Annotated in this window: 57 protein-coding genes, 1 tRNA gene and 1 rRNA gene (1 of these 59 running past the window's edge); 27 read left to right on the forward strand and 32 right to left on the reverse strand. The window is 38.1% G+C overall.

What is annotated here, in order from left to right; all coding sequences use genetic code 11:
• Positions 1–199 precede the first annotated feature (199 nt).
• Positions 200–314 (forward strand): 5S ribosomal RNA (rrf, locus tag BMW38_RS12455).
• 138 nt (positions 315–452) lie between these two features.
• On the opposite strand, the gene BMW38_RS12460 is transcribed toward rrf, so the two are convergent.
• From BMW38_RS12460 to BMW38_RS12470, 3 genes are all read right to left on the reverse strand, one after another.
• Positions 453–1823, reverse strand: a complete 1371-nt coding sequence (locus BMW38_RS12460) for a dihydrolipoyl dehydrogenase (protein WP_092708546.1) — start codon at positions 1821–1823, stop codon at positions 453–455.
• Positions 1824–1906: 83 nt separating this feature from the next.
• On the reverse strand, positions 1907–3103 hold the full coding sequence (locus BMW38_RS12465; RefSeq protein WP_092708549.1) for a hypothetical protein: 1197 nt from the start codon (positions 3101–3103) through the stop codon (positions 1907–1909).
• 364 nt (positions 3104–3467) lie between these two features.
• Positions 3468–3803 (reverse strand): TIGR01244 family sulfur transferase, encoded by a 336-nt coding sequence (locus BMW38_RS12470; RefSeq protein WP_005036085.1) that lies wholly within the window; start codon positions 3801–3803, stop codon positions 3468–3470.
• Positions 3804–3992: 189 nt separating this feature from the next.
• Here BMW38_RS12470 and BMW38_RS12475 point away from each other — a divergent pair, with 189 nt between their 5' ends.
• The 3 genes from BMW38_RS12475 to BMW38_RS12485 are packed head-to-tail and all read left to right on the forward strand — an operon-like array spanning position 3993 to position 5745.
• Complete coding sequence (locus tag BMW38_RS12475) at positions 3993–4889, forward strand: alpha/beta hydrolase (protein ID WP_092708552.1); 897 nt, start codon at positions 3993–3995, stop codon at positions 4887–4889.
• The gene (gene trxC / locus BMW38_RS12480) at positions 4890–5327 is read left to right on the forward strand and encodes a thioredoxin TrxC (protein ID WP_092708555.1); all 438 of its coding nucleotides are present in this window, start codon (positions 4890–4892) and stop codon (positions 5325–5327) included. It begins immediately after the preceding gene.
• A gap of 1 nt (position 5328) precedes the next feature.
• Positions 5329–5745 carry an acyl-CoA thioesterase gene (locus BMW38_RS12485; RefSeq protein WP_092708558.1) on the forward strand — a complete coding sequence of 139 codons (417 nt, stop codon included), beginning with the start codon at positions 5329–5331 and terminating at the stop codon, positions 5743–5745.
• A gap of 70 nt (positions 5746–5815) precedes the next feature.
• Here BMW38_RS12485 and BMW38_RS12490 read toward each other — a convergent pair whose 3' ends face one another.
• The 3 genes from BMW38_RS12490 to BMW38_RS12500 all read right to left on the reverse strand — a co-directional run bounded on the left by BMW38_RS12490 (position 5816) and on the right by BMW38_RS12500 (position 7417).
• Positions 5816–6322 carry a nuclear transport factor 2 family protein gene (locus BMW38_RS12490; protein ID WP_092708561.1) on the reverse strand — a complete coding sequence of 169 codons (507 nt, stop codon included), beginning with the start codon at positions 6320–6322 and terminating at the stop codon, positions 5816–5818.
• A 76-nt stretch (positions 6323–6398) separates the two neighbouring features.
• The gene (locus tag BMW38_RS12495; RefSeq protein ID WP_092708563.1) at positions 6399–6893 is read right to left on the reverse strand and encodes a DUF4442 domain-containing protein; all 495 of its coding nucleotides are present in this window, start codon (positions 6891–6893) and stop codon (positions 6399–6401) included.
• 35 nt (positions 6894–6928) lie between these two features.
• Positions 6929–7417 carry a YajQ family cyclic di-GMP-binding protein gene (locus BMW38_RS12500; protein ID WP_005036089.1) on the reverse strand — a complete coding sequence of 163 codons (489 nt, stop codon included), beginning with the start codon at positions 7415–7417 and terminating at the stop codon, positions 6929–6931.
• A gap of 91 nt (positions 7418–7508) precedes the next feature.
• On the opposite strand from BMW38_RS12500, the gene BMW38_RS12505 reads away from it, so the two are divergent.
• On the forward strand, positions 7509–7823 hold the full coding sequence (locus tag BMW38_RS12505; protein WP_004638747.1) for a rhodanese-like domain-containing protein: 315 nt from the start codon (positions 7509–7511) through the stop codon (positions 7821–7823).
• A gap of 37 nt (positions 7824–7860) precedes the next feature.
• Here the strand turns inward: BMW38_RS12505 and mnmC are convergent, their stop codons facing one another.
• The 4 genes from mnmC to BMW38_RS12525 are packed head-to-tail and all read right to left on the reverse strand — an operon-like array spanning position 7861 to position 11179.
• Positions 7861–9735 carry an FAD-dependent 5-carboxymethylaminomethyl-2-thiouridine(34) oxidoreductase MnmC gene (gene mnmC / locus BMW38_RS12510; protein ID WP_092708565.1) on the reverse strand — a complete coding sequence of 625 codons (1875 nt, stop codon included), beginning with the start codon at positions 9733–9735 and terminating at the stop codon, positions 7861–7863.
• Between the two features lie 23 nt (positions 9736–9758).
• The gene (locus BMW38_RS12515) at positions 9759–10223 is read right to left on the reverse strand and encodes a hypothetical protein (RefSeq protein ID WP_092708567.1); all 465 of its coding nucleotides are present in this window, start codon (positions 10221–10223) and stop codon (positions 9759–9761) included.
• 4 nt (positions 10224–10227) lie between these two features.
• Positions 10228–10530, reverse strand: coding sequence for a YciI family protein (locus tag BMW38_RS12520; RefSeq protein WP_056483568.1), 303 nt, complete (start codon positions 10528–10530; stop codon positions 10228–10230).
• 34 nt (positions 10531–10564) lie between these two features.
• On the reverse strand, positions 10565–11179 hold the full coding sequence (locus tag BMW38_RS12525; RefSeq protein WP_092708570.1) for a septation protein IspZ: 615 nt from the start codon (positions 11177–11179) through the stop codon (positions 10565–10567).
• Between the two features lie 44 nt (positions 11180–11223).
• Here BMW38_RS12525 and BMW38_RS12530 point away from each other — a divergent pair, with 44 nt between their 5' ends.
• Complete coding sequence (locus BMW38_RS12530) at positions 11224–12075, forward strand: PHP domain-containing protein (RefSeq protein ID WP_004638753.1); 852 nt, start codon at positions 11224–11226, stop codon at positions 12073–12075.
• Positions 12076–12079: 4 nt separating this feature from the next.
• Here BMW38_RS12530 and BMW38_RS12535 read toward each other — a convergent pair whose 3' ends face one another.
• Complete coding sequence (locus BMW38_RS12535; protein WP_005064169.1) at positions 12080–12991, reverse strand: bestrophin family protein; 912 nt, start codon at positions 12989–12991, stop codon at positions 12080–12082.
• A gap of 61 nt (positions 12992–13052) precedes the next feature.
• Entirely contained in the window at positions 13053–13772 is a 720-nt protein-coding gene (radC, locus tag BMW38_RS12540) for a RadC family protein (RefSeq protein ID WP_092708573.1), read from the reverse strand.
• 99 nt (positions 13773–13871) lie between these two features.
• On the opposite strand from radC, the gene coaBC reads away from it, so the two are divergent.
• The gene (gene coaBC, locus BMW38_RS12545) at positions 13872–15125 is read left to right on the forward strand and encodes a bifunctional phosphopantothenoylcysteine decarboxylase/phosphopantothenate--cysteine ligase CoaBC (RefSeq protein WP_003655128.1); all 1254 of its coding nucleotides are present in this window, start codon (positions 13872–13874) and stop codon (positions 15123–15125) included.
• A gap of 63 nt (positions 15126–15188) precedes the next feature.
• On the opposite strand, the gene secF is transcribed toward coaBC, so the two are convergent.
• From secF to queA, 7 genes are all read right to left on the reverse strand, one after another.
• On the reverse strand, positions 15189–16154 hold the full coding sequence (gene secF / locus BMW38_RS12550) for a protein translocase subunit SecF (protein ID WP_017392409.1): 966 nt from the start codon (positions 16152–16154) through the stop codon (positions 15189–15191).
• Positions 16155–16162: 8 nt separating this feature from the next.
• Positions 16163–18064: a protein translocase subunit SecD gene (gene secD / locus BMW38_RS12555; RefSeq protein ID WP_004638762.1), complete on the reverse strand. Its 1902-nt coding sequence runs from the start codon at positions 18062–18064 to the stop codon at positions 16163–16165.
• A gap of 51 nt (positions 18065–18115) precedes the next feature.
• The gene (gene yajC, locus BMW38_RS12560; RefSeq protein ID WP_003655131.1) at positions 18116–18445 is read right to left on the reverse strand and encodes a preprotein translocase subunit YajC; all 330 of its coding nucleotides are present in this window, start codon (positions 18443–18445) and stop codon (positions 18116–18118) included.
• Positions 18446–18542: 97 nt separating this feature from the next.
• Positions 18543–19676 carry a tRNA guanosine(34) transglycosylase Tgt gene (gene tgt, locus BMW38_RS12565; protein WP_017390148.1) on the reverse strand — a complete coding sequence of 378 codons (1134 nt, stop codon included), beginning with the start codon at positions 19674–19676 and terminating at the stop codon, positions 18543–18545.
• A gap of 153 nt (positions 19677–19829) precedes the next feature.
• Positions 19830–20399 (reverse strand): LemA family protein, encoded by a 570-nt coding sequence (locus BMW38_RS12570; RefSeq protein ID WP_004638768.1) that lies wholly within the window; start codon positions 20397–20399, stop codon positions 19830–19832.
• 84 nt (positions 20400–20483) lie between these two features.
• The gene (locus tag BMW38_RS12575; RefSeq protein ID WP_092708576.1) at positions 20484–21512 is read right to left on the reverse strand and encodes a hypothetical protein; all 1029 of its coding nucleotides are present in this window, start codon (positions 21510–21512) and stop codon (positions 20484–20486) included.
• 235 nt (positions 21513–21747) lie between these two features.
• Entirely contained in the window at positions 21748–22785 is a 1038-nt protein-coding gene (gene queA / locus BMW38_RS12580) for a tRNA preQ1(34) S-adenosylmethionine ribosyltransferase-isomerase QueA (RefSeq protein ID WP_005050179.1), read from the reverse strand.
• 182 nt (positions 22786–22967) lie between these two features.
• Between queA and BMW38_RS12585 the strand changes: the two genes are divergently transcribed.
• From BMW38_RS12585 to BMW38_RS19355, 4 genes are all read left to right on the forward strand, one after another.
• A tRNA-Leu gene (locus BMW38_RS12585) sits at positions 22968–23054 on the forward strand.
• 143 nt (positions 23055–23197) lie between these two features.
• Entirely contained in the window at positions 23198–24145 is a 948-nt protein-coding gene (locus BMW38_RS12590; protein WP_092708579.1) for a hypothetical protein, read from the forward strand.
• 112 nt (positions 24146–24257) lie between these two features.
• A complete protein-coding gene (locus tag BMW38_RS12595) occupies positions 24258–25649 on the forward strand; it encodes a hypothetical protein (protein WP_092708582.1) in 1392 nt (463 codons plus the stop codon).
• Between the two features lie 12 nt (positions 25650–25661).
• Positions 25662–26282: a hypothetical protein gene (locus tag BMW38_RS19355; RefSeq protein WP_139193539.1), complete on the forward strand. Its 621-nt coding sequence runs from the start codon at positions 25662–25664 to the stop codon at positions 26280–26282.
• A 239-nt stretch (positions 26283–26521) separates the two neighbouring features.
• On the opposite strand, the gene BMW38_RS12605 is transcribed toward BMW38_RS19355, so the two are convergent.
• Together BMW38_RS12605 and BMW38_RS12610 are read right to left on the reverse strand one after the other, a co-directional pair.
• Positions 26522–26704: a hypothetical protein gene (locus tag BMW38_RS12605; protein WP_092708585.1), complete on the reverse strand. Its 183-nt coding sequence runs from the start codon at positions 26702–26704 to the stop codon at positions 26522–26524.
• A 151-nt stretch (positions 26705–26855) separates the two neighbouring features.
• The gene (locus tag BMW38_RS12610) at positions 26856–27005 is read right to left on the reverse strand and encodes a TraR/DksA C4-type zinc finger protein (protein WP_092708797.1); all 150 of its coding nucleotides are present in this window, start codon (positions 27003–27005) and stop codon (positions 26856–26858) included.
• A gap of 304 nt (positions 27006–27309) precedes the next feature.
• Between BMW38_RS12610 and BMW38_RS12615 the strand changes: the two genes are divergently transcribed.
• From BMW38_RS12615 to BMW38_RS12650, 8 genes are all read left to right on the forward strand, one after another.
• Positions 27310–28581 (forward strand): sensor histidine kinase, encoded by a 1272-nt coding sequence (locus BMW38_RS12615; RefSeq protein ID WP_092708588.1) that lies wholly within the window; start codon positions 27310–27312, stop codon positions 28579–28581.
• A gap of 67 nt (positions 28582–28648) precedes the next feature.
• A complete protein-coding gene (gene glnE, locus BMW38_RS12620; RefSeq protein ID WP_092708591.1) occupies positions 28649–31399 on the forward strand; it encodes a bifunctional [glutamate--ammonia ligase]-adenylyl-L-tyrosine phosphorylase/[glutamate--ammonia-ligase] adenylyltransferase in 2751 nt (916 codons plus the stop codon).
• A 24-nt stretch (positions 31400–31423) separates the two neighbouring features.
• Positions 31424–32350 (forward strand): branched-chain amino acid transaminase, encoded by a 927-nt coding sequence (locus BMW38_RS12625; protein ID WP_004638857.1) that lies wholly within the window; start codon positions 31424–31426, stop codon positions 32348–32350.
• A gap of 67 nt (positions 32351–32417) precedes the next feature.
• Positions 32418–33308: a mitochondrial fission ELM1 family protein gene (locus BMW38_RS12630; RefSeq protein WP_092708594.1), complete on the forward strand. Its 891-nt coding sequence runs from the start codon at positions 32418–32420 to the stop codon at positions 33306–33308.
• A gap of 22 nt (positions 33309–33330) precedes the next feature.
• Positions 33331–34359, forward strand: a complete 1029-nt coding sequence (locus tag BMW38_RS12635) for a glycosyltransferase family protein (RefSeq protein WP_092708598.1) — start codon at positions 33331–33333, stop codon at positions 34357–34359.
• Complete coding sequence (locus BMW38_RS12640) at positions 34356–35111, forward strand: polysaccharide deacetylase family protein (RefSeq protein WP_092708601.1); 756 nt, start codon at positions 34356–34358, stop codon at positions 35109–35111. The genes BMW38_RS12635 and BMW38_RS12640 overlap by 4 nt, the downstream gene beginning before the upstream one ends.
• The gene (locus BMW38_RS12645) at positions 35108–35872 is read left to right on the forward strand and encodes a glycosyltransferase family 2 protein (protein ID WP_092708604.1); all 765 of its coding nucleotides are present in this window, start codon (positions 35108–35110) and stop codon (positions 35870–35872) included. Before BMW38_RS12640 ends, BMW38_RS12645 begins: the two co-directional genes overlap by 4 nt.
• A gap of 11 nt (positions 35873–35883) precedes the next feature.
• The gene (locus BMW38_RS12650; protein ID WP_092708607.1) at positions 35884–36918 is read left to right on the forward strand and encodes a glycosyltransferase; all 1035 of its coding nucleotides are present in this window, start codon (positions 35884–35886) and stop codon (positions 36916–36918) included.
• Here BMW38_RS12650 and BMW38_RS12655 read toward each other — a convergent pair.
• Positions 36915–37802, reverse strand: a complete 888-nt coding sequence (locus tag BMW38_RS12655; protein WP_092708610.1) for a glucosamine inositolphosphorylceramide transferase family protein — start codon at positions 37800–37802, stop codon at positions 36915–36917. The two genes, BMW38_RS12650 and BMW38_RS12655, sit on opposite strands and share 4 nt — an antisense overlap.
• Positions 37803–37885: 83 nt before the next feature.
• On the opposite strand from BMW38_RS12655, the gene BMW38_RS12660 reads away from it, so the two are divergent.
• Complete coding sequence (locus BMW38_RS12660; protein ID WP_092708613.1) at positions 37886–38644, forward strand: glycosyltransferase family 25 protein; 759 nt, start codon at positions 37886–37888, stop codon at positions 38642–38644.
• Positions 38645–38682: 38 nt separating this feature from the next.
• A complete protein-coding gene (locus BMW38_RS12665; protein WP_092708616.1) occupies positions 38683–39627 on the forward strand; it encodes a glycosyltransferase family 2 protein in 945 nt (314 codons plus the stop codon).
• A gap of 6 nt (positions 39628–39633) precedes the next feature.
• Here BMW38_RS12665 and BMW38_RS12670 read toward each other — a convergent pair whose 3' ends face one another.
• Together BMW38_RS12670 and BMW38_RS12675 are read right to left on the reverse strand one after the other, a co-directional pair.
• Positions 39634–40557, reverse strand: coding sequence for a glycosyltransferase family 32 protein (locus BMW38_RS12670; protein WP_092708619.1), 924 nt, complete (start codon positions 40555–40557; stop codon positions 39634–39636).
• 32 nt (positions 40558–40589) lie between these two features.
• Positions 40590–40805, reverse strand: a complete 216-nt coding sequence (locus BMW38_RS12675; RefSeq protein WP_005036150.1) for a hypothetical protein — start codon at positions 40803–40805, stop codon at positions 40590–40592.
• 204 nt (positions 40806–41009) lie between these two features.
• On the opposite strand from BMW38_RS12675, the gene BMW38_RS12680 reads away from it, so the two are divergent.
• Positions 41010–42038, forward strand: coding sequence for a stealth conserved region 3 domain-containing protein (locus BMW38_RS12680; protein ID WP_213031158.1), 1029 nt, complete (start codon positions 41010–41012; stop codon positions 42036–42038).
• A 65-nt stretch (positions 42039–42103) separates the two neighbouring features.
• Here the strand turns inward: BMW38_RS12680 and aspS are convergent, their stop codons facing one another.
• Together aspS and BMW38_RS12690 are read right to left on the reverse strand one after the other, a co-directional pair.
• The gene (gene aspS / locus BMW38_RS12685) at positions 42104–43888 is read right to left on the reverse strand and encodes an aspartate--tRNA ligase (RefSeq protein WP_005036159.1); all 1785 of its coding nucleotides are present in this window, start codon (positions 43886–43888) and stop codon (positions 42104–42106) included.
• Between the two features lie 171 nt (positions 43889–44059).
• Entirely contained in the window at positions 44060–44824 is a 765-nt protein-coding gene (locus BMW38_RS12690; RefSeq protein WP_092708622.1) for a DUF4184 family protein, read from the reverse strand.
• 137 nt (positions 44825–44961) lie between these two features.
• Between BMW38_RS12690 and znuD the strand changes: the two genes are divergently transcribed.
• Together znuD and BMW38_RS12700 are read left to right on the forward strand one after the other, a co-directional pair.
• Positions 44962–47037, forward strand: coding sequence for a zinc piracy TonB-dependent receptor ZnuD (znuD, locus tag BMW38_RS12695; RefSeq protein ID WP_092708625.1), 2076 nt, complete (start codon positions 44962–44964; stop codon positions 47035–47037).
• 75 nt (positions 47038–47112) lie between these two features.
• Complete coding sequence (locus BMW38_RS12700; protein WP_092708627.1) at positions 47113–48576, forward strand: phospholipase D family protein; 1464 nt, start codon at positions 47113–47115, stop codon at positions 48574–48576.
• 223 nt (positions 48577–48799) lie between these two features.
• On the opposite strand, the gene BMW38_RS12705 is transcribed toward BMW38_RS12700, so the two are convergent.
• Entirely contained in the window at positions 48800–49246 is a 447-nt protein-coding gene (locus tag BMW38_RS12705; RefSeq protein WP_004638883.1) for a hypothetical protein, read from the reverse strand.
• A 165-nt stretch (positions 49247–49411) separates the two neighbouring features.
• Here BMW38_RS12705 and BMW38_RS12710 point away from each other — a divergent pair, with 165 nt between their 5' ends.
• The gene (locus tag BMW38_RS12710; protein ID WP_005036171.1) at positions 49412–49801 is read left to right on the forward strand and encodes an RcnB family protein; all 390 of its coding nucleotides are present in this window, start codon (positions 49412–49414) and stop codon (positions 49799–49801) included.
• 48 nt (positions 49802–49849) lie between these two features.
• Here BMW38_RS12710 and BMW38_RS12715 read toward each other — a convergent pair whose 3' ends face one another.
• The 4 genes from BMW38_RS12715 to BMW38_RS12730 all read right to left on the reverse strand — a co-directional run bounded on the left by BMW38_RS12715 (position 49850) and on the right by BMW38_RS12730 (position 54871).
• Positions 49850–50332, reverse strand: coding sequence for a phosphate-starvation-inducible protein PsiE (locus tag BMW38_RS12715; RefSeq protein WP_005036172.1), 483 nt, complete (start codon positions 50330–50332; stop codon positions 49850–49852).
• A 120-nt stretch (positions 50333–50452) separates the two neighbouring features.
• Positions 50453–52234, reverse strand: coding sequence for an acyl-CoA dehydrogenase C-terminal domain-containing protein (locus tag BMW38_RS12720; RefSeq protein WP_092708630.1), 1782 nt, complete (start codon positions 52232–52234; stop codon positions 50453–50455).
• A gap of 167 nt (positions 52235–52401) precedes the next feature.
• Positions 52402–54204, reverse strand: a complete 1803-nt coding sequence (locus BMW38_RS12725) for an acyl-CoA dehydrogenase C-terminal domain-containing protein (RefSeq protein ID WP_003655174.1) — start codon at positions 54202–54204, stop codon at positions 52402–52404.
• Positions 54205–54493: 289 nt separating this feature from the next.
• Entirely contained in the window at positions 54494–54871 is a 378-nt protein-coding gene (locus BMW38_RS12730; protein WP_092708633.1) for a hypothetical protein, read from the reverse strand.
• A gap of 132 nt (positions 54872–55003) precedes the next feature.
• Here BMW38_RS12730 and baeS point away from each other — a divergent pair, with 132 nt between their 5' ends.
• On the forward strand, positions 55004–56662 hold the full coding sequence (baeS, locus tag BMW38_RS12735) for a sensor histidine kinase efflux regulator BaeS (protein WP_045435620.1): 1659 nt from the start codon (positions 55004–55006) through the stop codon (positions 56660–56662).
• A gap of 21 nt (positions 56663–56683) precedes the next feature.
• Positions 56684–57370 (forward strand): response regulator, encoded by a 687-nt coding sequence (locus BMW38_RS12740; protein WP_003655179.1) that lies wholly within the window; start codon positions 56684–56686, stop codon positions 57368–57370.
• A 70-nt stretch (positions 57371–57440) separates the two neighbouring features.
• On the opposite strand, the gene BMW38_RS12745 is transcribed toward BMW38_RS12740, so the two are convergent.
• Positions 57441–57671, reverse strand: partial view of a L,D-transpeptidase family protein gene (locus tag BMW38_RS12745; RefSeq protein ID WP_092708636.1) — the final stretch only. The gene runs 351 nt beyond the window's last position; 231 of the gene's 582 nt are visible here — the last part of the coding sequence; the start codon falls outside the window, past its right edge; it ends in the stop codon at positions 57441–57443.

The raw sequence follows: 57671 nt of genomic DNA on the forward strand, positions 1-57671 counted from the left end.
TCGTGAGGCTTGACTATACAACACCCAAGCAGTTGTATATAAAGCATCAATCGATTCATTAATATGCAAAGCAACTTGATTTAGTTATACGCTTAGCTAAAATGAACAAAATAAAGTAAGACTCAATCAGCCCATCTGTAAAGATTTGGAAAAAGCATCGGCAACCAATAAGACCAATGCAAGTATCCATACCAGTTGTGCTGGCGACCATAGCAAGAGTGAACCACCTGATCCCTTCCCGAACTCAGAAGTGAAACCTCTTAGCGCTGATGGTAGTGTGGGGTTTCCCATGTGAGAGTAAGTCATCGCCAGCTCATTATTCAAACACCCTCAACATCAGTTGGGGGTGTTTTTTTATGCGCGTAATAAAATACGAAAATAAAAAATTTAGAAATATTAAGCCTACTTAAGTAGCAATTAATTAAAAAAAATATCTAATCAATAAAATCCATTTATAACTGTCTACGAGCATGTTTTAAAGCAGTGCGAAGACCTTCTTCTAGAGTTGGGTGATAAAAGGGTTTCTCTAAAATATCATTTAAAGTTAAACCTTCACCTATTATCCAGCTTAATAGATGAGCCATATGTTCTGTTGCCTCTGTAAATAACTCAGCACCGAGAAGCTTCTGACTTTCTTTCTCTATATAAACCTCAATGCCTCCTTTGTTTTTTCCAAGGACGATAGCTCTACCTTGTCGTTCATAAGAAGCTTCGCCTGTAATAAAGTCTATACCAGTGTCTTTTAGTTGTTTATAGCTTTGCCCAACAATCGCCATTTCTGGATCACTAAATACAATTCCTAATGGGGTAAGAGTCTTAATTGGATTGACGTGTGGATAGTTCAAACAGTTGTGAACAACTTTTTTGCCCTCATGTGCTGCTTCATGTTGTAATGGTGTTGAGGTATAAGCATCACCGGCAATAAAAATTGGATAAGTCTCTAATTGCTTGGTTTTTGCATTTATAGGTAATAACTCAATATCTTTAAAAGAATTATCAATATTTTCTAGTTTTAAAGTATCAAGTAAACTTGAACGGCCTGTTGCAACTAGAACATATTCAACTTTGAGAGTTTTCTCTTTTTCTTCAAGTTTGTAATTTAATATGACACCCTCAGAATTACATTTAACTGCACTTGGTAAACTCTCGAATAGAATTTTTAACTCTTTCCCTAGCTCTTTTTGCGCAAGTTGTTGAAGTTTCGAGCTAGTCAGTATTCCAATTCGTTTACTGCGAGCAAATATAGTGGTTTCTACGCCCAAACGATGCAAGGCTTGCGCGATCTCAAGGGCAATCACACCACTACCAATGACTGCAATAGATTTAGGTAGTGTTTTTAATTCGAATATTTGATCTGTTGTTATAAGTCGATTACCGAGTTCTTGCTTCCAGGTTTGATCATAATTAGGAGTTGAACCAACCGCTAGAATAAAACTTTTTGATTGGTACTGTTTCCCGTTAACTTTTAAAGTCTGTGCATCAATAAAATGTGCTTTACCAGAAATTTTATGTTCGGCAGGCCATTGTTCTACATCTTTTAAAGTTGCTTGCGTAAAACGATCACGTAAAGTTTGTACGTGCTGCATCACTTGATCAGTATTAATTTTTGCAGATACATCCAAAGCAACCTCTTGAGCATTTTGAATGTCAAACATACGGTTTGCTGTAGAGATGAGGACTTTACTTGGCATGCAGCCTACACGAGCACAAGTGGTATCCCATGGTCCATCATTTATAATTAAAAGATTCTTAGTATATTTAACCGCTTCTTTGTAGGCGCTGATGCCTGCTGTACCTGCGCCAATGATAATAATATCGAACATTCTTCATTAAGCTATTTTAATAGATATTTAGAATATATAGAAAAACCCTCTTCAACAGAGGGTTTAGTTCTAATTATTTAGCTTTAAAATGTAAGTTTTTGCATAAAAGGTGTTTTTAAAGTGGTGGAAACAGTTCCATTCTGATTAATAGATTGACCTTCAATGCTTATGCCATTAATTAAATGTTTAAAGTTCAAAGTGGTTCCGTTCATGCTTTGTTTAAAGGTAAATATATCTTTTCCTTCTAGATAAATACTGCCATTAAATTTTTGTGTATTAGTCGTTGGAGCTTCATTCTCAACGCGACTTCCTTCAAGGCTGCTAATATTAGGTAAGCTCAGGATTTGATTACCAGATTGACTCACCTTATATGTCGCATTATTTGTGTTTCCTGCTATTGAGTTCACGACAAATGAGATTGGTTCTGCAAAAGGAACATTAGAGTTATCATTGATAAGTACATTGAAACCAGAACCACCCTGAACTACGTAGAGATCACCATCAGTTGATGTATTATCTTTATATACACTCATTGCACCAGTAGTAACTTCTTTTTCAGTGGGTTGACCTGTTTCTGGATCTTGAACAATAGTCGTTGTAGTAATTTTATAATCGCTTGTTGTTGAATTAATTAATACAAATCTTTTTTGTTTAGTTTGTTCAAGTCCCCATGATTGTTGGAATGGATATGCAAAGGCTCCAGTAATTGTTACATCTTGGAAGTTCTTATCATTATTTTCATTTTGAAAAATATAAATTCTGGTATTTGATTGATAATCCTCTAAATTTGGAGATGTATTATCGCTTGCCAGTTTAATATTTTTTAAATCGTCTGCTGTAATATCAAAGTCCCAATCATTATAACCAGAGAGCAAAGTTTTAATTTCTTCACCTTTAAATACGTAGCAGGCACGGTAGTCTGTAGTACTCTTTAGAAAGCATTTTTCACGATAGTGGTCGGAGTACTTGGTAAGATCTACTTTTCGAATATCTAAGGTTAACTTGAGTGGGCCTTGAGCGAAGGTGTCTAGTGCGTGATCAATGTAACCTTTTGATAACTTTTCATCGTTAAGATCATAGGCGCCAAACAAATATTTTCCTTCTTGCTTTACGCTATTTAAAACAGAAGTAGCCAACTCTTGATCTGTTGATGGTGTGGTTGGTGTTGGTGTAGAGCCAGAATTTGAATTTTGGTTATAGTAGCCATCACCGCCACCTCCACCACAAGCTGTCAAAAAAGCAGCCAAAGTAATCCCACATACCCCATGAGTAAGTTTCATCATTATCCCCAATTAAAATGATAAGTTATTTAAAATAATTTTTTAGATTTATAAAATAACATATATTTCATGAGGTTGCTCATTATATTTATGAGCAGTTAGCTAATTAAATTCTTGTACCCATAGTTACTCCAACTGTAGGCTTTACTTGCATTGATGAGCATGCTGTAAGAATTAGACAGGTTAAAAGAGCAAATATAAATTTATTCATGAAAATTAATAAATGATTCAAAAAGATTTAAATACTTTAGATCAATATTATTTTTAGTTCTGTTGAGTTCGTGCAGAGATATGCAAAATAAGTTATCAAAAAACCCTACTTTAAAGAAGAAATAGGGTTTTATAAAATATTAATTTCTTAAAATTAATCGTCTAGCAAATCCATTTGTTTTGCTAACTGATATAGGTTGTTTGAGCGGTTTCCTGTACGGCAGAACATCAGTACAGGTTTTGGCAACTCATTGTAATGATTTGCGAAAGTACGTACATCGAGTTCTGTAATCTGTCCAGCTACAACAGGTTGATAAACGTAGTCTAGACCTACTTGACGTGCTGCTTCTTCAATTTGAGCACTTGTAGGTTGTTCTGGGCCGCCTTCCATATCTGGTCGATTATTAATAATCGATTTAAATCCTTTTTCTACAACTTGGCCAACATGCTCTGGACCAATTTGACCTGCGAAACCAACATTCTCTGACATTTCGTCACTCCAAAATTTAACAAAACCTCTTATGCTGTATCATAGCATTAAGCTTAACCTGAGATACAAGACACTCGTGTGTTGTTCTGACTGAGAAAGTTATGTCTTATAGCTAAGTTATAAATTTTAAAAATGATCATCAAGCTATTTTAAAATTGGTTATTCATATTCTATTTCAACGGAGCACATATGCACGCTTATACGGTTGAGCCTTTATATGTTCCATGTGGTCAGGAAACGATCGCAGCTGATTTTTATATTCCAAAAACAAATAAAAAATCTGCCGTAATTATTATGGCCCATGGTTTTGCTGCGTTGCGTCAATTTAAATTAATCCAATATGCTCAGCGATTCGCACAGGCGGGTTATGCTGTTATTTTGTTTGATTATCGATATTGGGGTGGGAGCACTGGCAAGCCAAGAGAAATGGTCTCTATTAATTCGCAGTTAGAAGATTGGAAGACAGTAATTCAATACGCTTCTACTTGTAAGCTTGTGGATAATCGAAGGATCGTGTTGTGGGGGACCTCATTAAGTGGGGGATATGCGCTAAGTCTTGCTTCTGAATTAAAAAATATTCAGGCAATTTTAGTACAAATTCCTTATGTTGATGGCGCTGAAACTGCCAAGCTTTATCCTTTGCAACGTTATCCTCAGGCATTGAAGTTATCGAGTCAGGATTATATGGGATCAAAAATGGGCCTTAATCCCAAAAGATTGCCTGTTGTCGATCAAAATAATTTATGTTTTATGCCTACAGCTGATAGTTATTATGGTTATTTATCGATTGTAAATCCTGACTATTATTGGAGTGGGGAAGTTCCTGCACGTGTCTTTTTTAATTTGATGCGATACCGCCCAATTCAAGTTGTACGCCAGATTAATATTCCAGTTTTATTTATTGCGGCCCAAAAAGATTCACTTATTCCTATTGAATCAAGCCGCGAAGCTGCCACAAATATTGCGCCTTTTGTGAGTTATCATGAGTGGGATATGAAACATTTTGATATTTATCACGGTTCATGGTTTGAAAAAGCAGTGATAACCCAATTAGAATTTTTACATCAGCATATAGGAGTGGTGTAAATGATTATTGTATGTGCATCGTGCGGTGCAAAAAACCGAGTTCCGGAAGAAAAACTTCCTGAGCAACCAAGCTGTGGGCAATGTCATCAGCCATTACTACCGCTTGCACCTATTGAGTTAAATGAGCAAAATTTTAGTAACTACATCACGAATAGTGATCTACCTATTTTCATAGACTTATGGGCAGAATGGTGCGGACCTTGTAAAATGATGGCACCACATTTTGCGCAGGTCGCAAAACAGAATCCAGGCGTTATTTTTGCCAAGATTGATACCGAAGAATCTCCTCGCTTGAGCCAAGCTTTTCATGTGAGAAGTATTCCGACACTTGTCTTAATGAATAAAACGACAGAGGTCGCACGTATTAGCGGTGCATTACGTGCGCCTGAATTGCAACAGTGGCTTGATCAACAACTTCAAACGAATTTCGGGAGCTAAGGTGTCAGAAGCTTATACCAAACCAGAAGGGGTTTTATCCTTACAAACGATTGCCATGCCAGCCGATACAAACTGGAGTGGTGATGTCTTTGGTGGATGGATTGTGTCACAAATGGACTTGGCTGGAGCAATTCACGCAGAACGTTTCAGTCGTGGCCGCTGTGCTACGATTTCCATTAATCAAATGACCTTTTTGGTTCCGGTAAAGGTTGGCTTTGTCATTAGCTGCTATACCAAAATCTTAAAAGTTGGAAACACTTCTATTCAGATGCAAATTGAAGTTTGGGATAGTCATGATGACTCTCGTGAACCAATACGCATTACCGAAGGAGTCTTTACCTTTGTGGCAGTTGATGTAAAAGGTAATAAGCGTCAGATTCCTGAAGAAGCGAGACAAAAGTTTTTAGATACTCAATAAAACGTAAAAAGCCTGAATATCAGTATTCAGGCTTTAATCTTTATTCAAAAGAAAAACTAGTTTTTAGAAATTAAAACATCGTATTTGTATTCTTACTTTGCTCTGGAATATTTTGTATTACATCCCAATGCTCTATGATTTTTCCATTTTCGACACGAAATATATCAATAATCGCTCTTCCTCGATCTTTTTCATTTTCGGTCGAATGGACATGTAAAACGACAAGATTACCTTCAGCAATCGCACGTTTAATCTCATTTTTAGCTTGTGGATTTTTTTGGAATTTTTCAGTGAAGAAATTAACGAAAGGTGCTTTCCCATCTGGCACATTAGGATTGTGCTGAATGTATTGTTGACCAATATAACGGTCTGCATATTCTTTGACTTTGTGTTTTAAAAAGACACCTTCATAAAAGTCGATCACTATTTTTTTGTTTTGAACGCTTACTTTATCTATCGCTTCTGATTTGGTCGAAGTTAATTTACTGGTTTTAACGTGAGGTTCAGTCGCATGAGTCGTTATTGTTGTAAATATTAAACTAGTAAATAAAGAGGAAAGAATCAGTATTTTTTTCATTTTTGACCTCAAGATACAAAAAATAATTTTTATATCTTGAGGCAAATAAAAATCTAACAGTACTTTAGATTCGTTATTATTTCTTACGTTTAGGTAACCATGCCCACAGCATTTGGCAATGGATTGGTTCATTGCCTGCATCATCAATCACAGTAACCGGAATCACAAGTTCACCTTTCTCATGATCAGCAATAAACTTTTGTTGTTCAGCAGATAACGTTGCTGTGGCAGTCAAACCGCCTTCAACCACTTTTAAATAATCTACATGCAATGATTTGATTAATAAAATGCGGTTATCAGGAATGTGTAAACCCGTTAGGAAACCAGTTGCAGTTTCTGCTAAAAGAGCCATAGCAGCAGCATGGACTCCTTTAATATGATTCTGCATATTTTTTTGGTTTTCTAAACGGACAGTAACGTGGTTTGAGTCTACTTCCAGATAGCGAATATTTGCTGTACCCACCATTGGCACGATACGACCAAATGCCTTGCTCCAAAGTGTACTCCGAATACCTTTAGGGAATTTTGAAGTCGCTTTTACCAGTTTTGATAGACGATTGGATTGAGACATGGAATTACCTTAGCTTTAAATGTCACGACAAGAGATTAATCTTTAAAGTTATTAAACTGTAATGGCACACCAAATTGTTGTTCACGTAAAAAATTCATCACTTGTTGTAAAGTGTCGCGCTTTTTATCCGTTACACGAATTTTGTCGCCTTGGATAGAAGATTGCACTTTAACGCCACTTTCTTTAATGGCTTTATTAATTTTTTTTGCAGTATCTGAGTCAAGACCGTCTTTAAGTTTAATGACCTGTACAAAATTTTTACCTGAAGCAGCAGCTTTTTGCGGGTCTAGAGCTTGTATATCAATTTTACGTTTGTAAAAATGATTTTCTAACATGTTGTAAACTTGTTCACACTGGAAATCGCTTTCGGTACTGATTTTAATTTCTTTATTTTTTTCGTTTATTTCGACTGAAACATCATGACCACGAAAGTCAAAACGTGTTGCAATCTCTTTTTGTGTGTTCTGTACAGCATGATTAACTTCAAAAATCTCTAATTCAGAGACAATATCGAAAGAAGGCATAGTTTAGACCTTTACAAAGGGAAAGAATATTTGAGATGCTAAGAGGGTTTTCTTCATTTGCCAAGTGTTGTTTACATCAAAGGAGTGCACAATGATCCGTAAACAAGAAATTACAACATTTGAATTCCCAGAAAATGCTGTTATCTGGGATGTCCGTGATACAAATGCTTATGCAGAAGGGCATGTTAAAGGTGCGGTAAATCGCCCGATTAATGATTTGAATGCTGATATTTTGAACCAGGTCTCTGCGGGTCAGCCGATTTATATTTTATGTGGTGGTGGTAGCAAAGCTCCTCGTGCAGCTGAGACACTAGAAGGATTCGATGCCTCGCGTGAATATGTCGTGCTGATGGGGGGGACACGTGCAGCTCGTGATGCCGGCTTGCCTCTAGAGCAGGGCGCATAAAAAAAAGCACCTTCGGGTGCTTTTTTATGGAATTGAACTATTGTGGTTTGAAATAAGGCTTTTTAGGTTTTACTTTTTTTTGGAATCGTTGCGGATTCAATTTTTGTAATAAGCGGTCCGGTACTGGACAAGCTTCTCCTAACATTTGGGCAACTAAGATCTCACTGCATAGCGGAGCAAATAAGAAGCCCTTAGAACCAAGACCAGCAAAAGTAGCAATTCGGCTATTCTCCTGCATTATTCCAACGAGAGGAAAATAATCTAAGCTTTGTGCGCGGATAGATGCTCGGCCTTGCCAAGTAGTTGTAGAAGGCAATTGTTGTGCATATTCAGGGAATACGCTGTGGATTAATTCAAAGTTATGCACATGGTCTTCTGGCACTACTTCTTGATCCTCACGATTTGGGTAGAAAGACGCACCTAAAATCATCTGTGAAGCATTAAGTTGCATACAGTAGCCGCCATAGCTATAAGCTTCCTGTAAAGGCAGGGGAGCAAAAGTATTGTCAACCCAGCTTACTTGCCCACGTATTGGTTTTAACTGCGGATAGCTTTCAAAAAAAGCCGCGCTTTGACGTGCACAGCATACGATCACATGGTCGCTTTCATCGATAGTTTTATTCTCGCTTATGATTTGTACTTTATTTTCACAAGATACAAGCTCTGTAATATTGAGAATTTTTAAATCGATCAAAGGATGTTGCAAAATTTCATCACGTAATTGATGTGGTGAAACAGAACCCGCGTCGGTAAGTACAACACTAGAATATGCGGTTTCAAGTGAGTTGATTGAGTGGGTAACAACCTGAGCTGGATATTGATTTACAAGATCGAGAAGTTCATCAGCATTTTTTAAGGCGATTTGTTGTATTTGAAGTGGACGAAATGCTTGAAAATTTTTATAAAAATTCAAGGCATGTTGCCAACTTAAGGTCATGAGATGTTCATGACTTTGCTCAATTGGACATAGTTTTGGATTAAGCAGGGCTAAAGGGTTTCCAGAAGCGCCAGATAATGCCTCTGTTCGCTCATATAGGGTGACTTGATGTCCACGTGCTGCAAATGCCCACGCTGTAGTTAAACCTGCTATACCGGCCCCAATAATCGCAATATGCTGTTGTCCCTTACTCAATGAGTGAACTAGGTCTAATGGTGAGGACTCATCATCAGATTGAGGTGGATTCCAGATTGCTTTGAGCATTTCCCTCTTATGTCGAAAACCACGTGGACGAGAAATATTAATTCCATGCGCTTTTAGCCCACGTTTTAAAACACCAGCGACACTAAAAGAGGAAAATGTACTGCCATAGTCAGAAAGACGGACAATATGGTTTAAAACGTTTTGTTCCCACATGTCTGGATTGCAAGAGGGTGCAAAGCCATCTAAAAACCAAGCATTTACTGCTTTAGTTTTAGCCATGCTTGGGAAAATATCTTGTGCATCTCCTAGCCATAAGTCGATGCTAAAACGCTCTTCAGGGAAGCTTAAACGATGGCATCCAGCAATAGGTAGCGGATATTGTTCAATTAACTGGTCTGCAAGTGGTTTAAGCTCATCCCAGACATTCAAAGCGCGAATGAGGTCGGCTTTACTTAATGGAAATTTTTCAACACTAATGGCGTGTAAATGGCTTTGATTATCAGGACGGACTTGTTGCCAAAGATGCCAGAGTGCAAGAATGTTTAAACCCGTACCAAAACCGGTTTCTCCTACACTGAAATATTCAAAATCTTTTAAATTGGCTAAGCGTTCTGATAAGTCGTTACCATTTAGAAAAACATGCCGTGTTTCAAGTAGGCCATTATCTTTAGAGAAATAGACATCACCAAATTGTTTGGAAATGGGAACCTCGATACCATCGATTAATTCCCAGTCCAGTTCTGCTGTTTGTATACGGTTTGATACGTTCATTTAGTTTAATAGATCGCTTGGATTTACCACTGGCGTCGACGTTTTGTATGAATATAACTAGAGATAAAGAAACCTAGTAATACGCCACCCGCTAAGGTAACCGCGCCATATAAAAACATTTGCGCACTACGTTCGCTTTGTAAGACTTGAACCTGAACAGAGAGGCTATCATTTTTTAACTGTAACTCTTGGTTCTGGGCGAGTGCTTCAAGATTGGCATGTTCTAACTGTTTTAAACGAGATGCCTGATCTTGAACTAAAGCTTTGATTTTCGCATCTTGCTGTTGTTTATTCTTTGCAAGTTGCTCAGCCGTGAGTGGTTTTGTTGCGGTCGACGCCGTTGTACCAGCTGTTGGAACTGGCTGATTCGCAGCCTGAGTTGAAGATGCACTTGGAGGAGTCGTTGCTGGTGTGGCAGTAGGTTCAACTGCACTAGCAGTTGAACAGATCAAACACAAGCCAAGAAAGCTTTTGATTGCAGGGTGCATATGATTACCCTTTTGGAAATGCTTTATTAAACGGTTTTACATCAATATGAGCGTAAATGCCTTCTTTGAGAAATGGTTCTTCTTTTAACCATTCGTCTAATGCTTCGCGACTGTCGAATTCAACAATCATGGTGCTGCCATAAAAACCTGCTTGAAGATCATTCGGGTCTTTTGGCATAGCTCCCGCTGTAACAAGGCGGCCTTCATCATCAAGTTTTTGCAAACGTTCGATATGCTGAGGGCGTACGGCCAAGCGTTTTTCTAAAGTTCCTTCGTTATCGGTACAGCTTAGAACAAAAAAAGGCATGTAATCGTATCTCTGTAATCAATCAGGAATCATTTTAAGCTTCAGGTGACTTAAAATGTTTACGTAAAATAATGAACTGAATAATGATAAATGAAAACATGACAATCATGTCACCAAATGCAGTGAATTCACCCCAATATTTTCCGCCGTGAAATAAAAACGCGAAGAAGATATGTAAACAAGACATCACCACAAACATGACTGCCCAAGCAAAATTTAGATTTTTCCAACCTTTTTCACTTAACTCTAAAATAGGGTCAAATAGACGTCGTATGAGTGGCTTACGATCTTTACCAAACCAAGGTGAAACTAAGAATGCACCTGCAAAAATCAAATTCAAAATTGCAGCTTTCAGACGAATATAGAAATCATCACTTAACATGAGGGTGATACCACCAAAAATGACAGTCATAAACAATACAAACCACTGTTGTTTATCTAGACGGAATTTTTGGAAAACAAATAGGGCACCATATACCACAAGCATTGAAATAATTAAGCCAGTAGTTGCTACAAGAATATTATTATTATCGGCACCACCAGCAGACCCGATCAGTTTAAGTAAAGGATGCTGTGTGTCGGTTGGATCAACTGTTTTATATAAATAGAAGAAAATAATTAATGGAACAAAGTCCAGAAGTGCTTTCATGTTAGAGTATCTGATCAGGTTTGGTGAATGGCATAGTATAAAAGATGCAAGGCATAGATTTACATACACATAGCAATATTTCTGATGGAACTTTGTCTCCGGAATTATTGGTGCAAGCTGCTATAGATGTGAATTTGCATACTTTGGCTTTAACTGACCACGATACAATGGATGGGTTGCAGCGAGCTAGAATTGCTGCACAAGGTCATGATTTAAAAATCATTTCTGGTACAGAGATTTCAAGTCAGTGGTCACGTCCAACAACGAAGAAGAGTTATGGCGTACATATTGTTGCTTTAAACATGCAAAATGAAGCACCAATTTTAGAAGCATTAGAACAACAAAAAAGAGTACGAGCGCAAAGAGCTAAAGTAATTTGCGATTTATTAGAAAAATGTATTGGTTTTCAGATTTATGAGGATGTTCTTGCCAAAGTAGAAGATCAGGCAGATCGCATCACCAGAACACACATTGCTAAAACACTGGTCGAGAAAAAAGTTGTAACCCGTCCTCAACAAGCATTTGATCGTTTCTTAAAAGAGGGAAGACGTGCTTTTGTAAAGTTTGAAGGTTTAGGGTTAAAAGAAACAATTGACATGATTCACGAAAGTAAAGGGTTGGCAGTTTTAGCACATCCGACTCGTTATGATTTATCTGCAACTAACGTTCGATATTTAATTGAATTGTTCGCAACTTCAGGTGGAGATGCAATTGAGTTACCTCCACCCATGGAAACTTTATCTACTCGCCAGATGATTGATCGGATGATTGAGCAATATCAATTAGCCGTATCGATTGGCAGTGATTTTCATGGTGAAAATATGCCATGGATTAAACTGGGAAATACACCTAAGCCAACGGCTAATCAGCAAGGTGTTTGGGAACGTTTTCTCTAAGACATTACAACAAGTTATTATCTTGAGCTTGAATTGGTGGTGGGGTAGGTTTACCCAAAGTCCCTAAAAGTTCAATTTCGATACTACGTACCATGGCGTCTAAAGGTAAATCATTACTTTGAGTACCGAAAGGCTCTTCAATTTCCGAGCTGAGTGCATCAAGTCCTAAGAATGTATATGCCAATATTCCCACCAGTAAAGGTGTTGCTAATCCAAGCAATGAACCAAGACTAAATGGCAACATAAAACAGAAAAAATAGACAGTGCGATTGAGCAAAACTGAATAGGCAAATGGAATAGGCGTATTGGCGATTCGGTCACAGCCAGTTTGTACGACACTTAAATCTGCAACATTTTTATTCATCTGTGCATAGATGATGTCTGAGATTTCACCTTCTTTAAGCGCTTGCAATAATTCCCAGTGAATGAGGCTAAGTGTGTACTGAGGGGCATTATTTTGCTGATAGAGCTGGGTGAGTGCTTGCTGGCTCATACCGCTGGTTTGTATGAGCTCAGTTGGGTTCGCCGTCTGACGACGTAAACGATCACGTAACACGTTAGCAAAAACAATCACATGTTGAATCACACGTTCACGGCGGGCTTGAGTCAAAATTCGGCAGTCGCGGTCAAAATGGCGTGAAGTTGCAATTAAAACGCCCCATAATTTTCGGGCTTCCCACCAACGGTCATAACATGCAGTATTTTTAAATCCCAAGAAAATAGAAAGTACGACACCAATAAGAGTAAAGCCAACCAAAGGAATCTCTGGAAAGCGATAAAGATTGATATATTCTACGCCCCCAATGATTGCCGAAATCAGCATAACGACCCCTAGAGAGGGTAAAATTTTGGGTAAAATTGTCCCTCGCCAAGAGAATAATACTTTGAAAATACTAGGCTGCTCACGAACAATCATTTTATTTTTAACGTCACTATTTTTGCTTTGATCTTCTAGGCTTAGTGCCCCTTTGTCAATATCATTGAACTGATATTATTGTTGGGTTGAGCAGTTGTTGTTCAGCAAATGAAAAGCTTCCTTCTGGTGAGATAATAAAATGATCCAAGAGGCGTATTTCGACAAGCTGACAGGCATGTTCCAGTTGTTGAGTTAATGCAATATCTTCAGCAGAAGGCTGTGCTGAACCAAAGGGATGATTGTGTGCAATGACCAGTTGGCAAGCATGTTGTTGTAGGGCGTAGCGTAGGGTTTGATTGACTGAAACTGCACAATGTTGAACTGACCCAAAAAATAACTTTTTAAAGTGAAGTTTTCTTAATTCTGGATCTAGACAGAGTACTGCAAAGACTTCTTGTTTCTCGCCTTTTAATTCGTAGCGCAAATAATCCAAGACTAAATCAGAAGTGTGAAGGCTGAGATTATTTTTCTGAAAGTGATGATCGAGATAACGCCGTCCGAGCTCTTTGACTGCTAGTAATTGTGAATATTTCGTTGCTCCAATTCCATTAAACTGAATTAACTCACTTAACGATGAATCAAATACTGCATTTAGGCTACCAAAGCGTTGGATGAGTAAACGTGACAATTCGACTGCTGAATGTTGTCGTGAACCTGAGCGAAGAAAAATCGCAAGTAGCTCTGCATCTGAGAGACTTTGCGGACCTTGTTGTAATAACCGTTCTCTTGGCCGTTCTTGTTCGGGCCAATTTTTAATAGAAGTATTCATATTCCCCAGCATTATTCGCTTAAAATTTTATTTTGTTTGCCCAATCAATCTTGGGTCTGCGCGTATTTAATGCTATTGTGAGCGCCACTGCAACAGTAAGGTATCCTGTTCGTGAGCTTTGATCTAAGTGTTATTCCTCATAAAAACATTGTTTTAGCTGTCACTGGCGGAATTGCTGCCTATAAAAGTGCCATTTTAGTCCGTCGCCTTAAAGATTATGGCTTTGACGTGCGTGTTGTCATGACACATGGTGCTCAGGCATTTATTACCCCACTAACGTTTCAGGCTCTTTCTGGTAATCCCGTTCATACTGAACTTTTAGATCCTGCGGCTGAAGCTGGGATGGGACATATTGAATTAGCACGTTGGGCTGATTTATTACTGGTTGCGCCTGCAAGCTGCGATACTTTGGCAAAATTTGCGCATGGTTTAGCAGATGACTTGCTCAGTACAGTGTTTTTGGCAACAAAATCTCCTGTGTGGGTTGCACCTGCCATGAACCAGCAAATGTGGGCGGCCAAAGCAACGCAACGAAATTTACAAACCTTAGTCGAAGATGGCGTGCATGTGATTATGCCGGATGCGGGTGAGCAGGCATGTGGTGATGTCGGTTTAGGCCGTATGCCAGAGCCAGAAGAAATTGCAAGGCAAGTCGCTGGCTATTTTCATCAGGCTCAACGTGCAATCGCTGAAAAATTTGGCTTGTTGGCTGGAAAGCGAGTTGTGATTACCGCTGGGCCAACGCGTGAAGCGATTGACCCTGTTCGTTATATCTCGAACCACAGTACTGGTAAAATGGGCTTTGCTTTAGCTGCTGCTTGTTACGCTGCTGGCGCACAAGTGACGCTAATTGCTGGGCCTGTAAGTTTAGATACACCGAATGGTGTAAAAAGAGTAAATGTTGCTTCTGCAAGACAAATGTTAGATATCAGCATGAACTCGTTAGAAACAGGGTGTGATATCTTCATTGCAACTGCCGCAGTCGCGGACTATCGCGTAGCAGAAGTTGCCGAGCATAAAATTAAGAAGGCAGGGGATGAGTTGAATGTTTCCCTTGTGAAAAATCCAGATATTGTGGCAACCATTGCGGGTCAGGAAAAACGTCCATTTATGGTGGGCTTTGCTGCTGAAACACAAAATGTTGAAGAGTATGCAGCAGGAAAACTGGTCGCTAAAAAACTAGATATGATTGCATGTAATGATGTATCACGTGCAGATATTGGTTTTGCTTCTGATGAAAATGCCATGACGGTTTTCTTTGCTGAAAACTATCACATGAAAAAGCGTGAGTTAGAGAAAGCATCTAAACAAGAAATTTCTCAACAGTTAGTTGAAGCAATTTCGGATGCATTGCGCCGTAAATAATATGTTTTAAATAAAAAAACCGCGAATTAATCGCGGTTTTTTTATATGTCTTAATTAGACAACTTAAGGAATTTCATCTTCAAATTCAGGCTTAACCTGAACGATGAAGTCCTGACGGTTAAGACCACGCCATAAGGCAAAAGCTGTACCGATATAAATTGAAGAGTAAGTACCTACAAAGACACCAACAAACATTGCAACAGCGAACCAGTGTAGACCATCACCACCTAAGAACATCATTGCTAGAACGACAAGCAATAAGGTCATTGATGTATGAATGGTACGACGTAAAGTCTCGGTTAAAGCAATATCGATGATTTCACGAGGAGTCGCTCCGCGAATTTTACGGAAATTTTCACGGATACGGTCTGACACTACAATGTTATCGTTAAGCGAGAAGCCAATGACAGCAAGTACCGCAGCTAAAACCGTAAGGTCAAATGGCCATTGGAATAATGCAAAAGCACCAATAATAATGATGATGTCGTGGAATAAAGACATCACGGCACCCATTGCGAGTTTAAACTCGAAACGGATCGTCACGTAAATCAACATTAAGATAAGTGCAAGTGCAACCGCACCAGCAGAGCGAACATAAAGCTCGTTACCAACTTGACCACCTACAGAGTCCACTTTGTGAACTTCTGCGGCATTGTTTGGCAACTGTACAGCCTTAGTAATCGCGTTATTAAGGTCTTCAACCTTAACTTCTTGTACAGGCATGCGTACAAGTAAGTCTTTATTGCTACCAAGTGTCTGTACTACAGCATCTTTAAAGCCAGCTTTATCGAGTGCCTGAATAACTTCAGACTGATTTGCTGGTTGAGCGTAGTTAAGCTCAGCTGAAACACCACCTGTAAAGTCCAAACCGAGGTTAAGACCTTTAGTTACAATAAAGAAAATACTCGCTAACGTAATAAGGATCGAGAAGATTGCCGCAGGTTTAGCAATCTTCATGAACGGGATGATTTTTGCATCATCCGGACGTCCATATTGTTTTGAATCTTGTTGAGTCACTTTAGTCATCATCGATCTCCTTAAATGCTCAACTTTTTCAAATTACGGCGTTTACCATAAATGATTTGTACAATTGCGCGAGTCACTGTAATTGCAGTAAACATCGAACACACGATACCAATCATTAATGTTACGGCGAAACCTTTGATCGGGCCTGTACCAATTGCAAACAAAATGAATGCAACGAGGAACGTCGTTAAGTTCGAGTCAAAAATGGTGTTGTAGGCTCGATCATAACCGGCCACAATGGCCTGTTTGGGCGATGCACCCCAGAGCATTTCTTCTCGAATACGCTCACATATCAATACGTTCGCATCGACGGCCATACCAATGGTAATAACGATACCCGCAATACCTGGTAAGGTGAGGGAAGCCCCAATCCATGACATAACCGTTAAAATCATTGCCAAGTTAACAACGAGTGCAAAGTTAGCGATTAAACCGAATAGACGGAAGAAAACCACCATCCAGATTGCAACAAGCAAGAAGCCGATTTGAGTTGATAATACGCCCTTATCAATGTTTTCTTGACCAAGGCTTGGACCAACTACACGTTCTTCAACAAAATACATTGGCGCAGCCAAAGCACCTGCACGTAGCATTAATGCAAGTTCTGATGCTTCTTGAGGAGAACTTAAACCGGTAATACGGAAAGTTGAACCTAAAACGGCCTGAACTGTTGCAGCATTGATGACTACAGATTCAGTGTATGGAGTACGAACTTCTGTTTGTGCACCAGTTTTAGGATCTGTGACATAAGTAATTTTTTGCTTATTTTCGATGAACAATACCGCCATGCGTTTACCAACAGCATTACGAGTTGCATCGGACATAAGCTTACCGCCAGCGCTGTCGAGAGTAATATTTACTTCGGCACCACCAGAGTCTTGGCTAAAGCCAGAACTTGCATTTTGAACGCGCTCACCCGTCAAGATACGGTTACGTTGCAACAAAAGTTGACGACCGCTGTCTAAAGACTCATAAGCAAAAACTTCTGTGCCCGGAGGTAAAGGTTGACCATTATATTTACCTGTATATGGGTCAATATATTGATCATTTGCGTCAGAAACCAAACGGAATTCGAGGTTTGCAGTACGGCCTAAAACACGTTTCGCTTCAGCTGTATCTTGAACACCCGGTAATTCAACGACAATACGGTTGCTACCCTGACTTTGTACCAATGCTTCTGCAACACCAAGTTCGTTAATACGATTACGTAATGTTGTTAAGTTTTGATTCACCGCATATGACTGAATTTCTTGGCGACGTACATCAGTATAAGAAAGCTTTAAAGTAGAACCTGTAGAGCTTGCTAATGCCTGTTGGGTATATTCATTCCCATTACGACGTAAAAAATCCATTGCTGCATCACGGTCAGCATTGTCAGCAAATTGAACAGTGATCACATTATTAGTTAATGCAAGACTATTAAATTTGATCTTGTTTTCACGGAACTGACGACGCAAATCGGTGGCAGAGGTTTCCATACGTTGGGCAACGGCTTTGTCCATATCTACTTCAAGCAAGAAGTGGACACCACCACGTAAGTCCAAACCAAGTTTCATTGGTTTTGCCCCAATCTTTTGCAACCATTCCGGTGTGGTTGGTGCAAGGTTTAGGGCGACAACATATTGATCACCTAAGTCACGGCGTAATACTTCTTTTGCTTTTAACTGCGCTTCAGAAGAGCTGACACGCAATAGGGCAGCATTATTTGTAAAAGTATTATCGTGACTTGCAATGTTTGCTGTTTTTAAAATTTGCTCTGCTTTTTGCACCACACTTTGATCAATTTGGGTGCCAGCTTTGGCACCGGAAATTTGAACTGCGGGCTCATCCGGATATAGACTAGGCAGTGCGTATAATGTACTGATTACCAGAACAACCAGAATCAGTAAATATTTCCATGCAGGGTAACGCATTCGCTTTCTTCTTAAATGAAAAAGTCGTGCTAAAGCACGACTGTTTTATGATTAAAGGTTATTTAGAGTGCCTTCAGGTAATACTGAAATTACGCTGGCACGCTGAATTTTTACTTCTACACCACGGCTAAGTTCAACAACTGCATAGTCACCTTCAATTTTGGTCACTTTGCCCATTAAACCACCAGCGAACACAACTTCACTACCTACACCTAAGCTCTCGATTAAAGAACGGTGCTCTTTAGCACGTTTTGCTTGAGGGCGCCAAATTAAGAAATAAAAGATTGCAACGAATACGACAATCATCAAGATGTTTGGCAAAATACCTGTAGTTGGGCCAGCTGCCGGTGCTGCATGTGCAGCAGAAATTAAAAAGCTCATTTTGATTTCCTAAAGTTAAAAATATGAGTCAGATACCTGACATAATCCTAATTCGTTTTGCAATTTACCTTGTCTTGAGGTTGAGCGCAAATCGGGCTTATTCATCAACTGGACATGGTGGAACTTCTAAACCACGACGGGCATAAAAGTCCTGAACAAATTCGTCAAATGTGCCATTTTCTAATGCATCACGCATACCTTCAGTTAAACGTTGGTAATAACGTAAGTTATGAATGGTACCGAGCATAGACGCTAACATCTCTCCACATTTTTCAAGATGGAATAGATAAGCACGGGTAAAGTTTTTACATGTGTAGCAATCGCAATGCGGATCGAGCGGGCTCTGGTCATGGCGATATTTACTATTACGAATACGTACCAGACCATCAGTGACAAAATAATGACCGTTTCGCGCATTACGGGTTGGCATTACACAGTCGAACATATCGACACCGCGGCGCACCGCTTCAACGATATCTTCAGGTTTACCAACGCCCATCAAGTAACGCGGTTTATCTTGTGGCATTTTGCTTGGTAGATAATCTAAAACTTTGATCATCTCATCTTTAGGTTCACCTACAGATAAACCGCCAATCGCATAACCGTCAAATCCGATTTCAAGAAGACCATTTAAAGACTCATCACGTAAGTCTTCATACATACCGCCTTGAATAATGCCAAATAACGCATTCTTATTTTTGAGCTCATCATGATGATGGGTTTTACAACGTTTTGCCCAGCGTAAAGAAAGCTGCAATGATTTTTGTGCTTCTTCATGCGTTGCAGGATAAGGTGTACATTCATCAAAAATCATGACGATATCAGAGTTCAAAACCTGCTGAATTTCCATAGAAATTTCAGGTGATAAAAATACTTTTGAACCATCAATCGGTGAGCGGAAAGTAACACCTTCCTCTTTGATTTTGCGCATTGCGCCAAGACTAAAAACCTGGAAACCGCCAGAGTCAGTCAAAATTGGCTTATTCCATTTAATAAAGTCATGCAAACCGCCGTGTTCTTTAATCACTTCGAGACCTGGACGCAAATATAAATGGAATGTATTTCCTAAAATAATTTGTGCCTGAATGTCTTCGATATCACGCGGTAGCATACCTTTGACTGTGCCGTAAGTCCCTACTGGCATAAAAACAGGTGTTTCAACAACACCATGCTCTAAAGTTAAACGACCACGACGGGCGCGCCCCGACTGACCTAATTTTTCAAACTTCATCTAAAAATCCTGAACACGAGCAGAGGCGAAGAAACAGTTCGCTGCTAAAAAGAGAGCTATTTTCCTTGATTCTGCGATGTAGTTCTACTACTAAATGTAGCTGGCTATAAAATAGATAAAATTTCCGCTAGGTTATAGACTGTTCTTTTCCTATTAAAAATTAGGTTTATAGTCAAAATTTTCATTAACAAGATTATCCTTAAAAGGACGAATAGCTTTCTTAGATAAAGTTAATGTATTGATGAGATTGTTGGGGAATACTTCAATCTGGTTGTTAAATAATTCGACATTACGGTTAAAAATGGTAATAGCCGCACCCACATTTTCGTTTTGTTCCTGAATATCATCCATCATCTTGCTATAGAGTGAGTCGGCTTTAAGCTCAGGATAATTTTCAACAACCACATTTAAGCTTCGAATCAGTTCTTGGCTCATTTTTTCAATTTGCTGTAGCTGAGAAATATCAGTGTTATTCACATTTAAATTAAGAATTTGCTGACGTAGTTCGGTGACTTTTTCTAATGTCGATTTTTCAAACTGAGTATATTGATTCAGTGTTGTCTCAAGCGCTTCTAAAGTTTTGACTTTCTGACGTTCGAAATTGGCAACCTCAGACCAAGCACGTTTGGTCGCATTAAAATAACGTACGATGGTATTACGGATGTGAATGCCCCAGACAATCAGTACAACAAAAATCCCCAGGAAAATAAATAAACCAGTCATGGTCAGTTCCTTATTGTTATTCCCTCAGTACACTTTTGGATGTCTCATTTTTTAATGAGTCACCAGTTAAGTAATACGAGAGATTTATTTAATTAAGTTCAACATGAATTTCTGAAATTTTTCATATTGCGGCATGGTCATGGTACGCAAGTGCCCACGCAATGCTGAAACATCATGAATTTCACTTTGCTTACTGGTGGTCTGAAAAAGGTTTTGCTCACCCAGATAACACAAAATTTGTTCTTCGTGATGATAAATTAAATCACCTGTAAAGTGCTGAAAAAAATCATGTAATTTTAAAGTTAGACTTGGGCTGATTTCTTTGGCTAACTGATGTTGATTAACCCCCAAAATATTAAGTTCTTGGTTAATTAAAATATCACTACTTTGCCATTTACTGCTGTAGGGAGTAAAAAAACGAGAACGCTGATTGCTGACAGCAATACCTAGGGCAGGCATTTCAAATATAAAAGCGCCCCATAGGTCTTTATGAATTTCTTTTATAATTTTTTTTTCGCTACTTTGATCTTGAATAATCGGTATTTCATTAACGTAATGATATTGAAACAGCAAGACTTGATGATCTGTTACGCCATCGTTCCATGTGACAGAAGCATATTGGGCAATTTCGTTAGATTCAGTCCCTCGGTTAAACAGTGGGAAATACTGCTTTAATTTGCTCAGAACTAAAACTGGCTGAGCATGAATGGGAAGATAGGCTGGCAACTGCTGAAATTGTAAACCATAACGCAATATCACCATGCGCTGTTCCAGATAATGAATGACTTGCGTTAAGGGTTCTTGAGATTGATAGAGTAAATACGCCAGAAACCCTGTTAAAAATGCGCCTAAAAAGCTCCAAATATATTGAATATACGGATGAAGAAAATAGCCAAAGGCCAATATTGTGATGCTGCAAATTGCGAGTAAGTAGGGGAGCACATTAAAAAAGCGAAGGTTGTGATCTTCACGCCACGGATGTAAAGCATCTAAAAGATCTTGGGTTGAATGAGATTTTTGTCCAGCATCCCAAAGTCGAGCAATATTGCGAAAAACCTGTGTATTTTTTTTACGTCTTATATGAAGAGCTTCTTGTACGGTATCGATTGGCATGGAGGCAATGAGTTGATTATCATAAAAAGTGCTATCTAAGATTATCTTTTAAATTGAAAGAGATAAATACTAAATGCTTTTAAATTAAGAATTTGTCTTCAAAAATTTGATGCTTGAGTTTTATTTATAAATTTCTGCAACACACTGGGTTAAATTCATGATTTTTTTATTGTAAATATCTGGGCTGGGTTAAACCTTTTAATTCACCAGTATGGTTTAACCCAACCTTAATTTTTTAAACTTCTAATTTATCAATCAACATAGCATCGCCATAACTAAAGAAACGATAGCGGTTTTTAACTGCATGTTCGTAGGCAGCTAAAATGTTGTCGCGATTTGAAAGAGCTGACACCAACATGAGCAGGGTAGATTCTGGTAAATGGAAGTTGGTAATTAAACGGTCTACGATGCAGAACTGATAGCCCGGATAGATAAAGATTTGCGTGTCGCCAGTCCAAGCTGCAATTTTACCGCTATGGGCTTGAGCTGCACTTTCCAAAGCACGTGTTGCAGTTGTACCTATGGCAATCACTTTATTTCCGCGTGCTTTAGTCGCCAAAATTAAATCAATTGTTTCTTGAGGAACATCACACCATTCACTGTGCATGATATGGTTGGTAATGTCATCAGTACGAACTGGCATAAATGTGCCGGCACCAACGTGTAAAGTCACAAAAGTTTTTTGAACATTTTTTTGTTCTAACTTTGCTAATAATTCTTCATCAAAATGTAAGCTTGCAGTGGGTGCGGCAACACTGGCAATTTTTTCAGGATTATGAAAAACAGTTTGATAACGTTCGGTGTCAATTTCTTCTGCTTCACGGTTAAAGTAAGGCGGAATAGGTAACTGACCATATTGCTCAAGGACAGGCAAGATTGGCTGTGAAAACTCAACCACAAATAAATTTTCGTGACGACCACGGACAATCACGGGAATATTATCTGCACCAACAAAAAGCTCAGCACCCGCTTTAGGCGAGTTGCTCGATTTGATGTGACAATATGCTGTGGTGTGGTTCAGCATACGCTCAACCAAAATCTCAATAGCACCGCCTGTAGAGCGTTTTCCTTTTAGTCGTGCTTTCATGACTTTGGTGTCATTGAGCACTAGCAGATCACCTTCTTCGAACAGATCGATAATGTCGGTGAACATGTGATCGTGATATTGACCCTTTGAGTCTAAGTGCAACAACCGCGAAGCACTACGTGATTCAAGAGGGTAACGGGCAATAAGTTCATCAGGTAATTCAAAGGAAAAGTCAGACAGTTGCATATTTAGAAAAAAACACCGCAAAAATTGCGCCTAGTATAAACTTTTTCGCTTTTTTATGGCTGTGCTTCTGGCTTAAATCATGAAAAATGTTTAAGTGATCTAAAAGTGAACGATAATATTCACTTAGGGTTTGACAAGTTTTACAAACGCGCTAATATACGCAACACAAACATACTTCCTCTCCCGAGGTGGTGAAATTGGTAGACGCGGCGGACTCAAAATCCGCTGTCAGAGATGACGTGTCGGTTCGAGTCCGACCCTCGGGACCATATTCAGAATCTTATGATTCTACGAAAACCCCTAAACTAACGGTTTAGGGGTTTTTTGTTAGGCTGATTTTTATTGTAGAAAGTTTAGAAAAGCTTAGATACTATTACGCGTCAAGACTTTATAATAAATTGGGGGGAATTAAATGGCACAGAAGACTTTAACGGAAGATGAACTAAAAGTTATTAGAGCACAAGTAGATGAATTTAAGAATTTGAAGTCAAAACTATCAGAAAAGATTAGAAGTACAGTTAATCAAGTTATATCTGCAAAAATGAGATCTGATTTAAGAGATAGTATGAGAGATATACTCTTAAATATAAACTCGTCTCTAAATACAGTTTTTTTACATTATGAAGAAATTGGCTTTTTGGAAAGTATAAAGGAAGATGTTGATGATGTTTCAAACTTACTTCTTAATGAAATAAATGATGATATTCTTCAGCAATGTTTAAGTAAAATCAATGAAATTAATTTTCTGATACAGAAATATGAAGCTGTAAAAAGTTCTTTTAAAGATCTCTCTATAAATGCATTAAGCCCTGTTATTGCTGAGGTTAATACGGAGTTATCTAACTTTAGAAGGTTAAGGAATTTAGTTGATAATGCCCGTACTGAAGGTATCTATAATAACGCGGTTATTAAATATCGAAATTTAGAAGAAAATTATAGATCATATTTTTATTGGGGGTTAGCAATTGTATTATGTTTATCTGTAGGTTTATTAACACTTAAACATGAGTTAGTTCCTCATCTTTTTTCTACTATTGAGTTTTGGGCTGTAAAAGTATCCCTGTTATTAGTCGGTATTACATTAATAAGTTACTTTTTAAAACAATCCGCTCATTATCAAAGATTAGCAGATCAAAATTATCAAACACAAGTTGAGCTACAAGCTTACCCAAGTTTCATGGAAAGCATTCCTACTGAGGAAGCAGCCAGTGTACGAAAAGAACTTGCACTTAAATACTTTGGTCGAGAAGTTGATGGGGCAGCACATAAAGATATGAGCAATTTAATATCTGACCAAATGAAAAGCACAACAGAGATGGTTAAGGCTACTACAGAAGCTATCAAGAATTTAAAGGGGTAAATAATGAAAAGTTGGGAACGTTGTTACGTAGATTTTTGTTCGTATTGCTGAGCCACTGGGAGAGCTTCCAGAAGGTTATTTTGTTCGAATTCCGTGATTTGGGGATTAGAAGATGTTGTTAAGTGAAGAAGAGGTTAGCGATCTATTTTATTGTAGGAGAATTGCAGAATTATTAAATGCTGATTATCCGAATAAAACTAGAGAGATTATAACGAGTAATGGTAGAAGGCTTAAGTTTGATTATATTTCTATATTTAATCAATTAAAAAAAATTATTTACAGAATTGAAGAGTTTCTTGTAAGTGTATTTGGTAATGATTTAAATGATGAAAATGTAAGATTTATAAGAGATTACTTTGATAGTATTATTATTATTTCTTCTCATGTTGCAGGAGGTGAACTTAATACACATCTTTATTTAAGGGATTTTATTTGGGGTTTCTACAAGCATGTTGCTGACTTTTTTGAAAAAAATATTTTATTTAGAGATATTAAAAAGGCTGATGTATCATTTGAGATGGATTCTATTATAAATGAACTGCATGCTATGAATCAGTCTTTTGGTTTAAATAATTCTGTGAATAATGATAGTTTATATGATAGGGTTGTTTTATTAGAAGCTGAGATTAAAAGATTAAAAGATGAGGTTAATTTAAATTCAACTCAAATTAGTGCAACAGTCAATAGTTTTGTATTAGCACAAGAAAAAGATTTAAAAAAACAAGTTAATGCTGTAATTGAAGATTTAAAATCCTCGTTAGTTAATATTCATACTACATATGAAGAAGAAGTTAAGGGTAAAGTTGAGAGTTTAGGTAATTTAGTTAATCAAACTGATCAAGATTTTAAAAGTACCTATGATGACTATAAAATATTAAAGAATATGGTACAAGCCAAGGGTGAGCAGCAGATTACTGATCATTATAAAAATCGTGCTTTTTGGGAGCGTATTACTTATTGGGTTATGACTGTAGGTACTTTTTTAATTATTATTTTATCGATTTGTCTAGCCTTGAATGGTTTAGATGAGTACAAAGAGAAAACAGATATACCAGTTACAGCATTAATTGAAAAATATAAAGATCAGCCTATTGAAAAAATTGAAAAGATTTATTCTGCTGCTCAAGAAAATGCTCTAATTTATCTTGTTCTACGTTTAATATTTTCAGTCTTGCTTTTCTCATCTATTATTTATACAAGTCGTGTTGCTTATCGAGCCTATGTTCACATGCGCCATAGTGAAAATATGATGCTGAAACTTGCTACATTACGCCCTTTTATTAATCAACTTAATGAAGATGAACGTAATCAGATTCATAAAGATCTTGTTCCAGACTACTTTGGTAAAGATGCTGGTATGGTTGATTCTACAAATGAAAAATTTAAAGATCTACCAGCCAACGTTAGCGCAGTTGCAATGAAAGCAATTGAACAAATTTCTGGTAATGGTAATAGTTCTGGTACAGGAAAAAACAATACAAAGCCTGATAGTGAGACTGGTTAAAAAGGAATTAAAATGAATATTTTAAATATTATTCTGAAAAATACAGGATTGGTTATTGCTGATTCTCTTACTTTAGGAGGTGCTACTAAAATAAAAGAATCCATTGAGGAGATATCTGAATATACCCGAAAATGTAATGATGCTCTATATACATTACAAATTCAAACTTTCTTAAATACTATTGAAATAGATTCAGAAGTATTTGAAAAATTTATAGAAGAAAATCCGGATAATTTAAGGCTGGGTCTAGAAACAATAAAAATTTTAGAGAAAACTTTTATTGAAAAGCAGGCAAAAATGCTCGCTAGGGCTTTTAGAATATATATTAAAAATCCTACTACAGAAAATAAATCATTATTTTATAAACTTGTTTATATTATTAATAAATTAGATCATCACCTAATAGATGAAATAGAAAATATGAAAGATCTGCCACTTAAGCCTATAACGAGAGTAATTCCCAACGGGGGATTAGGTAGGATGGTAAAGGAAGGATATTTGGAAAACCCTAATATCGAGCTTTTTAACTTTGGCTTTATAGAGAAAGATAGCAGTGTTATTTCTCCGAATAAGGAATTTTTTAAAATAACTGTTTTTTATAGATTTTTTTATGAAAATATATACTTAGGGTAGTTTTAAAATTTTAATATATTATTCAGCCCCTAGGTGGGGCCGGGTTTGGCGTTATGTGAAAAGATATAAGAACATAGAGCTACTTATAATAATGCCCATGATCATGCCGATTAAGATAGGGTATATCCACATAACTCACCACCACCGAAATGCTTGAACAAGGTCAGGCAATTTCCAGATGAAGAATATAATTGAAAAAAGAAAAGCTACTCTCCAAAAACCATATTTTTCCATAGTGTTCATCCTATAAAATTTTTATAGGCCATACCTATAGCAATGATTAAAGCAGATAAGCCAAATAACCATGCAGCAATAACGGCTGCATTTGCTAATTTGTTACCTGCTCTGTCTGCACCATATTCACTCATTTGTCCTTCTACCTTCGTTTGGGTTTTAGGAGTATACTTAATTAAACCTTTCATTCTTGTCCCATATATCAAGAGTGGAAGCTGAAACCTCAAGGACCGCGAATCTTTGGGGTTTTGTTTTATCTACCAAATTTAATCATGCTGATTTCTTGAAAACATGTGACTTAAAATGTGAAAACTGTTTTGACATGCTGAACTAAAATAATTAACGATAATAATATGAAAGTTTTTCTTGTGTATTTTTACATTCCACGCAAAGGGTTATAGAACCATAGCGCTGACGCTCAACAGGAATATCATTTCCGCATTCTTCACATTCGGTAAGAGAAGGGCGGCTAAAGTCTTTAGGTTGAATTTGAACCTGTTTAAATTGTAATGGTCAAAAATTTAAAGCTAAATTTTATCTTTTTTTCATTATTCTGAACTCGCATTTCTAACATCTTACAACTCTCGACCTTCAAAAATTTGTTGTATTTTCCTAAAAACTGCTCGCTTTATGTATCTAAAAACCTTTAATTGAAACTTCACATTTCTATTTTGAAAAGAAAGTTGCTCTTTTAATGTACTGTGTTAAAGTTTGTAGTAGATCATAATGATTATAAGTACATTTCTTTTAAGAGCGGTTCCGACCAAAAACGACAAAATCTGTGAGGCGGGCAATGACATTCCAACATTTAGAACTAAACCAGATTGAGCAGTTAAGTGCTTGTAGAATATCGCTTTTGCTTGGATTAAATGCCGAGCAGAACTATATCGAGCAATTTTTCCGGTTTAGTCTTCGTCTTTTGAAGTGTAAAAAAGCCTTATTGACTTTTAATCAAGAACCTTACTTTTGGCATCGTTGCCCAGATGGTATGACCGCCATTTCGTTTAAACCTTCAAAACATTTAAAACAGTGCTTTGCTAAACAACAGGTGATTAATCACTTACATCCTTCCTATCAAAATTTAACCAACTATTTAAAAGAATTAAATATTGAGTGTAGTAGGGCGTTGGCCGTACATCTTCTACATCCCGATAAAACCTCTATGGGCTTCGCCGTTTTTTTTGATGACGATGCAGCAACATTTGAAGATGAAGACATCCAGTTATTGCTCGATTACTGCTCTACTTTTATGCAGCAGGTCGAGTTGAAGTTTAACTATGAAGAGTTAAACGAACTCTATGAGCAACAAGTCGCGATTAACTCAAGTAAAACAAAATTCTTTTCAATCATTTCACATGATCTTCGAGCGCCATTTCATGGTCTGCTAGGTTTTTCAGAAGTACTCGCCAAAGAGCGTGAAACTTTAGATGAATCGAGCATTCAAAATATTGCAGACTATCTATATGACACTTCGCAATCAACCTATAACTTGCTCGAAAGCTTACTGACATGGGCGATGGCTGAGGGTGGGCGTTTTGTTTATCACCCGATTAACTTTAACCTTAGACAAGTCAGCAATATCGTTTTTGATGTTTTATATACCTTAGCTTTAAAGAAAAATATTGAATTGGTGAATGCTGTACCAGAAGATTTAAAAATCTATGCCGATATCAATATGATGACCTCAGTGATTCAAAACTTGGTGTCAAACGCGCTGAAATTTACAGATGTTGATGGCTCGGGCAAAGTCTTTATTGAAGCCAAACAAACTGGCGAAAATATTGAAATAACAGTGCGAGACACTGGTCTAGGCATGACCAAGCAACAAATGGCGAATTTGTTCCATCCACGTATTACGGCCAGCTTTAAAGGTACCGCAGGTGAAAAAGGTGCGGGTTTAGGTTTGAGTTTGTGTAAACGTTTTGTCGAGATTAATCAGGGGGAAATTAATGTCAGTTCCAAAGAGGGTGTTGGAACCACATTTAAAGTTTTATTACCTTCGGCTCAAGAAAGTCATGATCCTCATATCGAATATCAATCATCATCGGAAGCAAAATTAGTCTAATCCCTTTTCCTACCACTACTCGAACTGCTATAACTAAAAAGAGAGTACGAGGAAAAGAGCTTTTTATATGAATGCGGAGCAGTTACAAAAAACATTGCGTGCTAGTCAGTATGCAGAACAAGTTTTAGGCCTGCATCAGGCTGTTTTAGAACAAGATTATCAAATAGATCAATTTACTGCACCGCTCTCAACTGATCAAATTTACCAATTTGTACAAACCACATTAGATGGAATTGGTGACGAAACATCTTGGATGCGCGCACTTCGTATTTTGCGTGGTCGTTTAATGTTCCGTTGGATTTGGCAAGATGCCAATCAACTAACCGATGTTGTCACACTTACTCGTGAACTTTCTGATTTTGCCGATGCCAGCATTTGTGCGGCAAAGGCTTTTGCACGTGTAGCACTCGTAGCGAAACACGGTGAACCTGTGGGTTACTCTGGCAAAGTTCAAGATTTGATTGTAGTTGCCATGGGTAAGCTCGGTGCACAGGAGCTTAATCTCTCGAGTGATATTGATCTAATTTTTGCCTTTGATGAACAAGGCGAAACCAATGGTCGTAAATGCATTGATGTACAGCAGTTCTGTATTTTATGGGGGCAAAAACTCATTTATTTACTTGAACACATTACCGCAGATGGTTTTGTGTTTCGAGTAGACATGCGCTTGCGTCCTTGGGGGGATGGCTCGGCATTGGCGATTAGTCATGCCGCTTTGGAAAAATATTTAAGTCAGCATGGTCGTGAATGGGAACGCTATGCATGGATTAAGGCACGTGTTGTAACTGGAGATAAAGAAGGGCAAGACTTGTTAGAAATGACACGTCCTTTTGTTTTCCGTCGTTATGTCGATTACACCGCTTTTGCTGCTATGCGCGATATGAAAGCGATGATTGAGCGAGAAGTTCTGCGCCGTCATATCGAGGATGATATTAAACTCGGCGCGGGTGGCATTCGTGAAATTGAATTTATTGTTCAGGTGTTCCAGCTTATTTATGGCGGGTCTAAACGTGAGTTACAAGATCGTCAATGTTTAGTCAGCCTTGAGCACATTGGCGAAGCAGGTTTATTAGAAAAACAGGCCGTTTTAGAATTAGAAGATGCCTATCTGTTTTTACGCCGTGTTGAACATGCAATTCAAGCACTCAACGATCAGCAAACTCAGCTATTGCCAGAAGAAATTGACCTAAGACAACGAATTATAGACACCTTGGGTTTTGCGAGCTGGAATGAATTTATTGATGTTCTCAATGAGAAACGCCAGAAAGTAAAAGTTCAATTTAAGCAGCTCATTGAAGATACAAGTTCAAATGCCGCAACTGAAAACTTTGGACAGTTAGAGCAGCAGTTAGATGAAGTGTTGGATGACAATGCGAAAAATTTGATTCATGAATTCTGGCACGGTCATGCACTCAAAAAACTACCTTCAAATGCAGTCCAGCGTTTAAAAACATTCTGGCCTCATTTAATTGAAGTGATTTTACAGTCCGAACAACCTCAAACTGCACTTTTACGTTTAATGCCACTGATTGAATCGGTCATGCGCCGGACAGTGTACTTAGTCATGCTGATTGAAAGTAAAGGGGCATTACAACGCTTAGTTAAAATGGCGACCGTAAGTCCTTGGATTTGTGAAGAACTAACGCAATATCCAGTACTGCTTGATGAGTTTTTATCGATGGACTTTGAGTTGCCAAAACGCAAGGACTTAGAAGATTCTTTACGTCAGCAGTTGCTTCGCATTGAGATTGATCAGGTTGAAGACCAAATGCGAGCGCTTCGCCTGTTTAAAAAGAGCAATGTACTCACTGTCGCTGCAAGCGATGTGTTAGCTGAAAGCCCTCTAATGAAAGTATCTGATGCGCTAACCGATATTGCTGAAGTGAGTGTAAACGCAACCCTCCATTTAGCTTATCAGACCGTAGCAAAGCGTCATGGTTATCCATGTGATGTCGATGGGAAACGTTGCTCTCTTGACTACAAAGCCTTTGCTGTCATTGGGTATGGCAAAGTAGGTGGAATTGAGCTGGGTTATGGCTCCGATTTAGATCTTGTCTTTATTCATTATCTGGATGAACAAGCCGATACGGATGGAACTAAGTCTATTACTGGCTTTGAGTTTGCGATGCGTGTTGCTCAAAAATTTATGTCACTCATGACTACTCAAACGCTTGATGGCCGTGTCTATGAAATTGATACACGATTAAGACCGTCAGGTGAAGCAGGTTTGTTGGTGACAAGTCTTAAGGCATACGAACACTATCAGTTGAAAAGTGCATGGCTTTGGGAGCATCAGGCATTAGTTCGAGCACGTTCTATTGCTGGCGATGAGGTGCTTTGCCAGAAATTTGAAATATTTCGCCGTGAGATATTGACTCAATCTAGAGATGAGGCTTATGTTCGTGAAGAAGTGTTGAAAATGCGTCAGAAAATGAAAGACCACCTAGGTTCATCTTCTGAACAAAAAAAACATGGTATTTTTCATTTAAAACAGGATGCAGGTGGTATCGTCGATATCGAATTTATGGCACAGTATGCTGTACTTGCATGGAGCGGGACGAACCCTGATCTCGCCCATTATTCTGATAATGTAAGAATTTTAGAAGATGCTGCTAAAGCAGACTGCTTATCCAGTGAAGATGCCACAGCATTAATTCGAGCCTATCTTAGTGAACGTGCCGAAAGCCACCGTTTAGCCCTTGCAAATCAATCCATGCAAGTAAGCGCAGCGGACTGGCGTAGTACCCGTGCGGTCGTTTGCAATTTATGGCAAAGATTAATAGACCCAACCGCCTCGGTTGAGTTGGATAGTGAATGATTTTATAACAATTTGGAGTGTTCCATGAATTTGGCTGATCGTGATGGTTTTATTTGGCAAGATGGACAATTAATTGATTGGCGTGATGCAAAGATTCACGTTTTAACACATACTTTACACTACAGTATGGGCGTATTTGAGGGTGTTCGTGCTTATGAAACGCCTAAAGGTACTGCCATTTTCCGTCTGCAAGACCACACAAAACGTTTGTTAAATTCAGCAAAAATTTATCAAATGAAAGTACCGTATGACCAAGCAGCGCTTGAACAAGCACAAATTGATGTTGTACGTGAAAATAAATTAGCTTCTTGCTATTTACGTCCACTCATCTGGATCGGTTCAGAAAAACTTGGTATTGCAGCAACAAATAACACCATTCATGCCGCAGTTGCAGCATGGGCGTGGGGCGCATACCTTGGTGATGAAGCAATGGCGAATGGTATTCGCGTTAAAACTTCATCGTTTACTCACCATCATCCAAACGTGACCATGTGTAAAGCAAAAGCTTCTGGTAACTACACGTTGTCAATTCTTGCTCACCAAGAAGTTGCACATTCTGGTTACGATGAAGCTATGTTAATGGACCCACAAGGTTATGTATGCCAAGGTTCTGGTGAAAACGTATTCTTAATTAAAGATGGCGTTTTACATACTCCAGATATCGCAGGTGGTGCGCTTGATGGTATTACACGCCAAACTGTCATGACGATTGCGAGAGATCTTGGTTATCAAGTTGTTGAGCGCCGTATTACACGTGATGAATTCTACATTGCAGACGAAGCATTCTTCACAGGTACTGCTGCGGAAGTAACACCAATTCGTGAATATGATGACCGTCAAATCGGTGCAGGTGGCCGTGGCCCAATTACTACTGAAATTCAAAAGACTTACTTTGATGCAGTTCAAGGTAGAAATCCGAAATATGAACACTGGTTAACTTACGTAAAATAAGTTAATCCGTTAACATAAAAAGGCGAACTTTGGTTTCGCCTTTTTATTTTTGGCTTATGGAGCTTTTATGCATATTGTCTATGTCTCTGATGGTAAGGCAGGACATCGCTCACAAGCATTAGGCTTGTTTCAGGCGATGCAAAGACAACAGGCAGATACAACTTTTGAAGAGATCCTCATTTCTGATTTACCTATTATTTCTTTAATTCAGGTACTTTTCTCTTCAAAAAACTCCTTATTTCAACAAGCTCCCGATTTTATATTTGGAGTGGGAAGTCACACTCATTTTCGGGTCTGGTTACTCGGTAAAATTTTTAGAAAAGCTAAAACTATTATTTTGATGAAGCCCAACTTACCTGTGGTTTGTTTTGATTATGCTGTTATTCCAGAACATGATGGTATCCATGCCGATAGCCATGTGATTGTCACGCGTGGTGCACTCAATCCAATTCGTAATGAAAATCGCCATCAAACAGCCAGAGTGTTAATAGCATTAGGTGGTTCATCAAAACGACATCAATGGAACCAAGATAAAGTATTAAGCAGTGTTCAAAAAATTGTTGAGAATAATCCAGACGTTGAAATTATTCTGACGACTTCACGCCGAACGCCAGCAGGATTTATCGATATTTTAAGACAACAAAGCTTTGCCACACATTTGCAAATATTTCCGGTTGAGCAAACACCTCAAGGCTGGATTTTTGAAGAAATGCAAAAAGCAGAAGCTGTTTGGGTGACAGAAGACAGCGTATCTATGATTTTTGAGGCGCTTACCGCGGGTTGTCGAGTAGGGGTAATGGCAATGGACCGTTTGAAAGACGACCGCATTACCCACTCAGTTGATCAAATGTTAGAATCAAAATTAATTTCACAGCAGACTTGTGTTGTACAGTTACCACAACCTTATGCTTTTAAAGAAGCAGACCGTGTGGCAACATATCTTTTAGCGAAAAATTAAATTTTTTATTTTGAGTAAATAAATGAAAATATTGCATATTGCGAATTTTGGCTTTAATAAACAAGGCGCCCATTTTTACTGCACAGACCGTAAAATTTCTGCCGGATTAATTGAAAATGGCCATTTCGTTTATGACTTTAGTTTTCGTGACATGGCTCGCATGGGAACCATTTTTAAAACAAAAAAACTGGGTGCCAATTGGGCCAATAAAGAAGTACTAAAGGTCGTGAATAATATTGAACCTGATCTGGTACTCATCGGGCATAGTGATTTAATGAGTCCGGATGTCCTTAGACAGATTAAAGAATCTTATCCAAATACTAAAATTGCATTTTGGTATGTTGACCCGCTTTATCTCGAAAGCAAACTCGATTTCGTAAAAGCATTTTCTCCTTATCTGGACGCTATTTTCTGCACAACAGGTGGCGAATATCTACAAAAATTAAAGCAGCCTCATTTAAGCGTAGCCTATTTGCCAAATGTTGGTCACCGTAATGTAGAAACGCTACAACAATTTTCAAACGCTAACACAGACAAGACTTTTATTTTCTGTGGCGTGGTTTATAAAGAACCTGAGCGTGAGACGTTCTTAAAAGATTTGGCAGATGCATTGAAACAAGGCCATGTGAACTATCAATATTATGGTTGCTTTGAACAGCCGGGCGTTTACGGTAAAGGTTATTATAAGGTTCTGTCTGAGACAAAAATGGGACTCAATTACTCACGCCGTAATGATGTAACCTTGTATAGTTCTGACCGTATTGTACAACTGACCGGTAATGGTTTACTCACCTTTAGCCCAAGAATTCCTGGCTTTGAAAAACTCTACACTGAGCAGGAAGTGGTTTACTTTGATGATCAGTTCGACTTGGCCAAAAAGATACAATTCTTTGATCAGAATCCAGAGCAAGCTGAAAAAATAGCGAAAGAGGGATGGGAGAAAACACGCAAATCTTTCAATGCTAAGCGCATCACCCAATTTATGGTTGAAGTGACATTTAAGCAGCCCCTTTCAGAAAATTATGAATGGTCACATGAGGTTTATGCATGATGTGGTTTTTGTACGTTGCGGTAGGCCTGCTAGCACTTGCTGCACTGTTATATGTGCTGGGTAATTATACATTTTGGCTTCCGTTTCGTTCGAGCAAACTACCTCGTATTATCATGTTGCATCAGGTGACCCCTAAAGATGCAGCCTCTGGTATGAATATGCCTCCTGAAAAGTTTGAACAACTCTTACAGTTGTTGACGCGTAAAGGGGCTACTTTTTGCTTTGTCTCTGAACTTGAACAATATCGTGGTCAAAAGAACGTTGTTGCTCTAAGTTTTGATGACGGATTTATGGATAATTATCTATATGCCTATCCATTACTCAAAAAATATAATGCAAAGGCAACCATTTATTTGGCTACGCAAATTGAAGGAATCGAAAAGCTAACTCATGAGCAAATCCATGAAATGGCAAGTTCTGGCTTCATAGAGTTTGGTGCGCATACACAACATCATGTGAATTTACTTAAGCTTGATGATCAAACCGCTTATGATGAAATGCTTCAATCTAAAAAAGATGTCGAAGCATTAGTTGGAAAATGCCCTAGCTTTGCTTATCCATTTGGTCGATTTAACGAAAAGCACCAGAAAATGGCGCAAGAGATTGGCTTTAAAAACGCCGTATCAACTCGTAAAAAAATCGAAGCGTACGAAGCGGTTAATCAATTTAATATTCCACGTGTCAGCACGCATGGTGCCATGAATGCTTTACAGATGCGTATCGCCCTTGCTAAAGGACGTTATAAATTATGAATAAAATTCCATGTAGTGTCTATATTGTCACTTTAAATTGTGGCGCTTGGTTAGAGCAAACTTTGCAAAGTGTCAGTGAGTTTGATGAAGTTATTATTTTAGACTCTGGCAGTACTGACAATACTTATGAAATTGCACAGCGCTTTGAAAATACGCAAATTTCTCACCAAGATTGGCAAGGTTATGCTGGGCAAAAAAGTTTGGCTTTAGCAAAATGCCGAAATGATTGGGTACTCAATTTAGATGGTGATGAAGTCTTATCTAACGAGTTAAAACAAGAAATTGTTGAGACCATTCAGCAGAATAAGCTTGATGCTTTAATCACACCCATTAATGATGTTTTCTTAGGGGTTCCTAACAGTAAACATACTAAAAAGCATGCAAAGGTGCGTTTTTTTCGCAAGTCTAAAGGACATTATGACCTTGCCAATAAAGTCCATGAAAATGTGATTGTGGATGGTGAATCTCAGCGCGCTCAACATGATATTTATCATTATGGCGAGTCGAGCATTTTCGTGAAAGTCGAAAAAAATAACCAGTATTCCAACCTAAAAGCATTAGAGAAATACCAAAAAGGAAAGTCTCCAAGCATTGCAAAATTGGTTTTGGTTATGCCTGTGACTTTTATGAAGTCTTATTTTATTCGCCGTAGTTTCTTAAATGGTTGGCGTGGTTTCGTAAATAGTATGATTAACGCCTTTTATGCATTTCTAAAAGAAGCCAAACTGTTTGAACAAACCATGAATAAAGATAAAAAATAAGTAGGCAAGCTATGAAAATTGTTCAGGTATTGGCAACGAGTGGTGGAATTGGTGGTTTAGAGCAGCACACTTTTAACCTTGTTAACGAGCTCGCTTTAAATCATGAAGTACATGTGATTGCACATCCTTGCTATCTAGACAAGTTTAGCCAACAAGTACATTTTCATGCGGTTGATTTTGCACGTAGCCGTTGGAATATTTTTTTACTCTGGCAACTTAAAAATCTTATCCAGCAAATTCAACCGGCTATTGTTCATGCACAAGCAGGAAAGGCGGCTGAACTGATTGCCCGAATTAAGCCATTTTTATCTGGCCCAAAATTTGTGACAACAGTACATGGTACTAAAAAGAATAAGTCTGCTTATTTAGCGGGTGATGCTGTTATTGCGGTGAGCCAAGCACTAACGCAAGGCATTCCTGAGTCTAAAGCACATGTGGTTTACAATGGAGTGTATCCTCAACCTGCTCTTACAGCTGAAAATAAAGAAAAATTACTTCAATCGATTCAAAAAGATTTTGCTGAACTAGACCCTAGCAAAAAAGTCGTCATGTGTATTGGACGTCTAGAACCAGTAAAAAATATTAGTTTATTGATTGAATCGCTGCAACATATCGATGCCAATTTATGGATTGTAGGTGATGGTTCACTTAGAGCAAGTTTAGAGAAACAAGTCAGTGAATTAAACATGCAAAATCGGGTTGCTTTTCTTGGGTTTAGAACTGATGCGCGTGATCTGGTCCAGTTGGCAGATGTTGTAGTTTTATCTTCTGACCGTGAAGGTTTTCCACTCGTCATGGTAGAAGCTTTACAGGCCGATAAAGCTATGGCTTCAACTAAAGTGAATGGTGTGATCGAGTGGTTGCCAGAACAATATCTAGCAGAAATTGGAGATGCAGAAGGCCTAGCAAGCGCAATTCAAGCTGCACTTAAGCCAGATGCACAAAATGACTTTAGCCCTCTGTATGAAAAGGCCAAAGCTGAACTGACTGTGCCAGCCATGGCCGAGCAGACGCTTCATATTTATAAGCAGCTGTTAAAAACTTAATTATTTTTTGGCGTAAGGCGGATGGCATCAAGTACTACGAAGTTATCTTCGACATTAATGGTATGGCAACCGTCATCTGCTGCATTCCAGTCTGGTAAAACCACTTCTAGTAATTTTTCTTCATAGGCTGTTGGGCTAAGCTGAGTAATCGCTTTTAATTCGATATTGCCGCCATAACGTTTTAAAGAATCTTGGCTTGGTCGAACCAGTTGTCCTTTATAAATAAAAGGTTTGCCTGCCATACGGAATTGCTGACTGCCTCGGTACACTGGATTCATTGGGTGCTCTTGCCATTCAGGATTCAAAATATCTTCGGTAAAGAATAGATCTAAACGGTCACCAAACTTCTTACAATCACGACGTGTTGAAGTAAAAAGATACCATAAGCCTTCATGATAAAAAGGTGTGCTGTCGACTGCTTCGATATTCTCGATTAGATTCGAATGCTTTTCCCATTTCAGTGGAAATTCAGTGCATTTCCAAAGCTCAATGGTTTTATTAGCCGACGTTTCTGGAACCATGTACCAGACATCTTCTACTTTAAACACGCATGGGTAAGAAAGATGGTAGTCGAGCTTTAAGATTGTCTCAGGTTGGGTGTAGGTTCCATCTTTAAAGACTTCTAAAACAGAAAGAAAACCGACAGGGTGTTCGTCATCAACCTCTTCAAAAAAAATGAAGTGACGACCATTTTCATAAGCATAAAAGCTATCTGCAAATGTAAACTTTTTAGGGGAGTGGATCTCAAAGAGTGAATCTAATTGCTCAAGTGTTGTAAAAGGTTGTTCTAACCAACCAAAACGCATATACCAATGAGAGTCAAAAGATTTTGCTTTTTTCGATTGTTGGTATTTGTACCATTTTTTTTGAATTGAACGAATCATGACAATACAAGAAAATAAAAAAGATATATTAACTCTATTTTACATTAGATATGATACTCGCTGTTTAAAAGGGGAATAGCTTAATGAAGATTTATGTTGTAACTATCGAAGATGAAAAATCACCTCGTTTAAGTAAGTTCCTCGGCCAAAATTTTTTCAAGACGAGTAAGGTTGACTACACAAAAGTAGGCGTTAAAGGGGTGGATTTATCCGTAAAACAATATTTTGAAATGGCAGTAAAAGGTCGTTCCCAACCTTTAACACCGAGTGAGCTAGGATGCACCTTATCTCATTTGAAAGCTTTAGAGCTTTTCCTTGAATCGGAAGATGAATATGCATTGATTTTTGAAGATGATGCAATATTGCCTGATGATTTAACGATTGATAAGTTAAAACAAGAATTAGAAAAAGTAGCTTTACCATCGAATTTGCTATTTAGTCTAGGCGGTATTCAAATGAAGGAGTGCCTAAAAACAAGAGGTGAATTTAAAGACTATAATTTTTTGAATAAAAAAGTGTTAGAAGTGGTTCCAGATTTTTTCCATCGTGCTTGCTATGCTTTTGCGTACGTTGTTGATAGAGAAATGGCTGAAACATTACTTAAATATCATCATAAAATAAGAAAAGCAGATGATTGGAGTTATTTATTTGATTTTGATTCAACTGTTCATATCTTAATGTCATTTATTGTCGATCATCCAGTAATTGAAATTGGAGAAAAAGATCCAATATTAAGCCGGTTAGAAAGTGAAAGAGCAAAATCTGAAGATTTAGAAAAAAGTAAATATGGGCATGGTTTAAGAAAAAATTTGGCTAAATTATCATATAAGCGATACTTTTAAATTTTTTAATTATATTTTTAAGTTTAGAGATATTTTATATGACAGCTTTAGTTAGTATTATTGTGCCGGCTTATAATGCCTCAAATACTGTTCTTGATACTATTAAATCAATAGACGAACAAACTTATACAAATTTTGAGTGCATAATTGTAGATGATGGATCAAACGATAGTGCTGAGTTGTGTGAAAATATATCTGATTATCTAAGTAGAGATAAATACAAATATTTTAAAAAAGAAAATGGAGGAGTGTCGAGTGCTAGAAACTGGGGAGCAAATAATGCTTCCGGTGATTATTTGATGTTTGTTGACTCTGATGACAAAATTGCATCTAGCTATATTGAAAAATGCTTAAATATATTGCAAACACGTCCTGATTTAGCATTAGTGTGTACAAATGTTCAAGAGTTTGAACGATCAAATAATAAGATTAGCCATAAAATAGTAAGTTTAAAAGAGTTCATTTTTCATAATGCTATTTTTCCATGTATTGCTCTAATGCGGACTGCTGACTTTAAAAGAGTAGGAGGCTATGATGAAAAACTTAAAGTTTGTGAAGATTGGAACTTATATATCTCTTTATTAAAGAACAATAAAAACTATTTTGTTATTCCAGAATATTTATATTTTTATAGAAAAAGATCAGATCAGTCTAGTTTAACTGATCAAATTGATTGTCAAAAAATTTCAAAAGAAATTGCTTTGAATAGAATATTTGATAACCATAAAGATTTATACAGTGATCAACTTGGATCAATCTGGAACATGGTTGAGAAAAATAATCAAATCATAAAAATTTCTAAACGGTATAGTAGAGGTGTTAATCTCATTTTTATCGTATCACTAATAAGTTTCTTTATTACATTCTGGAATGGTTCCACTCAATATATTAAACTAACTTTAATTCTTAATATATTTATTTTTGCACTATTCCTTTTTTTAAATAATAAATTTAAAAAAGAAATAACTAAGTATAGATATTAATGGATTTTAAAAATCAAGAAGTGAATTTTTCTTAACTTTATTTGATTTAATATACGGCTCTAATAAATTTCTATCTGAGCCAATTAGCTTTATAAGGTATGGCATATTTAATGGTCTATAGTTTAATACTAATGACTCAATAAAGTGGATATTAGATTTATCGTTGAAACTATGGTAAATAAAAGCGTTCTCATCACAGTTAATTAATGTGATGCTCATCTCTGCTCTTCTAAGAACTTTTTGACAAGCTACATAAATGACAAGATATTCAAGTCGGCCAATGTTTTGAAAGTATTCATCATAGTTTGGACAAGATTTTTTTATCTCATGAATGTAGTTTTTAATTCCTAACTTAACTGCATAAATGAGCTCATCTAGCCACTCTTTAAAGAAAATATTATTTCTCTCTGAGGCTAAAAGCCAACTTTCAATGACTGGGTACTGTTTTACAGTTGTATTGGCATTTCTATAATACCCAAATGCTTTGGTTTTATTGTTATTACATAGATCAATAATCCAGTCTAAATTACTATAGAGAATTACACTTGCATCAACCCAAATACCACCATGTTTATATAATAAATATAAGCGTAGTAGATCAGATTTTAATTGAGGAGTGAGGCCTTCAAATTGAGAAAAGTCAATTTCGCAAAAATCACTTATATTGTTATTGTCTAAAATGTGAACAGTATATTCATGATTCAAACTTTTAATACGTTCTAAACAACGTTCTACTAGTTCTGGTTTTTTAGAGTCCCAGTATATCCATATGATTTTTGGAATATTAATTTTACCTTCAGATTGAGGATGAAGGGTAATTAGATTTGCTAGGTTGTTAGGTTCAAGATTTTTGATACGCTTATCTATATAGAATTTAAGATGAAACCTTAAAAGGAAAAAAATTTTTCTTGTAGATTTGCGTAAACCCATAACAACCTCAAATGATAAATAAAAAGAATTTTTTATTTATCCGTATTTCCTTTTAAAACCATATAAATCAGCGCAACAAAAATAAGCAATGCACCTGCTAAGCTACTTACGCAGAAATAAAGAATACGTTGATTTGTATTGATGTTAAATAACTCATTGGCAAGGATATAGCGCATGAAAAACCATTGCGCAAGAGAGAATACAATTACGATTAAAGCATGTCGACGTACATCAGGGCGCATTGCCATAATGAATCACCAAGGGAGAAAAAGTGGGGGTATTATGCCATTTGCCCACTCTCATCTCAATAGAGCCTTAATTGAGTAAAATTGTGTAGAAAAACTAAAATTATGAATAGATTGTGAATTTTTATTAACATTAATAAACTTTGAGGTCCATTTTTTATCTGAAATTTTCTAGTAAATTTCTGTACTTATTTGGATATATGTTTAATGCAGCCTGTTGATTTTGTAATGATTTGGGTGGATTCAACCGATACGAAATGGCAGCATCAATACATATATTATAAATCGAGAGAAACTAAAACAAAGGTAGTTGAACTCGTTGATCAATGTCGCTATCGGGACTGGAATAATCTTCATTACTGGTTTCGATCTGTTGAGAAATTTTGTCCGTGGGTCAGAAAGATCCATCTGGTGACTTGTGGTCATTTCCCTGAATTTTTAGTCAAAAATCATCCTAAGTTAAATTTGGTCACACACGATCAAATTATAGAACCAAACTGCTTACCTACATTTAACTCACATGCTATTGAAATCAATATTCATAAAATTGAGGGGTTAGCAGAGCATTTTGTCTATTTTAATGATGATACCTTTATCAATAGGCCGTTAGAGCCTGATTTCTTTTTTAGAAAGGGTTTACCTTGTGATGGTGTGCGTTTACAGCCACTCATGGTGGTAGGTGAAGAGAACTTTTTAGGAGCAGTTGCCTTAACAGATGTTGCAATTATTAATAAACATTTTGATAAAAGAAAATTATTTCATAAAAATCCCTATGCTCTTTTTAATTATCGCTATTCTATGAGCAGTAATTTGGGGAATTTTTTAAGTTTATATAATCGAAAATTTTCAAGCTTTTATAGTACTCATTTGCCTCAACCATTTTTGAAGTCAGTCTTTGAGGAAGTGTGGAAAACTGAAGAGGCTTACTTAAAAGAAGTATCAAGTCATCGGTTTAGACAGCCTTTAGATGTTAACCAATATCTTTTCCGATTATGGCAATTGTGCTCAGGTCGCTTTTATCCTGTAAATATATTTGAACGGGGTCAAAACTTTAACTTAAGGCTCCAAAATCTTCCTGAAATTAATAATGTTATTAAGAATGAAAGGCTTCCACAGATTTGCCTAAATGACGATGAACATGTGGTCGATTTTGAAAAGCTTAAAACAGAAATTATTCAAATTTTTGATCAAAAATTTAAAAAGCTCTCAAGTTTTGAAAAAGAAATATCTCATTAAAATTTGAAAATTACTCAATAAAAAACCCTGCAATTGCAGGGTTTTTTAATTTGAAAATCTAAAAATTATTTAGTTTCTTCAGCTTTTGGCTTTTCACGTAAGCGGATGCCCAAGTCACGAAGCTGATTTGCTTCAACAGGAGCAGGTGCTTGAGTAAGTGGACATTCAGCAGTTTTAGTTTTCGGGAATGCAATAACGTCACGAATAGAAGTCGCGCCAGTCATTAACATCACTAAACGGTCAAGACCAAATGCTAAACCACCGTGAGGAGGAGCACCGTAACGAAGCGCATTTAGCAAGAAGCTGAATTTCTCTTCTGCTTCTTCATCAGAAATACCAAGCGCTTCAAAAATCGCTTTTTGCATTTCTAATGTATAAATACGTAGCGAACCACCACCAACTTCAGTACCGTTCAATACCATGTCGTAAGCAACAGAAAGTGCTTCACCTGGATTGCTCTTCACTTCTTCTACGCTTGATTTTGGTAGAGTGAATGGATGGTGAACAGAAGTCCATTTGCCATCGTCAGTTTCTTCAAACATTGGGAAGTCAACAACCCAAAGTGGAGCCCACTCACAAGTTGAAAGATTCAAATCATGGCCAATCTTCACACGAAGAGCACCCATTGCATCATTTACAACTTTAGCTTTATCTGCACCGAAGAATACGATATCGCCATCTTGCGCGCCAACACGTGCCAACAGTTCAAGTACGATCGGCTCAATGAATTTCACGATTGGAGATTGAAGACCTTCAATTCCTTTAGCGAGTTCATTAACTTTGATATAAGCCAAACCTTTTGCACCATAGATGCCAACGAATTTGGTGTATTCATCGATTGCACTACGTGGCAATGATGCTGCACCTGGAACACGTAAAGCAACAATACGACCTTTAGGATCTTTTGCAGGACCCGCAAATACTTTGAACTCTACTTCTTGCATTAAGTCTGCAACGTCGACGAGTTTCAACGGAATACGCATATCAGGTTTGTCTGATGCATAGTCACGCATTGCATCTGCATACGTCATACGTTGGAATTTATCGAATTTAACGCCAAGAAGTTCATCGAACATCTTCACAGTTAGGACTTCCATTAAGTCCATAATGTCATCGTCACTCATGAACGATGTTTCAACGTCGATTTGAGTAAATTCTGGTTGACGATCAGCACGTAAGTCTTCGTCACGGAAACATTTCGCGATTTGGTAGTAACGATCAATACCACCCACCATCAACAATTGTTTGAATAATTGTGGTGATTGTGGAAGTGCATAGAAACTGCCATTTTGTACACGACTTGGTACTAAGTAGTCACGCGCACCTTCAGGTGTTGCACGTGTCAAAATAGGTGTTTCAACGTCTAAGAAACCATTGTCTTCGAAATAATTACGAATAAGATTGGTTAATTTAGAACGGAAGCGTAAACGATCCAACATTTCAGGACGACGAATATCTAAGAAACGATATTTCAAACGAATTTCTTCAGAAATATTGGTATTTTCATCATTTAACGGGAATGGAGGTGTTTCTGAAGCGGCAAGAACTTCGATGTCTTTACCTAAAACTTCAATTTGACCACTCACCATATTGGCATTTTCAGTACCTTCATAACGGCGACGAACACGACCTGTAATTTTTAATACATATTCAGAACGTGCTTTATCTGCAGTTGCAAATGCTTCTGGAGTATCTGGGTCAATAACCACTTGAACGAGACCATCACGGTCACGCATATCAAGGAAAATAACACCACCATGGTCACGGCGACGATGTACCCAACCGCATAGTGTAACGGTTTGGTCGATTTGGGCTTCAGTTAAAGAGCCACAGTAATGAGTTCGCATCATAATGAAGATTATCCAAACTATATTGGCTGAAAAGACGGATGCGTAAACCGCGCACCGTCAAAAAAAATAAGTTTTCGATTATGCCTTGTTGCATGGTTTGTCACAAGAAGTAGATCAAAAAACCGCAGAAATTAACCTGAAAATGAGCAATTTGGCAGCAAGTTTCCTGATTCATCCCATTCTTTGTTGCCGATCTAAAAACAAGAATAATAAGCATCCTAAGCTAAAGGTGCTTAACCAGCCCTGCATAAACTCATTAATCGAACGGCCCGTGAAATAGTAGGTATCGGCATGCCAAACCTCATGAGGAATGTAGCGAGCATAATCCCAAAAAGAAAATAAACCCAAGAGCGTAGATAGAATAAAAAGAGTCCACGCGAAAATTTTAATTTTTCTACTTACTTTCCAATGTTGTTTATAGCGCTGGTAATAGTGAAGGCACATCCAAGCGAGAAAAGGCAAAGCAAGAGCAGAAGAGCCAAGTTGTAAAAGACGATGCAAAGGGTAGGGATGACCAAAAAAATGAATAGTTGTCGCTAATACATCTTTAAATACAAACGTTCGAAAGTCTGAATGTGTTAAACCATCCCAAATTAGATGAGTTGCTATACCGACAATGAGTGCAAATATAACTCCAATAAAAAATATAAAAATACGTTTTAAAGAGCTGAGGCCAAGATCATGTTGCACACCAAAAAAACGGTACACCACTGGACGATAAAGAAAATACCAAACAGCACAAAAGACGAGGCCTAATGCAAGATTGGGATAGATCAGGCCTTTCCATTGGTGAGTCAGCATGCTGGTATGAACTGTAAATAAGCGGTAAAGATCGGGTGTCATACTCCCAATGGCTAAAGCAGCAATCGGTAAAGTGTTTTGGCTAAGCTTAGATAAGGGAGGAGCTATAACGGCATGAGAGATGGTAAAAGGCATTAGAAATCAAAAATTACTCACATCATTTAATTGACCAGTCTAACGAATCGTCTAATTAAAAATGTTTTTTATTGCAATACAATCGAAATGTTATAATATAACAAAAATAAAACATATCGTGATTCGGGACACATCCAATGCAGTTTTATAAAAATATTTTGACCTTATCCATTTTAGCTGTCATATCCGTTCCTTCGTTTGCAGCAGAAAGTGAAAATGTTGAAAAGTTAGAAACCATTCGAATTAAGGCTCATCCACTTGAGCAAACTTCACAAGATTTTGCAGTTGCAGATACTGTTGTTGACCAAAAGCATTTATCACAAGGTGCTGCGACCATTGGGGACGTACTCAGTAACGAAGTGGGAATTTACGCTAATCAGTTTGGGGCTGGTTCGAGTCGTCCAGTTATCCGTGGACAAGATGGTCCACGCGTTAAAGTACTTCAAAATTCCTCAGAAAATATTGATGTCTCGACCTTGTCTCCTGACCATGCGGTAACTGTAGATCCTGTGCTTGCAAAACAAGTTGAAGTGATTCGAGGCCCTTCTACTTTACTGTTTGGTGCGGGAACTGTCGGCGGTTTAGTTAACGTTATTGATAACAAGATCCCTACGCAAATGCCTGAAAATGGTTATGAAGGACAAGTTGGCTTACGTTACAACACTGGAAGTGATGAAAAACTGGCGAGTGCTGGTGTAACTGTAGGTTTGGGTAGTCAAGTGGCTTTACGTGTTGAGGGGTTAACACGTGATGCGAATAACTACATAGCACCAAATTATATTCATGAAGGTGAAAAAGAGCGCCGTGTAGACAATACTTTTGCTCAAGGTGATTCAGTTAACGTTGGGTTGTCTTGGATTTATGACCGCGGTTATACCGGCATTTCTTATAGCAACCGTCGAGACCAATATGGTTTGCCTGGGCATAGCCATGAATATGAAAGTTGTAGTGCTCATCTAACGGGAATACCGCATTTACATTGTGGCGATCATGAGCATGAAGATGGTGAAGAAGCTCATGACCATGGAAATGAAGAACATGATCACGAACATGGTGGCCCATGGATTGATTTAAAATCTGAGCGTTATGATTTTAAAACTGAGTTAAATGATCCATTTGCAGGCTTCCAAAAATTACGTGCTCAGGCCAGTTATACCGACTATCAGCATGATGAAATTGAAGAAGGGGCAATTGCTACCCGATTCCAAAACAAAGGCTATGACGGGCGTATTGAGTTAGTACATAACCCTATTGCTGATTGGGAAGGGGTAATTGGCGCGCAGTTAGGCCAACAAAAATTAGATTTGACTGGCGAAGAAGCCTTCATGGCACCGACCACCACCAAAAAGTGGAGCGTGTTTGCCTTAGAACATAAGCAATGGAAAGACCTACATTTTGAGCTTTCTGCACGTGCAGATCAGCAAGAAATTGATGTAGATGATAACTCTAAACAAGATTTTGATGGTTCTGCCTTTTCTTATGCAGGTGCTGCGAACTGGGAGTTTGCACCAAACTATAAACTTTCTTTTGTAGCCTCACATCAAGAACGTTTACCTTTAGCTCAAGAGTTATATGCAAATGGTGGGCACTTTGCGACAAATACTTATGAGTTAGGAAATGATCAACTCAGTAAGGAAAAATCGAATAATGTTGAGTTAGGTTTGCATTTTGATAATAACAAACTTGATTACCATCTTCATGTTTACCATAACTGGTTTGATGACTATATCTATGCTCAAACTCTTGACCGTTATAAAGACTTCCGTTTAGTTCAATACACTCAAGATAAAGCACGCTTCTATGGTGCAGAGGGGGAAATTGGTTATCAAATTACCCCAATGTACAAGATCAGTGCTTTTGGTGACTATGTGCGCGGTAAAATTGATGCTGAAGGAAATGCACCACGTATTCCAGCAGGACGCTTAGGGACTAAAGTTGATGCAGACTTCGGTGATGGTTTTAGTGGTTCTGCCGAGTATTATCATGTCTTTAACCAAGACAAAATCGCGGCCTACGAGACCGAAACTGAAGGCTATAATATGCTAAATCTTGGTGTGGCATATTCTGGGCAATATGGCGCAAAAACAGATTATCGTGTCTATATGAAAGCGAATAACTTGTTAGATGACACGGTTTATCAACATGCTTCGTTCTTATCAAATATTCCACAAGTTGGCCGCAATTTTACAGTAGGCGTTGATTTTAAGTTTTAAGGCTTTAACACGAAACTAAACTTGAAAAATCAATCTAAAAGACCTAACTTGAAACTATCAAGTTAGGTCTTTTTTATGCGTATTTTTCAACGAATTCATCAAAAAATAAATTGGTCAGGGCGTCGTTATATGGCGATATTACTTTGCGTTGTTGCTATTGCATATCTTGCATCGGCAATTTACCACACAGTAAAACCATTGCCACAAGGGATTAACTTTAGTGGCAAGCTTAGACATGCCGATGTCAAATTTTTAGCAGATAAAACCTACCTTGATGCAAAAGGACAACAACAGGTTGATCAGCACATCTTTGATGAAATCTTGAAAATGATTGATGAGGCCAAAACCACGATTGTGGTGGATATGTTCTTGTTTAATTCAGAAGTTGGCGATTCAAAAATAAAGCAAAGACCTCTCATGCAAGAGTTAACCGATGCATTGGTAAGTAAAAAAAGACAAAATCGCCAAATTCAGATTGTGATGATTACTGACCCGATTAACTCGGTCTATGGCGGCTTAAAACCTGAAAATTACCGTCAGTTACGTCAAGCGGGTGTTGATGTGATTGAAACCAATTTAGGCCCATTACGTGCGTCTAACCCATTCTGGTCTGGCTTATGGTACATCTGCTGCCAGAATGTCGGAAATAATCCTGAAAAAGGCTGGTTACCAAATCCGTTCGGTGATGAAAAAATTACACTGCGTAGCTATTTAAACTTATTTAACTTTAAGGCGAATCACCGTAAAACCGTGGTCGTCGATACCGATGCGGGCTGGAAATCACTCGTAACTTCTGCAAACCCACACGATGGTAGTTCTAGACACTCAAATGTTGCATTGGTTGTAACGGGAGCCACAGCAGCTGATGTTCTACAAACTGAAGCAGCGGTTGCACGAATGTCGGGAAGTAGTGCACCCTCGCTCATTTTAGGTGATTTTGAAAAAGACGTAACCAAACCTCAAGTCCAAGTCTTAACTGAAGGGGCGATTTATCAATCTGTATTAAAATTGATTAACTCAGCTAAGCCTAAAGAGCACCTTGATTTAAGTATGTTCTATTTATCTGAGCGTAAGATTATTCAGGCTTTAAAAAATGCTCAAGAAAGAGGGGTGATTGTTCGCGTTTTGCTTGATCCAAATAAAGATGCTTTTGGCCGACAAAAGAATGGTATTCCAAACCGTCAGGTTGCCTCCGAACTTCATGCTGTAGGTATTCCAATCCGTTGGTGTGATACGCATGGCGAGCAGAACCATAGCAAAATGATCTTAAAATATAATGCTCAGCAAGCTGATTTGATTGTAGGGTCGGCCAATTTTACTGCTCGTAATTTAAAAAATTACAACCTTGAAACTGATATGTTAGTGATTGGCAAAGTTCAAGATCAAGTATTTAAAGATGCTCAAAATTACTTCAATACATCGTGGTCAAACCTGCAAGGTAGACAGATGAGCGTGGACTATGTGAAGTATGCAGATGAGTCTAAAGTGAAATATTGGATTTATCGTTTTATGGAATGGTCAGGGTTGTCGACTTTTTAATTTTCCAATTTTTAATATTTGGTCTCGTATATATTTGGCAAGATGTTTGGCGACATGGATGTCGCCGTTTCACTGTGTTGCAGGGAAGCAACATCAGTGAAACAAAGGTTTTCGTCACTTTTGACCTTTCAAAAGTGAGGCATTAGCCTATACAAAAGAAATTAGAACATCACTGTAAGTAAAGGCTGTGCCACAAGAGCGATAAAATTAAATAAGATGATTTTTAAGGCGCTGGCGGAATCAACTGATCCAAAGTTTTATCATCTAACTTTTCCAATTCACTCAAATCAGTCTTAATTTTCCACTGTGACTCATCATCAACAGGATTTGGTAAACGTGCCTCAAGCCAGTCACAGACCACATCTGGAGAAAACTCCGGATGATTACACTGAATAATCCACGATAAAAAATCTTTTGCTTCACCGTTCATGTAAGGAGGTGGAGAAACAGGAAAGAATAAGGTCGGTAGGCGTTCGTTTGTTGATAGGTAGTTTAAAACATGCCCTAACTCTTGAACTGTTTGCCATGCAAGTGGATGTTCTACATCAATACTGAACTTAAACCACCAAGCGTGTTCGCCATCTGCTCCATTCGCCATGATACGTGCTTCTTGCACACTTGGAACTTTGCAGAAAAACTGATGAAGACGTTCAAAACTGATTTCAGACACAGCAATTGACCTAGCTAGAAAAAAGCTAATGTTAGCATAGATACAGATTCTTCATATTTTCTTTATAGTCATTACAAACCTTAGCAATGTTATCTGTTTTATTCATGGTTTCTCCTTGACTGTCTTCTAATCTAGCTTCATATCAAGATTAAAAGGAAATAGGGCATGAAAAAGCCAATCGTTCTTGTACTTTCGACATTAATGTTAGGTATATCAGCTACCGCGATGGCCGATACAAATCATCGTTGGGATAATAACCATGGTAGAGACCATGACCGATATGAACATCGTGATCGTGATGACCGTCGCCACGATTATCGTAATGATCATCGGGCTCCAAGTTGGTCAAATGCCGATCGTGGTAAGCACTATGGTCGATATGTAGCATTTAAACGCGGTGATCGTATTCCTGCGGAATACCGTAATAGTCGCTATTATGTTTCGGACTGGAGATCGCATCGTTTGTATGAGCCGCCACGTGGATACCGTTGGGTTAAAACGCCGAACCAATATTTACTTGTAGACTCAAAACATCAAATTTATCGTGTTCGTTAATTTTGAAATATAGAATATATAAATGGCCTCAATGTTGAGGCCATTTTTCTAAGCTAATTCATCATCTTGAGGCTGAGGAGGCTTTAAAGTTGTGGGTGTTTTTGCATGCTTTTCTTTCATCACTGAAGGATAATTCCAAGATGCAAAACGAACGACTAAGATAGAAAGGGCTAAAATAAGAATTGAGCCTGTAATAATGACTTGGTCCATATCCGCTTTATGGTCATGTTGGATATCTGAAATAAGTAGACGGGTTAATGCCGTAATCGCAACATAAATAAGAAAGCGTACAGGCATATGATTGGTTTTAAAGTAAATCCCAACCATTGCTCCAAGCTCTAAGTATATAAATAATAATAAAATATCATCAATTGAAGCATACTTTTTGACTGTCAAAATTTCAAAAACAGTATTGGCTGCGGACCAAGCCACCATACAGCCAATAATAAACAAGGCTAAATAGTGGAAGGCTTCAACGGCATAATGACCAAATCGGTCCAGAATACGCTCATACTTTTTGGGATCAGGCATAGTAAAATCTTTTGTTTGCTTCTTAATGTTTAGAAATTAAACAAATTTCATGCCAATTGAAATAGTAGATACAAAATAAAAAACGCCTGATTTTTCAGGCGTTTTTTATAAAGAACTTAATTAAGCTTGGTTCGTAAAGTAATCTTCACTAAAGCCCATAATTAAGTCAGAACCTGCTTTGATTTTAGCAATACGCGCATCAATATCTGGCAAGATACGTTCAACAAAGTATTGAGCTAAAGCAAGTTTGTTTTGATAGAAATCACCAGATTTATCTTTGGCAGCAGCAGCAATTTTCGCAAACATATAAGCGAAACTGAGTAAACCAACTGCATGTAAGTAATCAACAGCAGCAGAGTTCGGGAAGTCTACATTTTCAGCAGCTTGTTCAATAATAAACTGAGTGATTGCTTCGATTTCAGTTGCAGCATCTAAAGTTGCATCTTTAATAAAGTTCAAATCTGTGTCTAAGTCATTTGCAAAGTCACGGATTTCAGTGATGTATTCAGCAATGAACGCACCGCCACATTTAATGGTTTTACGACCAATTAAATCTTGAGATTGAACGCCGTTCGTTCCTTCGTAAATTTGAGCAATACGAAGGTCACGAATGCACTGTTCCATACCCCATTCACGGATATAGCCATGCCCACCGAATACCATTTGAGCATCTAAAGTTGCTTGGAATGCTGTATCGGTCAGGTAAGCTTTAGCAATCGGCGTTAAAAGCGCAACGCGATTATTGGCTTTTTTCACAGCTTCGGCATCAGTTGAGAATTTAGTGATATCGAGCTGTTGACCTACATAGACTGCAAATGCACGTGATGCTTCATTGTTTGCGCGTACGTTTAACAACATACGACGCACGTCACCATGTACCAAAATGCTATCTGCTGGTTTGTTTGGTGATTGAACACCTAATGCACTACGGCCTTGTAAGCGGTCAGTCGCATATTGTGCTGCATTTTGATATGCAAACTCAGATGCACCTAAACCTTGAATACCCATAGATAAACGTTCGTAGTTCATCATGACAAACATGGCAGCAAGACCTTCGTTTTCTTTACCAACGAGGTAACCTTTTGCTCCATCAAAGTTCATCACACAAGTTGCAGATGCTTTAATCCCCATTTTATGTTCGATAGAACCTGGACCAACTAGGTTGCGTTCACCTAATGAACCATCTTCATTAACAAAGTACTTAGGTACGATGAACAAAGAAATACCACGTGAACCAGCAGGTGCATCTGGAGTTTTAGCAAGTACCAAGTGAATGATGTTTTCTGCTAAATCGTTGTCACCACCAGTGATGAAGATTTTAGTACCTGTAATGTTATAAGTACCATCTTCATTAGGTTCAGCTTTAGTTTTAATAATACCTAAGTCAGTACCTGCATGCGGTTCTGTCAAACACATCGTGCCTGACCATTCGCCTGAGTAAATCTTAGGTAAGTAAGTTTCTTTTTGTTCTTGAGATGCATAGCTGTTTAAAGCCATGCCTGCACCCACAGAAAGAAGCGGGTAGAGCATAAATGATGGGTTAGTTGCAAATAACATTTCATCAGAAAGAACGGTGAGCATTTTTGGCATGCCTTGACCACCCCATTCTTCGTCGGCCCCTAAGCCAATCCAACCGCCTTCTGCATATTGACGGAATGCATCTTTAAAACCTGCTGGTGTGAACACTTCACCGTTTTCATAGCGAGCGCCTTCTTCATCACCGGTACGGTTTAATGGATGAGTCACATTCTGAGCAAATTTAGCCATTTCTTCTAAAATTGCTTCAGCAGTTGCAGCATCTACATGAGCGAGTTTCTCATTAGACTGCCAAAATTGTTCTGCTTTGAATACATCATTTAAGATGAATTTCATATCAGCTAAAGGAGCATTGTAAATTGGCATAATCGTTCACCTTTTTTGTGCACATTGGCCTGTGCTAGATATCCTGTAAAACGAAATGGATATGGAATTTAAAGTGTAAATTTATCATTGATTTTATAAAAAAAGGACCGTCAAAACTGAGCAGTCCTTTTTTGTTTTTTAACATTGCATATCGCAACTAACTATGGTTAGAAAGCGAAATGTTCAGCATCTAATGACATTAATGGATCTAAGCCACCAGCAATAACATCTACATGTGAGCGAACACGTGGCAAGATTTTTTTGAAGTAGAATCGAGCAGTGGTTACTTTTGCATTGTAGAAGTCAACTTCGCTAGTACCTTCTGCTAATTTCTCTTGTGCAACAAGCGCCATACGAGCCCATAGGTACGCTAAAGTGATATAACCTGAGAAGTAGAGGTAGTCTACAGCAGCAGCGCCTACTTCATCTGGGTTTTGCATTGCGCGCATACCAATTTGCATGGTGAGATCGCCCCATTCTTTGTTAAGCGCTGCAAGCGGCTCAACAAATTCTTTCATGGCAGCGTTGTCTTTGTTTGCTTCAACAAATTTGTGAACCATTTTGGTAAAGTCTTTCAGCATTGCACCTTGAGTTTGCAATACTTTACGACCTAACAAATCAAGTGCTTGAATTTCAGTTGTACCTTCATATAAGCAAGCAATACGTGTATCACGTACGATTTGTTCCATGCCATGCTCAGAAATGAAACCATGACCACCGAAGACTTGAACACCGTGCTTAGCAGACTCAGAACCGGTTTCAGTTAAGAATGCTTTTGCAATTGGCGTCAATAAAGACAAGATGTTGTCAGCAAACTTACGCTCTTCTTCTGTTTCACCTTTTTCAACGATGTCAGCGTATTGAGCAAGTAAGTAAACAAGTGCACGGCCGCCTTCAGCAAACGCTTTTTGAGTTAAAAGCATATTACGTACAGCAGGGTGAACGATAATCGGATCTGCATCTTTTTCTGGAGCTTTCGGACCAGAAAGTGAACGCATTGCTAAACGTTCTTTCGCGTAAGTTAACGCACCTTGGAAAGATGATTCAGATGCTGCTAAACCTTGAACAGCAGTACCAATACGTGCTGTGTTCATGAAGGTGAACATACAGTTCAAACCACGGTTTTCAGGTCCAATCAAGTAACCTTTAGCTTGGTCAAAGTTAATGACACAAGTCGCGTTACCATGAATACCCATTTTGTGTTCGATAGAACCACAACGTACCGCATTACGCTCGCCAATAGTTCCATCTGCATTTACATGGAATTTAGGGACGATGAATAATGAGATACCTTTAGTACCTTTCGGTGCACCCGGTAAACGTGCAAGAACGATATGGATGATGTTCTCTGCCATGTCGTGTTCACCAGCAGAGATAAAGATTTTCTCGCCAGAGATTGCATAGCTACCATCAGCATTTGGTTCTGCTTTAGAGCGGATAATACCTAAGTCCGAACCTGCATGAGATTCAGTTAAGCACATCGTACCCGTCCAAACACCTGAAACAAGGTTTGGTAAATAAGTATCTTTCTGTTCATCAGAACCATGATGTTCTAATGTACGTACAGCTCCGTGAGACAAGCCTGGGTACATACCCCAAGACCAGTTTGCTGTACCAACCATTTCAGAAATTGCGATACCTAAAGAGTTAGGTAAAGCCTGACCACCGTATTGCTCTTCTGCTGATAGAGACGGAAAGCCAAGTTCAATATATTTTTGATAAGCTTCTTTAAAGCCTGTTGGAGTGGTAACTACGCCATCATTCCAAGTACAACCTTCGCGGTCGCCAACTTGGTTTAAAGGAGAAAGTTCATTTTCACAAAAGTCTGCCGCAGCTTCTAAATATTGATCAACCAATTCACGGCTTACGTTACCTTGGAAATCAGGTAATTTTGCATAGTGTTCTTCAGCATTTAATAATTCATGCAAAACGAATTGCATATCACGTAAGGGCGCTTTGTATTGTGGCATATCGGGTTCCTCAATACTGGTGAAACCAGAGTTATAATCTTAATCTATGATAATGTGCCATGAGGCACCTTGGACTATTACATCGTGCAACAACTTGCATAACTGTACAAGCACCTCAGGACCTTTACTTTGTGACTGCAAAGTCAAGAAAAAAATGCCTAAACTAGCTAAGTGCTTTGAGTGTAAACACTTTTGGTTATGTTTATATGATACAAATAGTCAAAATCGTAAATAGTTATGTATAAACAAAAGGCGCCTATAGGCGCCTTTTGTTTCATGATTTTTAGAGTTATTTTGCTTGAGTTGGTGCAGGAGCAAGGGCGTTAACTGGTGGTTGAGGGCGTTTTGGTTCAAAACGAAGGTTACAAGTACCTTCAATTGTTTTATCGCCAACTTGCACATTCACTGCTTGTCCATTTGCTTTACCATCACATGCTTTTTGGATTTGTTCAAAGCGAGCTTGACGTTCGGCACGGTGCTGTTCCCATGCTGCTTTTTGTTCTGGTGTGAATTCACGGTGCTTCATACGATGGTGACCCTCACGTGGGCCATCTTGCATCATGTGATGTTCTGGTTTTTGTGGTTGAGTCGTCGATTGACAAGCCGCTAAACTTCCCATTGTTACAATTGCCGCACTGAATAATGCAATTTTTGCCGTCATTTTCATATTTAAAGCCTTTTAATGTTGTGTTTACCATTGGCTTAAAGATTAGATAATAAAGATGTAGAAACAATGGAGAGTTTTTCTTTTCGTTGTTGGTTACAATGCCAAATATAGGGTAAAAATGAGAGAGTGCTTTTGAACGTTCTACGTGTTCCCATTGCATTACGGTTGTTTTTGACAGTCTTGCTCACCACATTGCTTATTGCGACTGCAAGCTTGAGTGTTTTGCACTGGACAATGCAAAAGAACTTTGCCAAATATGTGGCCGACGTTGAAATGCAAAAGCTCGACCGTCTCATTACCAATCTTGGCAATGTCTATACGGTGTACCATGATTGGGGAAATGCGATTCAGGCACAAATTTTACAAATTGAAGGGACTGCGGCTCCTGATGATTATGATCGCCTCTCGCAGTGGTGGCTCCGTCGCCAATATGATATTGCCATACAACAGCACTCTTTCGATGAACATGCCCTCATCAATATTTCACCTCAAGTTGCGCCGACAAATAAAAATACTATTTTTAGCGATGAAGAGTTAAAAACGCTTGAGCAAAATTTACCTTCTCAATATCAACCGTTTGAAGGGCTACGTTTCCCTTTAAGTGCAAACCAGTTTCGCCCAAGTGATGATAAAAATAAGTCAAAGAAGGGGAGCTTAAAAGATATTGAAACTCAAAATGGTAAGAAGCGTTTTATTGCGTTGCCTGACCGTTTGGGTTTAAGTTCTCGTTTGTCTTTATATGATGCAAATCACCAGTTTGTCGTTGGTGAACCGCCTTCTTCAGATCAGATGTCATTTCGCCCGATTATCTTAAACAATCAAGTCGTGGGATATTTAGGCTTAAAACCCGTTTTGGATAAAGAAGATGCTTTAAGTATTAATTTCTTTAGTAATCAAAAACGTTATTTACTCTTAATTTATGCTTTAACCTTGCTCTCAAGTTTAGTTGCGGCGCTATTGATGGCGACTTATTTTAAGAAACCGATTCAGCGTTTATTAAATGCGACAAATGAGTTAACGAAAGGAAATTATCAGCATCAAGTTGTTATTAAACGAAATGACGAATTAGGTGATTTATCCACCCAATTGAATCATTTGGCAGAGATTTTACATCGGCATGAAGAATCACGTCGTCAATGGGTAGCGGATACTTCCCATGAATTAAAAACGCCATTGGCTGTATTGCAAGCACAAATTGAAGCGATGCAAGACGGTATTCGAAAGGCAACCCCTGAACATCTTGATGCGATGATGCGTCAGGTTTCAAGCCTGAAAAAATTAACACAAGACCTTGCAGACTTGGCGCAGGCAGATGCACAACAACTCAAGTGTTATTTGAGTTCTGTCAATCCGTGGGAAGTGGTATTACAAGAAGTTGAAAACTTTAAACCGAAACTTGAGCAGGCTGGTCTGGAAATTCAAGTTGAAGGAACAAGTTCTCCGCTATTATTAGACCGTGATCGGTTTAAACAGATTATTGTTAATTTAATTAGTAATAGTATTCGTTACACAGAAACAGGTGGCAAAATTCATATTCATACAGCTCAAACTCCACAGGAGTGGACTTTGTATGTTGATGACAGCCCATTTGGTTTAAATGATGAGCAATTATCCCGTTTAGGTGAACGATTCTATCGCGTAGATGATTCGCGTACGCGTAGTACAGGTGGAACAGGGCTAGGCTTGGCTTTGTCTTGTAAAATTGCGCAGGCGCTCGGTGGTACACTCAGTTTTGAACATTCACCATTAGGTGGTTTACGTTGTGTACTCACTTTTAAAAAGCAGAGTTAAATATAAAAGGAAAAATATCTCATGAAACATGTGATGTTGGTTGAAGATGAAGTCGAATTAGCGCATTTGGTGCGTGATTATCTTGAAGCTGCCGGTTTTGAAGTAAGTATGTTTCATGATGGTCAAGATGCCTATGCGAGTTTCCAGCAACGTAAACCCAATTTAATGGTTCTGGACTTAATGGTTCCACGAATGGATGGTTTGACCATTTGCCGTAAGGTACGTGAACAGTCAGATTTACCGATTATTATGGTGACTGCTCGTACCGAAGAAATTGACCGCGTCTTGGGTCTGAATATGGGCGCTGATGATTATGTATGTAAACCGTTTAGCCCAAAAGAGTTGGTTGCTCGCGTACAGGCCGTTTTACGTCGTTTAGAACGTAAGGCAGAGCCCGAACAGAATGATTCTTTCCGAATTGATAAAGCACAGCAAAGAATTTGGTATCAACAAAAATCGTTGAGCTTAACGCCAACCGAATTTCGTTTACTTGAGCTATTTTTAGAGCATGTTGGACAAGTTTATTCACGAGCACAATTATTGGATCATATTAATCCAGATAGTTTTGACGTTGCCGATCGTGTGATTGACAGTCATATCAAAAACTTGCGCCGAAAAATTAGTGAAGCGGCTGAAACTGGTAACCGCCATGAGTGGATTCAAGCAGTTTACGGTGTAGGTTACCGCTTCGAATATCCAGAAGAATAAGCACTCACAAAAGTTATTCTGTGGATAACCACAATGTTATCCACAGAAAATGTGGATAATTTTAAATATTTTATGGATAAATTATAATCTTTGTATGATTTGGCACGAATTGCCAAATCTCGTCTATATCTGCATTTCTAACTGCGATGCATCCTAAAGTCCAATCTTTATGGGGCATATAAGTCGAGCTAAAAGGTATAGATAAAAAGGATTTTGGGACTGATCCATGAATCATGATATCTCCACCCGTTGGTTGATTATGTTGCTTGGCATAAGCAATATCTTTAGTATCGGGATAGGA

The organism is Acinetobacter sp. yr461, from assembly GCF_900110445.1.
GTDB classification, from domain to species: domain Bacteria; phylum Pseudomonadota; class Gammaproteobacteria; order Pseudomonadales; family Moraxellaceae; genus Acinetobacter; species Acinetobacter calcoaceticus.

What these genes read in the sequence shown, in the direction of transcription:
- BMW38_RS12670 (WP_092708619.1), bottom strand. Translation starts at nt 40,557, where the DNA reads ATGGGTTTACGCAAATCTACAAGAAAAATTTTTTTCCTTTTAAGGTTT.
- BMW38_RS12590 (WP_092708579.1), top strand. Translation starts at nt 23,198, where the DNA reads ATGGCACAGAAGACTTTAACGGAAGATGAACTAAAAGTTATTAGAGCA.
- BMW38_RS12690 (WP_092708622.1), bottom strand. Translation starts at nt 44,824, where the DNA reads ATGCCTTTTACCATCTCTCATGCCGTTATAGCTCCTCCCTTATCTAAG.
- BMW38_RS12655 (WP_092708610.1), bottom strand. Translation starts at nt 37,802, where the DNA reads ATGATTCGTTCAATTCAAAAAAAATGGTACAAATACCAACAATCGAAA.
- tgt (WP_017390148.1), bottom strand. Translation starts at nt 19,676, where the DNA reads ATGAAGTTTGAAAAATTAGGTCAGTCGGGGCGCGCCCGTCGTGGTCGT.
- BMW38_RS12500 (WP_005036089.1), bottom strand. Translation starts at nt 7,417, where the DNA reads ATGCCTTCTTTCGATATTGTCTCTGAATTAGAGATTTTTGAAGTTAAT.
- BMW38_RS12625 (WP_004638857.1), top strand. Translation starts at nt 31,424, where the DNA reads ATGAATTTGGCTGATCGTGATGGTTTTATTTGGCAAGATGGACAATTA.
- BMW38_RS12660 (WP_092708613.1), top strand. Translation starts at nt 37,886, where the DNA reads ATGAAGATTTATGTTGTAACTATCGAAGATGAAAAATCACCTCGTTTA.
- glnE (WP_092708591.1), top strand. Translation starts at nt 28,649, where the DNA reads ATGAATGCGGAGCAGTTACAAAAAACATTGCGTGCTAGTCAGTATGCA.
- BMW38_RS12515 (WP_092708567.1), bottom strand. Translation starts at nt 10,223, where the DNA reads ATGCACCCTGCAATCAAAAGCTTTCTTGGCTTGTGTTTGATCTGTTCA.
- BMW38_RS12680 (WP_213031158.1), top strand. Translation starts at nt 41,010, where the DNA reads ATGCAGCCTGTTGATTTTGTAATGATTTGGGTGGATTCAACCGATACG.
- radC (WP_092708573.1), bottom strand. Translation starts at nt 13,772, where the DNA reads ATGCTGGGGAATATGAATACTTCTATTAAAAATTGGCCCGAACAAGAA.
- yajC (WP_003655131.1), bottom strand. Translation starts at nt 18,445, where the DNA reads ATGAGCTTTTTAATTTCTGCTGCACATGCAGCACCGGCAGCTGGCCCA.
- BMW38_RS12675 (WP_005036150.1), bottom strand. Translation starts at nt 40,805, where the DNA reads ATGGCAATGCGCCCTGATGTACGTCGACATGCTTTAATCGTAATTGTA.
- BMW38_RS12570 (WP_004638768.1), bottom strand. Translation starts at nt 20,399, where the DNA reads ATGACTGGTTTATTTATTTTCCTGGGGATTTTTGTTGTACTGATTGTC.
- BMW38_RS12490 (WP_092708561.1), bottom strand. Translation starts at nt 6,322, where the DNA reads ATGAAAAAAATACTGATTCTTTCCTCTTTATTTACTAGTTTAATATTT.
- BMW38_RS12635 (WP_092708598.1), top strand. Translation starts at nt 33,331, where the DNA reads ATGAAAATATTGCATATTGCGAATTTTGGCTTTAATAAACAAGGCGCC.
- BMW38_RS12630 (WP_092708594.1), top strand. Translation starts at nt 32,418, where the DNA reads ATGCATATTGTCTATGTCTCTGATGGTAAGGCAGGACATCGCTCACAA.
- BMW38_RS12700 (WP_092708627.1), top strand. Translation starts at nt 47,113, where the DNA reads ATGCGTATTTTTCAACGAATTCATCAAAAAATAAATTGGTCAGGGCGT.
- BMW38_RS12520 (WP_056483568.1), bottom strand. Translation starts at nt 10,530, where the DNA reads ATGCCTTTTTTTGTTCTAAGCTGTACCGATAACGAAGGAACTTTAGAA.
- BMW38_RS12710 (WP_005036171.1), top strand. Translation starts at nt 49,412, where the DNA reads ATGAAAAAGCCAATCGTTCTTGTACTTTCGACATTAATGTTAGGTATA.
- secD (WP_004638762.1), bottom strand. Translation starts at nt 18,064, where the DNA reads ATGCGTTACCCTGCATGGAAATATTTACTGATTCTGGTTGTTCTGGTA.
- BMW38_RS12740 (WP_003655179.1), top strand. Translation starts at nt 56,684, where the DNA reads ATGAAACATGTGATGTTGGTTGAAGATGAAGTCGAATTAGCGCATTTG.
- BMW38_RS12615 (WP_092708588.1), top strand. Translation starts at nt 27,310, where the DNA reads ATGACATTCCAACATTTAGAACTAAACCAGATTGAGCAGTTAAGTGCT.
- BMW38_RS12475 (WP_092708552.1), top strand. Translation starts at nt 3,993, where the DNA reads ATGCACGCTTATACGGTTGAGCCTTTATATGTTCCATGTGGTCAGGAA.
- BMW38_RS12505 (WP_004638747.1), top strand. Translation starts at nt 7,509, where the DNA reads ATGATCCGTAAACAAGAAATTACAACATTTGAATTCCCAGAAAATGCT.
- BMW38_RS12730 (WP_092708633.1), bottom strand. Translation starts at nt 54,871, where the DNA reads ATGAAAATGACGGCAAAAATTGCATTATTCAGTGCGGCAATTGTAACA.
- BMW38_RS12465 (WP_092708549.1), bottom strand. Translation starts at nt 3,103, where the DNA reads ATGAAACTTACTCATGGGGTATGTGGGATTACTTTGGCTGCTTTTTTG.
- BMW38_RS12525 (WP_092708570.1), bottom strand. Translation starts at nt 11,179, where the DNA reads ATGAAAGCACTTCTGGACTTTGTTCCATTAATTATTTTCTTCTATTTA.
- BMW38_RS12495 (WP_092708563.1), bottom strand. Translation starts at nt 6,893, where the DNA reads ATGTCTCAATCCAATCGTCTATCAAAACTGGTAAAAGCGACTTCAAAA.
- secF (WP_017392409.1), bottom strand. Translation starts at nt 16,154, where the DNA reads ATGATGACTAAAGTGACTCAACAAGATTCAAAACAATATGGACGTCCG.
- BMW38_RS12650 (WP_092708607.1), top strand. Translation starts at nt 35,884, where the DNA reads ATGAAAATTGTTCAGGTATTGGCAACGAGTGGTGGAATTGGTGGTTTA.
- trxC (WP_092708555.1), top strand. Translation starts at nt 4,890, where the DNA reads ATGATTATTGTATGTGCATCGTGCGGTGCAAAAAACCGAGTTCCGGAA.
- znuD (WP_092708625.1), top strand. Translation starts at nt 44,962, where the DNA reads ATGCAGTTTTATAAAAATATTTTGACCTTATCCATTTTAGCTGTCATA.
- BMW38_RS12605 (WP_092708585.1), bottom strand. Translation starts at nt 26,704, where the DNA reads ATGAAAGGTTTAATTAAGTATACTCCTAAAACCCAAACGAAGGTAGAA.
- BMW38_RS12640 (WP_092708601.1), top strand. Translation starts at nt 34,356, where the DNA reads ATGATGTGGTTTTTGTACGTTGCGGTAGGCCTGCTAGCACTTGCTGCA.
- BMW38_RS12725 (WP_003655174.1), bottom strand. Translation starts at nt 54,204, where the DNA reads ATGCCACAATACAAAGCGCCCTTACGTGATATGCAATTCGTTTTGCAT.
- BMW38_RS12530 (WP_004638753.1), top strand. Translation starts at nt 11,224, where the DNA reads ATGCAAGGCATAGATTTACATACACATAGCAATATTTCTGATGGAACT.
- BMW38_RS12715 (WP_005036172.1), bottom strand. Translation starts at nt 50,332, where the DNA reads ATGCCTGATCCCAAAAAGTATGAGCGTATTCTGGACCGATTTGGTCAT.
- queA (WP_005050179.1), bottom strand. Translation starts at nt 22,785, where the DNA reads ATGCAACTGTCTGACTTTTCCTTTGAATTACCTGATGAACTTATTGCC.
- BMW38_RS12470 (WP_005036085.1), bottom strand. Translation starts at nt 3,803, where the DNA reads ATGTCAGAGAATGTTGGTTTCGCAGGTCAAATTGGTCCAGAGCATGTT.
- BMW38_RS12575 (WP_092708576.1), bottom strand. Translation starts at nt 21,512, where the DNA reads ATGCCAATCGATACCGTACAAGAAGCTCTTCATATAAGACGTAAAAAA.
- BMW38_RS12720 (WP_092708630.1), bottom strand. Translation starts at nt 52,234, where the DNA reads ATGCCAATTTACAATGCTCCTTTAGCTGATATGAAATTCATCTTAAAT.
- aspS (WP_005036159.1), bottom strand. Translation starts at nt 43,888, where the DNA reads ATGATGCGAACTCATTACTGTGGCTCTTTAACTGAAGCCCAAATCGAC.
- BMW38_RS12665 (WP_092708616.1), top strand. Translation starts at nt 38,683, where the DNA reads ATGACAGCTTTAGTTAGTATTATTGTGCCGGCTTATAATGCCTCAAAT.
- BMW38_RS12645 (WP_092708604.1), top strand. Translation starts at nt 35,108, where the DNA reads ATGAATAAAATTCCATGTAGTGTCTATATTGTCACTTTAAATTGTGGC.
- mnmC (WP_092708565.1), bottom strand. Translation starts at nt 9,735, where the DNA reads ATGAACGTATCAAACCGTATACAAACAGCAGAACTGGACTGGGAATTA.
- BMW38_RS12535 (WP_005064169.1), bottom strand. Translation starts at nt 12,991, where the DNA reads ATGATTGTTCGTGAGCAGCCTAGTATTTTCAAAGTATTATTCTCTTGG.
- BMW38_RS19355 (WP_139193539.1), top strand. Translation starts at nt 25,662, where the DNA reads ATGAATATTTTAAATATTATTCTGAAAAATACAGGATTGGTTATTGCT.
- BMW38_RS12460 (WP_092708546.1), bottom strand. Translation starts at nt 1,823, where the DNA reads ATGTTCGATATTATTATCATTGGCGCAGGTACAGCAGGCATCAGCGCC.
- BMW38_RS12595 (WP_092708582.1), top strand. Translation starts at nt 24,258, where the DNA reads ATGTTGTTAAGTGAAGAAGAGGTTAGCGATCTATTTTATTGTAGGAGA.